Genomic DNA, 46,168 nt, shown 5'->3' with positions numbered 1-46,168 from the left:
CTATGGTCGTCGGCAGCGTCAGATGTGTATAAGAGACAGGCGCGGGGGTTTCTTCTGTTCCGACGGCGATGCGCCGGGTTGTAAGGACGATGCGACTACAGCGCGAAATCGCCGCCGACGAGCGTGGAGACGGGCTCCTCGTGGTAAACGGCGGAGATGGCCTGAGCGAACTCCTCGGCGACCGAGATGGTCTTGATCTTGCCGCCGACCTCGACGGGAATGGCGTCGGTGACGAGGCACTCGACGATCGGGGCGTCGTTCAGACGCTCGATGGCCGGACCGGAGAAGATGCCGTGGGTGGCGCAGACGTAGATGTCGCCAGCGCCCATAGCCTTGAGCTCCTTGACGTTGGCGCACAGGGTGCCAGCGGTGTCGATCATGTCGTCGTTGATGATGCAGGTCTTGCCCTTGATGTCACCGATGATGCCCATGACCTCGGCGGCGTTGTGGCGCGGACGGCCCTTGTGGGCGATGGCCAGGTCGCAGCCGAGCATGTCGGACAGCTTCTTGGCGGCCTTGGCGCGACCCACGTCGGGGGAGACGACAACCAGGTTGTCGGTGTCGAAGTGCATGTCGTTGTAGTACTGGCCAAACAGCGGCAGCGCGGACAGGTGGTTAACCGGGATATCGAAGAAGCCCTGGATCTGGCCCTGGTGCAGGTCGAGGGTGATGATGCGGTTGACGCCGGCGCGCTCGAGCAGGTTGGCGACGAGGCGGGCGGTGATGGGCTCACGCGGGCCGGCCTTGCGGTCCTGGCGGGCATAGCCGTAGTGGGTGATGACGGCGGTGATGGAGCGGGCGGATGCGCGCTTGGCAGCGTCGGTGGCGATGAGCAGCTCCATGAGCATGTCGTTGACGTTGCCGCCGGCCACGGACTGAATCAGGAAGACGTCGGCGCCGCGGACGGTTTCGTCGTAGCGGGCGTAAATCTCACCGTTGGCGAACTGCTTTAGCGTAAGGCCCGAAAGCTCGACCCCAAGGTACTCAGCGATCTTCTGAGCGAGGGGACGGTTGGAGGAACCGGAATACACGCGGATGGACTTGCGCATATTCTCCGACTTCTCGGGATCATTAATCGGCATTACCCTTCTCCTTTATATCGAATGCCATATAGATGCCTTGTTGCATTGTAACCGCGCGGCGGGGTTTATCGAGTCTTGATAACGTCTTTACCGCCAACGGACACGAACCGACCACTCATCCGGCCGCGCAGGTCACGATAGAAAAAGGAGCCGCCCCCCCATGGAACAGCTCCTTAGATGCTTGGTAAAACGTTATGCCTTGTCGTCCTCGTGCAGACGGCGGCGGTAATTGGCGGCCCAGCCCTCAATATTTACCTGACGGGCGCGGCCCAGGCCGAGTGCATCTGTCGGGACCGGCTCGGTGATGACGGAGCCGGCGGCCACAAGCGCGCCGTCGCCGATCTGGGCGGGCGCGACCATCATGGTGTCGGAACCGATGAAGGCGTCCTTGCCGATGACGGTCTTGTGCTTGTGCACGCCGTCGTAGTTGCAGGTGATGGAGCCTGCGCCCACGTTGACGCCGGAGCCCATGGTGGTGTCGCCGATGTAGGACAGGTGCGGCACCTTGGAGCCCTCGCCGATCGTGGACTTCTTGATCTCCACGTGCGTGCCGGCCTTGGATCCGTCGAGCATGTGGGTACCCGGGCGCAGGTAGGCGCGCGGGCCGCAGTCGACGCCGTTCTCGATGACGGCCTCGATGGCGATGGTCTCATCGATGGTGCAGCCGCTGCCGACGGTGGTGTCGGTGAGGCGGCTGTTGGGGCCGAGCTGGCACTCCTCGCCCACGGTGACGTGGCCGATTAGGTGCGTCTGCGGCCACACGACGGTGTCGCGGCCGATAACGGCGTCGGGGCCGATCCAGGCCTGCGTGGGATCGATGAACGTGACGCCCTCGGCCATCCAGTGCTCGTTGATGCGGTCGCGCGCGATGGCGGTGAGCTGCGCGAGCTGGATGCGGCTGTTGACGCCCAGGCCGTCGCGGTAGTCGTCGCAGTGGAAGATGGAGACTGCCTGGCCGTGACCCTTGAGGATTTCGAGCATGTCGGGCAGGTAGTACTCGGATTGCGCGTTGTCGTTGCCGATCTCGTTGATGTGGGCGGCGAGCTGCGTGCCGTCAAATGCGTAGCAGCCGGCGTTGCACTCCAGCAGCGTGGCGGCCTGCTCGGGCGTGCAGTCCTTCTGCTCGATGATGCGCTCGATCTGACCATCGGCGCCCAGCTTGATGCGGCCGTAGCCGAAAGGATCGGGCGGGGTCATGGTCATGACGGTGCAGGCGAGCTCGCCGGTGGCGACGGTTTGCGCGAACTTGGCGACGGTGTCGGCGGTGATGAGCGGCAGGTCGCCGTTGAGCACGACGACGGGGCCTTGCGTGATGCCGCAGGCCTCGAGCGCGACCTTTACGGCGTGGCCGGTGCCCAGGCGCTCGGTCTGCTCGACGCACTCGACCTTGGTGGCGCTGTTGGCGTAGGCGCCGTCGATGAGGGCGCGCATCTCGTCGGCGTGGCTGCCGATGACGACCACGACGCGGCTGCAGCCGGCCTTGATGGTAGCGTCGACGATCCACTGGACCATGGGCTTACCCAGGATCTTGTGCGAAACCTTGCAGTGGTTCGACTTCATGCGGGTGCCCTCGCCGGCAGCGAGGATAATTGCGGTTGCGTCCATGTGATCTCCTGTTACGTTATAGAGACGTGTGTTTGGAAACGATACACGGCGCAATATGATACCGCAGGCATATGACGAGCGCGTAACGATTGGTTTGCGGCGGTTGAGGCTTGCGCCGCCGGCGTGGCGTTTGCACTGCGTGCGTGCGGCGTTGGCGGTGCTGCGGAGCTGTTGTTTGAGCGAGGGAACGGGGGTGCCCGTGGATAACATACGAGAGGAGTTTGGCGGCGGGCCCGTCGCGGCATTCTCGATGTCGCATCCGGCTGTGCCGGCACTCTATATAGTGCTGACGCTGGGGCTCACTATGTTCTCGATGCAGCCGGTACTGATCGCGCTGTCGCTCGCAGGCGGGCTGGCGTATGGATTTGCGACGCGTGGGGCTGCCCGCACGCTGGGCGCGCTCCGCTGGCAGCTGCCGGTGATTTTGATCGTCGCGCTGCTCAATCCGCTGTTTAGCGCCTCGGGTTCGACGGAGCTGTTCCGTATTGGCATGCGCGCGGTGTATCTGGAGAGCATGGTATACGGCCTGTGCATGGGCGGGCTGTTTGTGGCGAGCGTGTTGTGGTTTGAGGCGGCGGCATCGATGCTCGAATACGACAAGGTACTCGCGCTGCTGGGCAATGCCGCGCCGGTGATTGCGCTCATGATCTCGATGTGCATGAGGCTTATCCCGCAGTTTTTGCGCCGCGGTCGTACGGTGCTGGCGGTGCAGGATGCGATTGATGTGCCGGGCAGCGCGCCGGCCGACCCCGTGCGTTCGCGTTTGCGGGCATCGAGTGTGTTGATGGGCTGGGGCATGGAAGATTCGCTGGAGCGCGCGGACGCGATGCGCTCGCGCGGGTGGGGTGCCGCGACGCGTCGTACGACGTATGCGCGGTATCGACTGGGGCGCAGCGACGTTGCCGCGCTGGCTGGGCTTGCGGTGTTTGGTGCCGCCGCGGTGGCGGTGGCATGGACCGCGACAACGCAGTATTCGTTTTATCCGCAGCTCTCGGTGCCGGCGCCGTGGCGGGGCTATGTCGTGTACGCTGCCTGGATGATGCTGCCTTGCGCGTCGCACGCGATTGATGAGAAGAGGTTTGGCTGATGGCTCGGTTGGATAGGGGCCCGGTGTCGGGCGCGGCGTGCGGCCCGGATATTCCGGCGATTGAGGTGCAGGGCCTTAGTTTTGCCTATCCCGGGGCCGAGGCACCGGTGCTCGAGGGGCTTGATTGGCGTGTTCCCCAAGGTGCATTTGCGCTGCTTGTTGGCGGTACCGGTTCGGGCAAGTCGACGCTGCTGTCGCTGCTCAAGCCCGAGATCGCGCCGGCGGGCGAGCGCACTGGTGATGCGCGCGTGCTGGGCGAGAACGTTGCCGACATGGACGTGCGGGCATCGGCGGAGCGCGTGGGCTATGTGTTCCAGGATCCCGAGAACCAGATCGTGTGCGAAACCGTGTGGCACGAGATGGCGTTTGGCCTGGAAAACTTGGGGCTAGCACGTGATGAGATGCGCCGTCGCGTAGCTGAGACCAGCTATTTCTTTGGTCTGGAGGACTGGCTTCATCGCGATACCGATACGCTTTCGGGCGGCCGCAAGCAGCTGCTGTCGCTTGCCGCCGTCCTGGCGCTGCGTCCGCGTGTGCTGCTACTCGACGAGCCCACGTCTCAGCTCGATCCCGTTGCCGAGAAGAATTTTCTGCACGCGCTGTTTCGCGTGAACCGTGAGTTGGGCTGCACGGTTGTTGTGGCTACGCATCAACCGCGTCCAATGCTCGAGTATGCGACGTGTGCGTACCGGATTGAGGACGGTCGCGTGCGCGAGGTGGCGGATATGGCTTCTTTGGGACGCCGAGAATCGTTGTTTTCCGACGACATGTTGGGGTGGGGTGCCGTCCGATGTGCAAAAAACGGAGTATTCAGCAGGCGTGAGGACAATTTGGGCTCTCTGGAGCCGCCCGGGGACGTATCGAGCGCGAAAAAAAGTTCGGAATTGGACAAATCGTCCGAATTTGTGGCGCAAACGTCGCTCGAGAACGGCTCGGAAGCCTTCCCGCGCACGGATGGGAGCAGAATACTCCAAAAAATGCACGGCGGGTCGGCTACCACCCTGGCAGGGAGCTGGTTTCGCTACGATCGCGCGGGCGGTTGGGTGCTGCGCGGGCTCGACGTGGCGTTTTCGGCCGGTGCGGTGCATGCGGTCGTGGGCGGCAACGGATGCGGTAAGTCGACGATGCTCTCGGTGCTGGCGAAGACCGCCAAGCTGCAGCGCGGCCGCATGGTGCGCGGAGCGGCCTCGGCGGCGCTGCTGCCTCAGAACCCCAAAGCATTGCTGGTTGCCGAGACGGTTCACGATGAGCTGATGGAATGGGCCTCGACCTGCGGATATGACGAGAACTTGGCGCGGGAGCGTGCGGCGCAACTGGGATTGGACGGCCTGGAGACGCGTCACCCCTACGACCTCTCGGGCGGACAGCGCCAGCTGCTCGCGCTGGCAAAGCTGCTGCTGATTGGCCCCGAGCTGCTGCTGCTTGACGAGCCCACGAAGGGCTTGGACCTGGAGAGCCGCCGCATCATCGCTCGCGCCCTGCGTGACCATGCGAAGGCTGGCGGCACCGTCATCATGGCAACGCACGACCTGGATTTTGCCGAGCAGGTAGCCGACGACATCGCCATGATGTTTGATGGCGAGATCGCCTGCATGGAGCCGCCGACCGACTTCTTTGCCGACAACGTGTTTTATAGGGCGTGAGCGGGTTCGCGGGCGAGAACGGTCTTACTGCTTGAGCGCCGTGTACTGCTGAAGGAGCGCCATGAGCCCAACGCGGCTGTTGACCTGTGTTTTTCGAAAGATGTTCTCCAGATGCTTTTTAACGGTGCCAGTGCTGATGGAGAGCTCTTCGGCGATGGCCGCGTTGTCCATGCCCGATAACACGCAACGACACACATCGATTTCGCGCGCTGAGACGTCGTAGTCGTGAGCAAATACGATTTCAGACGAGCTGCGGTCGGCGCGCACACGCCATTTTGATAGTCGGTTCGTGAGGTGTGGTTCGATGAGCTCAAGGATTTGAACTTCGCGATCGCTAAAGTCGCCCTCTTCTTTCTTGCGATTAAGATTGAGCGATCCCAAAAAGCCCTCGTCATTAAAGAAACTGACGTTGACGACGTGGCGGCCGCCAAGATAATCCTTCATATAACTGCTGTCGATATCGCCAGGGCTGAGCTGATCGGACTCGCGCAGCACCGTCGAGCGCGTAAGATTGCGGTGGGCGACGATCATGTCCTGCTGCCAGTACTTTTCGGTGTAGAGCTCGAGCATCCCAGCGGGGACATCGATGCCAAGAGGGTCAAGAAAGACGCGCGTTTTCCATTCTTGCGGGGTGGATACGAGATCCCTGGAAAGGTCGCTCAGGAAAAATGCAGCCGACTCGTAGGGGATGAGAAAACGCAGCTTTTTGAGGACGGTCGAGCGAAACTCGCGGTCGCTGTCGATGGAATTAATCGAAAGCACGAGATCGTTTAAGCAGAGCCATTCAGAATCGGACAAAAAGCTCAAGATGACCTCCGATGAGATTGCGTAGTGGTTTAGCTGGCATTTTAGTTAATTTGCGTAGAGATACTACTCCTTTTTTCGAATGATGATAAGCCGTTAGCCGAATGGTTTCGGTGAGGGGCCAATCGCAAAATATGAATACCTAAGAGCCAGGGCCCGGTTCTCCAAGCTGTTTGATTATTCCGACTTATTAAAGGAGTCATCATGGAAGAGAAGCTTCCTTCATGGCGTTGGGCGATTGTTTCAGTCGTTTGCTTGCTGTGCTTTATGGCTAACTACATGCAGTACCAGGTCTCAGCACTCGCCGTCGAGGTCATGCCTATGCTCAATATCGATACCGTCGGCTTTTCGATGCTGTTCCTCGTTCCTATGCTTACCGCCGTTTTCTTCTCAATTCCGCTGGGTGCCCTTGGTGACCGTATCGGTTCTAAGAAAGTTGTCACGGTTTGCACCGCAATTTCGGTTGCCGGCGGTTTTCTCCGTTGCTTTACGCTCGATTCGTTCACGATGCAGATGACATCGATGTTCCTGATTGGCATGGGAATCTCGGCACTCAACGCCAACCTCATCAAGGTGCTCGGCACCTGGTTCCGTGAACAGACTGGTTTCGCCATGGGCTTGTTCTACGCGGCTTCGTGCGTTGCCATCGTTGTCGCTCAGATCTGCGCTGGCTTGTTCGGCAGCGTCTTTAACTCTTATATGGTCGCTGCTGTCGTCATGACCATTTCCTGGGTTCTTTGGATTGTGCTTGACCGAGATGTGCCCGAGGGGCAATCGCTCCCCGAGCCCGAGCCCGTGCTCGACTACATCAAGGTTGCTATCAAGAGTCCTGGCGTGTGGCTAATCTCCATCGGCGTCGGTTTTGGACTTGCCTCTACCACTGCCTATGCCGGTTTCCTGCCTCAGGCGCTTCAGCTTGGCAAGGGCATAGACGTCGCCACTGCTGGTTTCATGGCCGCAATTGTTACCGTTGGCAGCTTTTTCGGCTGCATCGTTGGGCCTGCGTTCTGCGATAAGCTTGGAAAGTTCAAGGGTTTTCTCATCGTCACTACTCTCATCGGTGCCATATCGATGTTCGTGACGTGGTACACCCCGGTTGGTTTCCTTCTGTGGACGATTTTGGTCATCAATGGCTTCTTTACCGCCATCAACGGCCCGATCATGCAGTCCATGCCTGTCCTCCTTCCCGAGATTGGTGATAAGTATGCTGGCTCCGCTGGCGGTATCGTAGGCACCATTTCCCTGCTCATGAGCTATTTCCTGCCTATCGGTATCTCCGCCATTGCCGGTGCCGATTACACTATGAACATGGGTCTCGAGAGCCTCTGCTTCCTGCTTTCCGTGGTTCCGGTTTTCTTCCTGCCCGAGCTCGGCCGCAAGGCCATGCAGGCTGCCGCCGCCAAGGACGGTGAGTAGCCATGGAATCGGTGGTTCCCGCCGATATCGTCCTTAAGACGACGGCGCTGTTTACGGCCGAGGAACTTGAGCCTCGCGCTGGGTGCGTTGCAGTTCGCGGCAGCGAGATTGTGGCCGTGGGCTCTCCCGACAAGGTGCAGCCGTTTATCGGTCCCGATACTGAGGTTATTGACGCCGGCAACAAACTGGTCATGCCCGGATTCAACGATTCACACATGCATTTTGCGCTTGGTTCAATCCAGAAGGATGAAGACTTCTGTTGCGATCTGATGTTCCTGCCGAGTGAGCAGGCTTGCGTGGATGCTGTGGCAAAGTTTGCTGCCGAACACCCTGACAATCCGTGGATTTACGGCCAGGGTTGGTATTCGCCTGCATGGGAAAACCCGATTGACCCTGATTGCCGCAGCCTCGATGCGCTCGATATCGACCGCCCAATCGTGCTTTCGGATTTTTCGATGCACGTGGTGTGGTGCAATACCGCCGCGCTTAGGGCGGTTGGTATTGATCGCAATACCCCGACGCCTGAAGGTGGCCTTATCCGCCACTTTGACAACGGCGAGCCCAATGGCTTTCTGTCTGAGCCCCAGGCGACGAACATCTTGCTCGATGTTGTGCTCAACAAACCGGACCTTGATGCGTCGTTGCTCAAGTCGATGCGCAAGTTCAACAAGCTCGGCATAACTTCGATCGGTGATATGTATCCTTTGGGCGTGACCACGCCCGGCGTGTACGACATCTATGACCGTCTGGCGAGCGAGGACCTGAGTACGCTGCGTATTAGCTACTATTCTGCGCTCGACGCTCCGATGGCAGAGTCGCAGGCCCTGCGTGTGCGTCATCACGGCGAGCGCGTCCGAATGGCGGGTCTCAAGTACATTTTGGACGGCTGTCCCGAGGCGTACACGGCCTACATGCATGAGCCGTATCTTAACGCTCCTACGGGGAAGGACTTTCGCGGCGAACCAGCATGCAACCAGGAGACGCTTGACCGCATGATGCTCGAGGCCAGCAAGAATGGCTTCGATGTTCGTATTCATGCCATCGGCGACGCATCGGCCACGATGATTATCGATGCCGTCGAGCGTGCCGAGGAGGTGTGCGGCAACAAGGGGGCGCGTTTTGCTATCGAGCATACAGATAACCTGAAGCTCGAGGATATTGCTCGCATGAAGCGCCTGGGCATTAATGCTGCGGTCCAGCCGCAGCATCCCATCGGAGGCCTTGGGCAGGGCGTGTACGAGGAGTCTCTTGGCGAAGAGCGCATGAGCCACATGTGGCGCTATAGGGAAGAGGCCGATGGCGGAATCCACTTAGGGCTTGGTACTGACTGGCCTGCGGTGATGTCAATCGATCCTATCGATACCGTGTATGCTGCGGTGACGCGTAGCGAGTTTGACGGGCACCCGGCGGAGGGATACTTCCGCGAGAATGCCCTGACGCTCGGCGAGACGCTGCAAGCGCACACGCTCGGCTCAGCATATGTCGAGGGCTTTGAGCGCCGTTTGGGCAGCCTTGCCGCCGGCAAGCTTGCCGATATCGTCATCCTGTCGGGCAATCCGTTTGAAATGAACCCGATGGCGCTTCGCGATCTCGAAGTCGAGACGACGATCTTTAACGGACGCGTCGTCTATCGCAAGGATGAAGCATAGATAGGGTGATGAACGTGAGCAAAGGGACGGTCGAAAAATATGCCCTGCTGTTTGTGGTGTGCGGCATCGTGTTTGCTGCGAACTACGCGCAGTATCAGGTGTCGGGATTGACACATCTGGTTGTGTCGGACCTGCATCTGACCTCGGCCGAGTTTTCAGCCGTCCTGTTTGCCCCGTTTGTTCCTGCCGTTGTATTCGGCATGCCTGTCGGCGTTTGCGCCGATCGATATGGCGTGAAGGCGCTCGTATTCATCGCGTCGGCGATTTCTGCAATTGCAGCGGCTGCTCGCGCGGAGTGCGCATCGTTTGCGACGCTGTTCACGGCGACCATGCTTCTGGGTGCGGCACCATGCGTCGTGAATGCCATCGTTCTAAAAGTGCTTGGTTCCGCTTTTGGCGGAGAAACCGATAGGGCCATGGGATGGTTCTACGCTGCGGGGTCGGGCGGAATCGCCTGCTCGCTTGCAACCTCTCCTCTCTTTGCAACGCCCGGACGAGCATATGCCCTTGCCGCGGTTTTGTTTGCCGTGTTTGGATTGCTGTGGCTGCTGGTTGCGCCGTCGGCAGATGTTCTGCAGGCTGCAGATGGCTTTGGCGTTCAGGGCGCGGAGCCTGCTGCATCGTCGGCAAGTGCGTTTGCGGCGGTAATCAAGATGCCGATAGTTTGGCTCGTGGCGATACTGCTTGGAGTTGCCCTTGCATCGGCTACGGCGTACTCGGGTTATCTTGTTTCAGCGCTTGAGGCTTCAACTGAACCCAAGGCTGCTGGACTTCTCGCCTCTTTCGTGACGCTTGGATCGATTGTCGGCAGCGTGGCTGGACCCTATGTGCGGGCGCAATTTGGCGATTATCGCGTGTTTATGGCCATCTCCGCAATGGCGGGAAGTGCCCTTATGTGGGCAGGAGAGGCTTTTGTCTCCCATCCTTCTGTGGGGCTGATGTTTGCGATCGGCGTTTCGAGCTCCGTCGCTGGTCCGGTCGTTCAGTCGCTGCCCTACATGCTGCCCGAGGTGCGCGAGGGACTTGCGGGAAGCGCCGGCGGCGTGGTGAGCACCGTTTCACTGGGACTTACGTTTTTGATTCCCGTGGCCCTCTCCTTCTGCATTGGCGAGAGCTACGAAACGCTGCTTTTTGGGTGCGCTGTTCTGTTTGGCGCGACGGCGCTGGTGTCGCCATTCCTGCCGTCTCCCGATTCACTTATGTAATATTCGCTTCCGCCCTTTGGGCCTGGCCGACAAGGGCAAAAGGAGTTGGTCTACTTGACACTAAAAAAGAGTACCGCTGTGACCATTCTCAACGGCATCGTTAATCCTCTATTCATGTGTTCATTTCTGCCGATTGTTGAGGGAAAGCCTGGCTTAGATTTTCAGGGACTTACTGGTTTCTGGGGGCAGCTTATTCTGGCCATCGGTATTGCACAGTTCGTGGGTTTTTTGCCGCTCTTTGGCAAAGCAATTGAGACGTGCGTTGAGTTTTTTGGTTTTGATCGGAACACTCCGGGCGCACGGATTTGCGGAACCGTTGTGGGCGCTACTCTGCTCTTCTGCATTATCGGGCTATTTGAAGTCGCGTTTCAGTCAGGCGTTGGCGTTATCGACGGTGTGCCGTTTTTCTCGCGCTGGGTTCGCCTCGTGGTGGGCGGATGGGCCTTTGTCGTTGTGGGCGGCTTGCTGTTTGATCCTTTTGTCGCGGCCATTGCCGCTAAAGTTACGGGCGAATAGCGCCAAGACCGGTCGCGTGGCGAAAGCCTGATCGACTGGCAGCCAAGGTCGGCCGGGGGATTGGTCGGCCTCATTTTGCCCGTGCTACCATAAACGGACATTCGTTTGATGGGGGCTGCCGTTGTCACGCGTCTTGCAACATATGGAAATCCCGCTGCTGCTGGCGGTTCCTGCGGTGATGGCTGCGGCGTTGCTGGCGGGCGTTGAGCAGGCAGCGTTGGCCATGCTGGTTGTGGTGGCGCTGGTGCTTGCGCTGTTCTTTGCGGGTTACGAGGCTTCGCGCCCGGGCCTGCGCCAGATTATGCCCACGCTGGTGTTGGCGGCGTTGGCCGCGGCGGGGCGCATCTTGTTCGGTCCCATTCCCGACTTTAAACCGGTGAGTGCCATCGCCATTATCGCGGGGGCGACGCTTGGTCGCCGCAATGGTTTTATGGTTGGCGCGCTGGCGGCGCTGACCAGCAATTTCTTTTTTGGACAAGGCATGTGGACGCCGTGGCAGATGTATGCCTGGGGGCTGGTTGGCTATGTTGGCGGCGCGCTAGCGTATGCGGGTGCGTTCGACCGCGTCGACGGCACCGTGCGCATGCCAGTACTGCTGGCGTACGGCTTTGCGTCGGGCCTGCTCTATGGCGTCGTGATCAACGCATATGACATCATTGGTTTTGTACAGCCGCTTACTTGGGCGGGTGCCGTGGCGCGTCTTGCCACGGCAGTGCCGTTCGATATTACGCACGGCCTTGCGACCTGCGTGTTTTTGGCCGCCTTGTACAAGCCTTGGTGCCGTCGCATTAACCGTGTCGTCGTGAAATACAGGCTGTAGGGCTGGTTGCGTCGGGGCGGGAATCAATACTGCCGAAGTGTCATTTCAAAACTATGCCGGTTTACGGGGCTAGATTGGCGCAGGCAGACCATGCCGGCTTTTTTCGAAATAGAGTAAGCCGTTCACCTGCGGTTTTATTATCTCGGAATTGCGTATGGTTGGGGGTTCGCGATTCAGCCCCGTAAACCGGCATAGTTTTGGAATGGCCGGCTGATATGACGGGCATCGTGGCCCTCAGAGAGCCAAATTGATCCATTTTCTTCCGTCCCCAGATGTCCCCAGGGAATCAGTTGACGGCGCTTGCCACGAAACTGGCCCATCTACTACGTTTAGCTTGATACTCCCGACCATGACCGCGTTTTATGAAAAACCGCAGGCTTTCTACCTGCGGTTTTCTTTTTGCGTTGTTCGCTGTGGTTGAGGGTGGTGGCTTAAACGTAGTAGATGGGCGTGTTTCGTGGCGGATGGGTCACGCGGACACCCTCACGAGGCCCAAAATGATCCGTTTTCCTTCGTCTCCGGGGGCAGCTGGAGCTAGAGCTCCAACGTAAGGGTGACGGGGCAGTGGTCGCTGCCGAAGATGTCGCCGCGGATGCCGGTGTCGCGTACGTTGTCGGCGATTGCGTCGCTTACCAGGAAGTAGTCGATGCGCCAGCCGGCGTTGTTCTTGCGGGCATTAAAGCGATAGCTCCACCAGCTGTAGACGCCCTCGACGTCGGGGTTTGCCGCGCGCCAGGTATCGGTAAAACCGGCGTCGAGCAGCTCGGTAAACTTGCCGCGCTCCTCGTCCGAAAAGCCTGCGTTGCCGCGGTTGGACTTGGGGTTCTTAAGGTCGATCTCCTCGTGCGCCACGTTAAAGTCGCCGCAGGTCACGACGGGTTTGCCGGTCTCGCGCTCGAGCGCGTTCAAAAAGCCGCGGTAGGCGTCGTCCCACGCCATGCGCACGTCGATGCGGGCGAGTTCATTTTGGGCGTTGGGCGTATAGACGTCGACAAACCAAAACTTGTCGAACTCGAGCGCGCAGACGCGGCCCTCGGTTACGGCTTGGGCGACGAGCTCAGCTGCCTCACCCTCGCCGGCGTAGGGCAGCAGCGCATCGGCGTGCAGCACGCGCAGCGGTTCCTGGCGGCTAAAGACCGCAGTGCCCGAATAGCCTTTACGCTCGGCGTAGCTCCAGGTTTGGTGATAGCCGGGCAGGTCAATATCGACCTGACCTTCTTGCAGCTTGGTCTCTTGCAGCGCCAGGATATCGACGTCGAGTTCTTGCGCGATCTGGATAAAGCTCGGGTCCTTTTTGAGCACGGCGCGCAGGCCGTTGACGTTCCACGAGGCGAAAGTGTAAGTCTGAGGCATGGTGTCCTTTCGACGGGGTTGGCAGGCTTAAGATTAGCGCAACAGGGGCGGGGTGGGCTCCGTGGGCGACGGCGCAATCGCAGCCGCCCCGACCAACATGGACGGAGGACAAACATGACGCAAGCGATAACAGATCCCAAGCAGGCCTCCGCGGCGTTGGCGGAGCTGTTCGACACCCACGAGCGCGTGGTTTTCTTTGGCGGCGCTGGTGTTTCCACGGCAAGCGGCATTCCCGATTTTCGCAGCGTGGACGGCCTGTATCACCAGCAGTTTGCCTATCCGCCCGAGACCATGCTGTCGCACAGCTTTTACGAGACACATCCGGCGGAGTTCTTCGACTTTTACCGCACCAAGATGATCGCGCTTAACGCTAAGCCCAACCGCTGTCACACCAAACTCGCCGAGCTGGAGCGAGCTGGCAAGCTCGATGTCGTGGTGACGCAAAACATCGACGGCCTGCATCAGATGGCCGGCTCACAGCGCGTGTTCGAGCTGCACGGATCGGTCCATCGCAACATTTGCCAGTCGTGCGGCGCGATCTATAGCGCCGAGTGGATTTGCTCGCGCGAGCACGAGGACGCCGCGGGCGTGCCCGTGTGCCCCGCGTGCGGTGGTCGTATCAAGCCCGATGTGGTGCTCTACGAAGAGCCGCTCGACGAGCATGTGTTGACCGGTGCCGTTGCCGCCATCGCCGCGGCCGATGCCCTCATTGTGGGCGGGACCTCACTCGTGGTGTATCCGGCGGCAGGCCTTACGCGTTACTTTACTGGCGATACGCTGGCCATTTGCAATTTGGCGCCTACCGATCAGGATGCAAATGCCGACCTGCTGATTTCTTGCGACATCGCGGCCGCGTTTGCGTTCTAGCCCGTGTGCGCGGATACAATAGAAAGACTGAGTGCAAAGCGACCCCGCCGCCAGCTCCCCAAGCTCGGCGGCGTGGGCATTTTAGGAGGATGTTCATGGCGAACGACAGCAAGACATGGCGGTGCGGAAAGTATGAGCTCAGCTTTGACCGTCCGCGCATCATGGGCGTCCTCAACGTGACGCCCGATTCGTTTAGCGACGGCGGGGAGCACTTCGACCCGGATGCCGCCATCGAGTACGGCCTGGCGATGCTCGACGCCGGCGCCGACATCATCGACGTAGGCGGCGAGTCCACGCGCCCCGGATTTACCCCGGTCAATCCCGATGAGGAGGCTCGCCGCGTGCTGCCCGTGGTGCGCGCGCTGGCCAAAGAGGGCGCCATCGTCTCGATCGACACGCGCCACGTGGCGGTTGCTAAGGCGGCCGTGCGCTGCGGCGCCTCGATCGTCAACGACGTGACCGGCTTCACCGACCCCAAGATGGTCGAGTTTGTTAAGACGAGCACCTGCGGAGTCATTGTGATGCATGCCGGCGAGGTCGCCGTGCCCACCCGCACGCACGCAACGGTGCAGCTCGATACCTCGGCAGCGGCGTTTGTTGCCGAGAAGGCGCGCGAGGCGGCTGCCGAGGCCGCGCGTGAGGCCGAGAAGCCGGCTCGTCGCCGTCGCGGCAAGTTGCTGGGTGAGCCTAAGCCGGAGGCCAAGCTTCCGGGTGGCGTGGTGCAGCCCTCGTTGCCGTTTGGCGAACCTGAGCCCGCGACCGAGCCTGCAAGCGAGCAGGAGACGCCTGCCGCCGAGCAGGCTGCTGCCGCCGAGACCGTCGCGCCCGCGCCCGAGGCCGCGCCCGCAGCCACCGAGGCCGCATCGGAGCCCAATGATCACCTGGCGGCCATGATGCGCCGCAGCGCCCGCCGCGAGGAGGCCTACGTGCCCACCTCTCAGCTCCGCCGCTTCACCCTGCCCGATTCGGCGCCCATCATGCGCCGCGTTATGGGCTTTCTGTCCGACCAGGCCCGCACGCTCATCCACGCCGGCGTGTCGCGCGACCGCATCTGCATCGATCCTGGCCCGGGCTTTGGTAAGTCGGCTAACGAGGACATCGTCATCCAGCGCGAGACTGCCAAGATGGCGTCACTGGGCTATCCGCTCATGTGCGCCGTATCGCGCAAGCGCTTTGTGGGCGCCGTCTCGGGCGTGACCGAGGCCGCCGAGCGCGATGCCGCTACGTTTGGCGTGTGCCTGGGCGCCATCCAGGCCGGTGCCAACATCGTGCGCGTGCACGACGCCGCGGGTTTTGCGCAGTTCCTGAACGGCTACTGGGCGGTTGCCAAGCCGCAGCCGCGCCGCGCGTTTGTGGCCGTGGGCTCCAACCTGGGGCATCGCTGTGACAACATCCGCGCCGCACGCGACATGATCGCCGAGATTCCACTCACCTGCGTGTCCAACTCCTCCAAGATCTACGAGAGCGAGCCGGCCTACGAGACGCGTCAGGACGCGTTTGCCAACGCCGTCATCGAGATCAAGACCGAGCTGGCGCCGTTGGTGCTGCTCGACGAGCTCATGAAGATCGAGGCCGAGCTGGGCCGCGACCGCTCCAAAAAGGCCAAGGCCAACGGCCCGCGCACCATCGACCTGGATCTGCTGTGGATGGACGGCGAGACCCACGGGGGCAAAAAGCTGCGCCTGCCGCATCCGCTGATCGGCGAGCGCGACTTTGTGCTGGTGCCGCTCGAGGATCTGATGCACGATCCGGCGCGGTTCTTCCGCTACAACGGCGTCGAGGTCAAGGGGCCCGAGGACCGCGTGGGCCATATCGTGGGCGAATTGGGGCGCATGTAGATGATCGAGATGAATGCTGTTGCCGCCGGCACCGAGCTCGACGCGGCGCGTGACGCGGGCCGCGAGGGCGTGTCCGCGGGCTGGTGCGCGTGGAGCGCGGGCGATGCTTCGCTGACGTTTTCGCTGGTCGTTCGCCCCGACGTGAACATGCACGCCTTCCACGGTCTTCCGTTTGTGGCCGCGATGGGCATGATGGACGCGCTCGTGGGCACGACGTCGACGCCGGGCCTGGGCCTTGCCGGTAAGGTGGGTATCCAGTGGCCGAGTGACATCGTGTGCGGTGCGCCTGCGTTTGAGACGTCACTCGCGCGTGTTGCCGTGAACGGCGGTGCCGGTGCTGCGGGCATGTTTGCCGCGGTGACGGTTGATATTGAGCGTGCGGCGCTGGGTGAGCTTGGTGTGGATATGGCAGATGAGGCGCTGATCGAGGCATTGGCCGCCGCCGTGCTGGTCCGCGTGGACACCTGGGCGGTTGCCGCCAACACACCACAGGGCGCTGCCGGCCCGCTGGCTCCGGTGCTGGGCGAGTACTTTGACATGGTGCCACTGTTGGGTCGTCAGGTCGCGGCGGTGTCGCCCAACGGCTTGCCGCTTGCGGTCGGTGTGTTTGCGGGCCTGGACATCTGGGGCCGCGCGACCATCAAGACCGATGCCGGCGAGCAGGAGTTTCCGCCCGAGGCCGTACGGATTCGCGGACTGTAACGCGAGGCGCCCGCGCTCAAAGATAGCGATGACAACAAGACCCTCCTCGGCTGTGCCGGGGAGGGTCTTGTTGTCTGGGGAATGGGCTGTCAGCACCCTATTCCTCAAAACTGAAAAATTTTCGATTTTGAGGAATAGGATTGGCGGCTGGTTGCTGCGACCTGGCGTTTACTCTATCCCAGCTCCTGCATGCGGCGGTAGATTTCGCAGATGCCCTTGATGGTGAGTTGCCCGTCGACCACGTCGAAGGCATCGGTCGAATCGGCGACAATGCCGGCGAGACCGCCCGTGGCGATAACGGTGGCGTCCTCGCGGCCCAGCTCGCGCTTCATGCGCGTGACCAGGCCCTCGGCCATGGCGGCGGCGCCCATCACGGCGCCGACCTTGATGCACTCTTCGGTGTCGCGACCGATGGCGTGCTCGGGCGCCTCGAGCGGCACGCTGGCGAGCTTGGCGGCTCGGGCGGCAAGCGCGTCCATGGAGATGCGGATGCCCGGCGCGATCGCCCCACCAATGTAATAACCGTCCTCATCGATGACGTCGATATTGGTCGCGGTGCCAAAGTCCACCACGATTGCCGGCGCGCCGTAGAAAGTCTCAGCTGCGACGGCGTTGGCGACGCGGTCGGCACCTACGGCCTGGGGGCGCGCCGCGCGCAGCTTGGTCACGGCGGCCGTCTGCGGCCCGATGACGATGACGTCCGCCGCGATGCGGTCGGCCACGGCGTGCCACTCGCGCGAGAGCTGCGGCACCACGCCGGCAAAGGCGATCGCATCGACCGCATCGAGCGAAAGGTCGTACATCTTAAAGAAGCCCATCAGGCGCACGTGGATCTCGTCGGCGGTATAGGAGCGGTCGGTGGGCATGCGCCACGACTGCACCAGCTCGTCTCCGTCAAACAGGCCCATGGCCGTCTGCGTGTTTCCCATATCGATAGCGAGCAGCATGTCTACTCCCGGTGTCGGCATAAAAGGACGCGCACCATTGTATACGTGCCATCGACGGCGCTCGGCTGTGATTCGTTTACGGTGATAAGGGCTGAGAGGTTTAAATATGAAGGAATTATGCTCTACGAGATTTTCCTTGCCGTTTACCGAACTCCCACGTAATATTCTTTCTTGCGCACATGAGGCGCCCAGACATTGCGGGGTGGAGCAGTCTGGTAGCTCGCCGGGCTCATAACCCGGAGGTCGTAGGTTCAAATCCTGCCCCCGCGACCAAGAACTTGCAGCTCGTCGGCCTAGCCGGCGAGCTTTTTTGTTATTCCGGGACCGTGTTTTTCGGTCCAATTCTCAGCCTCTCAAACAAAATCTCGATCTGTAACATCTAGACCCGATTTGGGCGGCTAGGTGTTACAGATTGAGATGTTGAGTCCCCGCCTGGACGGTTTGTCTAAATCTGTAACACGAGGGATGGATTTTGCCGAGTAACTGTTACAGATTGAGATTTTCTGCCGGGACGGTTTTGGTTTGTCTCGATCTGCTCCAATGTGCCCTGCGTCTTTATGGGTCTTGCCACGTCGTTCTTCACGTTTATGCTGCAGCAGCCGATCAACTTTGGCCACCTCTTCGCATTCTGGGCCTTTGGAATCGCGCTCGCGGTTTGCCTGGTTATGTCGGGAACGCTCGTGTGCTCGGCAATCTTTGGAAAAGAGCGCGCTATTCAGGCGCTTACGCCGCTCGATGTGCTCGAGGCACGGCGGAACCATAAATAAGAAAACTCGATTATCAGGGGCGGACGCCGTGAAGCACACCGCCCCCCCCTGTACGTGTGGCGCCAGGGCCATGCGCTCGAAAGCGTTGCCCAAACGCATGGTTCATCCGCACAAAGCCCATGGTCGCTATGGGCAAACATCGGTGCGCCTGCACATGGCTTTGAGTCTGTTTTCGAGCGAAAGTATGGCTGTCGATACGCATGCAATTCGCATGAAGTCCGGGTTCGTCCAAGAGCCCTATAAAGGAGGATTCGCATGAAACAGTTAGAGACCGACGTCGTTGTCGTTGCCGCGGGTCTGAGTGGCCTTGCCGCAGCGGTCGCTGCAGCCGAGGCAGGCGCTCGCGTCATTGCCCTAGAGAAGGCCCCCATTACCGGTGGCGCCGCCAACATGGGCATGGGGCCTGCCGCCGCTGGCTCTCCGCTTCAGAAGGCCTCGATGATCGAGATCACGCCTGGCGAGCTCTTCCGTCGCCATATGTTCTACACCCATTACCAGGTCGATGCTCGCCTGGTACGCGACTACTACTTTAAGTCGGGCGATACCATCGCATGGCTGCAGGATATGGGCGTGGTGTTTAACTCCGTGCGTCCGGCGTTCCGCGCCCGCGAGCGCACGCGTGCCTATTCCGACGGCGAGTACACCTGGCATGTCGTGCAGCCCGAGGATGGCTCGGAGCCCGGTCCTCGCGCGGCGACCACGATGACCAAGCGCATGACCGAGCGTGCCCAGGACCTGGGTGTCGAGTTTATGTTTGAGTGCCCGGGCACCGGCCTTATCAAGGGCGAGGACGGCGCCATCTGCGGCGTGACCGCCAAGGACAAGGACGGCGAGGAGTACCAAATCTCGTGCAAGTCTGCGATTGTCGCTACGGGCGGTTTTGGCCACAACGCCAAGCTCATCAAGGAAAAGCTCGACTTTGAGTGGGGTACCGACCTGTTCTCGTTTGCCATTCCGGGCATGGACGGCGACGGCATTAACATGTGCCACGAGGTCGGCGGCGGCCACACCCCGGTGACCATGGAGCTCATGTATCAGATCCCCGACAACATGAACCACTTCTATGTCGAGGGCGCATTCCGTCAGCCGTGCTACTGGTGCAACCGTCTGGGCGAGCGCTTTATGCCGGAGGACGAGATCTTCAACACCACCTTTGTCGGCAACGCCATCAACCATCTTCCCGGCAAGGTCGCCTATGCCATCTTTGATTCCCGTATGCTCAAGCACTGGAAGAAGGATGGTCCGGATATCGTCAGCCACGTTCATCCGCACGACCTGTACGACGGCTTTGAGGAGCAGTGGAACCGCGACCTGGAGGCCGGCTATCCGGCGATCTGCCAGGCCGATACGCTGGAGGAGCTTGCCGAGAAGGCGGGTATCGACGTGGAGGGTCTGCTCGCTAACGTCGACGAGTACAACCAGATGTGCGACAACGGCTGGGACGACATCTTTGAGAAAGAGCGCGAGTTTATGAAGCCGCTCGAGAAGGGCCCCTTCTATTGCTGCAAGCAATACTGTGGCGCCTACGGCACCCTGGGCGGCGTGCTCATCAACCACAAGATGGAGGTCATGACCGACGACTATGAGGTCATCCCCGGCCTGTACTGCGTTGGCACCGACGCCTGCACCATCTATGGCGACTCCTATAACTACTGCATCCCGGGTAACACCATGGGCTTCTGCCTTAACTCGGGTCGCATCGCCGGCGAAAACGCCGCCGCAGCCCTCTTTGAGGACGCGGGCGACGAGGAGTGGTCGTAACACCGCAGCTATTCGCGCCTGCAGACACCCACGCGTTGGGTGCGGGCGGGGATTTGCCCTACAAGCGAGGCGCTCGGGATCGCTTTGGTCCCGGGCGCCTTTCTGGACAAGAGCGACGTTTTGAGGGGAACGAATGAAGCTAACGATTAATGGAGCCGAGGTCGAGGCACGCGAAGGGCAAAATGTCCTGGAAGCCGCGCTCGATGCCGGTATCTATATTCCGCATCTGTGTAAACATCCCGATCTTGAGGCCGTCGGCGGATGCCGTCTGTGCATGGTCGAGATCGAAGGCCAAGATGAGCCGGTGTGTGCCTGCAAGACGCAGGTTGCCGAGGGGATGGTCGTCAACACGACAGGCGAGCAGGCCGAGCGCGTGCGCAAGCTGGCAATGGAGCTTATCTTGGCCACGCATCCCGCCGATTGCACCGGCTGCCCCAAGTACGGCAAGTGCGAGCTGCAGTCTATGCATCAGTACCTGGGAGTTTCGCCTGCGCGCTGGCGCACCAAGAGCCGTCCGGTCGCCACGGACGAATCGAACCCGCTGATCACCCATATGTTCACCCGCTGCATTCGGTGCGGTCGCTGCGTGCGCGCGTGCCGCGAGCTGCGCGGCGCCGGCGTCTTGGACTACCAGCGCACCGAGGACGGCATTCGCATTGGTACGGACGGCAGCGTGAGTCTGCAAGAGGCCGGATGCCGTTTTTGCGGTGCCTGTATCGAAGTGTGTCCCACGGGCTCGATCGTCGACACGCTCAATATGTTCGATGAGAACAAGTCCTATGCCGACAACGTGGTCCCCTGTCGCTCGGGCTGTCCCGCCCACGTGGATATCCCACGCTACCTGCGTCACATCCGTAACGGCGAGTACACCCGAGCCGCCGCGGTGGTGCGCGAGAAGGTCCCGTTCCCCGAGAGCCTAGGCGACATTTGCGTCCATAGCTGCCAGGATGCCTGCAAGCGCAACGAGCTCAACGGCACGCCGGTTTCGGTTTGCCGTCTTAAGCGCGCCGCGGCCGTGCGCGATGCGGGCGACTGGAAGGCCAACGTGCGCCATGAGCCGCTGAGCGGCAAAAGCGTCGCCGTTGTGGGTGCCGGTCCCGCCGGCTTGACCGCCGCACTCTATTGCGCCGAGAAGGGCCACAAGGTCGTGGTGTTCGAGGCCAACGAGAAGGTCGGCGGCCAGATGCGCTACGGCATTCCGGCGTATCGCCTGCCTGATGCCACGGTCGATGCCGAGGTTGCGACGATTTTTGAGATTGCCCAGGGTGATGACGCCGAGCCGCGCATTGAGCTGCGCTGTGGCGAGCGAATCGCCGAGCCCCAGGCGCTTTTGGAGCAGGGCTTCGATGCCGTGCTGGTTGCGGTGGGCACGCATAACGGAACGGTGCTTCCCATGCCCGGCCACGACCTCGAAGGCGTGCTGCGTAACACCGATTTTCTGAAGGCCGCCCGTATGGGCAGCGCCCCGGACCTGACGGGCAAGCGCGTCGTGGTGCTTGGCGGCGGCAACGTGGCGTACGACTGCGCCCGCACTGCCGTGCGTCTGGGTGCCGCCTCGGTCGATGTCGCCTGCCTTGAGGCCCAAGACGCGATGACCTCGACGCCCGAGGAGCGTGCCGAGGCCGCCGAGGAAGGCGTGGTCCTGCACGATGCCTATGCCTTTACCAGCATTAACGAGACCGAGGACGGTTCGGGCAAGGTCGGTTCCATGACGATCCACAAGATCGAGCGGTTCTACTTTGACGAGAACCACCGCGCCGTCACCGAACTGCTCGACGGCGGCGAGAAGACCATCGATGCCGACTGCGCGATCTTTGCCGTGGGTCAAAAGCCCGAGGGCACGGCCCAGATGGGCCTTGAGCTTACGCACGGCCCGTATATCGTGGTCGATACCGAAGGCAAGACGAGCGTTGAAGGCATCTGGTCGGCGGGCGACTGCGTGACGGGTACCAAATCGGTGATCGCGGCAATCGCTGCAGGTCGCACGTGCGCCTCGGCCATCGATCGTGCTTTGGGTGGCGATGGCAACATCGACGAGGAGCTGACCGAGCATGATGCTCCCGAGCAGTGGATTGGCCGCGTCCCCGAAGGCTTCTACGACGATGCCGTGCAGCCCGAGTTTGTCGATGCCCAGACGCGTAAGGATAACTTCGATACGTTTGAGTGCCCCTATACCGACCATGAGGCTACGTGCGAGGCGAGCCGCTGCTTGCAGTGCGATTTGCGCCTAACGATCAGTACGCCGCGCCTGTGGAACGAATACTAGGAAAGGAGCGATAACCCATGACGATCATCAACTTTATGCCTGCGCATAAGCAGGCCCCCGTCGCGCTCTGGCTCCTTAAGAAGGACGTGGCGGCCGCTGCGGAAAAAATTGCAGGGGCCGGTGCCCAGGTGGTTTTGGTGCCGGCAGGCGATGAGGTCTCTGCCGCGCTCGCGGATGCGTTGGGCGAGTCCTGCCGCGTGATCGAGTGCGACCCGAGCCTGGGCTTTGTCTATGCCAACGGTTCGGCCGCGGCCAAGATGCTCGACGGCGAAAAGCCTCTCCCATCTTGCTGCGAGGGCGATGGCGCCGACCGCTGCCTGAGCGGATCAGAGTTACTTGCCGCCGAAGGCAAGCGCTGGGTGTGGATTGACGGGGCCGAGGAGCCCGTTGAGGTCGACCGTGTCGTGAGTGCGGAATCCCTGGTTGCTGCGGCGGGCGCCGACGACGCTAAAGCGGTGGGGATTGGCTATCCCAGCGGTCTGCTGCTGAGGCCCGATGACACCTCAAAGATTGAGCTATGCAGCGACTACGCGCGCGTCTACACCGCCAAAAACTGCATGGCAAAGGCGCTTTTGGACATTTGCACGCTCTATCGTCACGAGAGCTGCGGACGCTGTGTCTTTGGCTACGAGGGCTCGCATCAGATTGCAACGATTCTTGCCGATATCTGTCGCAAGAAGGGCAAGCCGGGCGACTTGGCGCTCCTTCGCGACCTTTGCCCCGTGATACAGGCGCAGTGCCTGTGCGAGCAGGGTCGCGTGCTGGCGCGCACGGTGCAGTCGTTCCTCGACCTGTTCGAGGACGAGATTATGCAGCACACCACCAAGAAGGTCTGTGCCGCCGGGGAATGCCAGGCATTCTTGACCTTCCATATCTTGGCCTCTAAATGCCAGGCCTGCAACAAGTGCGTCGATTCGGACGTTTGCGAGGAGGACGCGATTCTGGGAAGGCCGCGGTTCATCCAGGTGATCGACCAAAAGGCTTGCACCCAGTGCGGTGCCTGCCTGGATATCTGCGACAACGGCGCGATCGTCACGGCTGGGGCCGTCAAGCCCAAGTGCCCGCCCAAACCCATTCCCTTTAAGCGCAAATAAGAGCGCCGACCCCTTCCGTTTTGTCCCTTGTAGGCATGCGGGAGGGGCCTTTGTTTATCTGCACGAGGTATTCCGCAAATACCGAGCGGGCCTTGGTTGCCTGGACGGTGCGCATGTTTTGCGTCTGCCGTACGCTTTTTGCGAAGTACACACGGGCAGAATCCGTGTCCAAAATGCTCTGGAGAGGAGCGACCATGTCGTTTAAAGTGATGGCGATTTGTGCCGGCAGGCACGGTGGCAACGGCGAGGCTTTGGCCAAAGAGGCCCTTTGCGCGGTGCGCGAGGCTGGCGGCGAGGTCGAGCTGATCAATTTGTTCGACTATAACATCTTGCCCTGCACCGGTTGCGAGGGCTGCACCATGCAGATGGGAAAGATGGGCGCCGGCCTGCAAAAGGAATATCACGGCTGCGTTCTTAAAAACAAAGACGATGTAGATGCGATTATTCGCGAACTGCAGACCTGCCAGGGCGTGATCTTCTCGGTTCCGACCTACGACCTTACGCCCAGCTCGGTGTACACCCGCTTTGCCCAGCGCTTCTTGGCATACGAGCTTTCGTTCTTGCTTGCCATCGGTGCCGTAAAGGAGAATCCGCATACCGTTGCCGGCCTCATCTCCGTCGGCGGCTCCATGCACGATTGGCAGTCCCTGGCACTGGAGAGCCTGCAGGCGACTATGTTTACCATGTCGATGACTGTCGTCGATCGCTATATGGCGCAGCGCGACGGCCGCCCGGGCAATGCCTTTGTGTGGGGAGACGACGTGGAGTGGGGCGGACAGATCGCCCGCGCCCACAAGATGGGCGAGAACATCGTCAAGGCCATTCGCACGCCTGTTGACGAGCGCTGCTGGCTGGGCGATCCGGATGACGGCGTGTGTCCCAACTGCCACAGCTCCCTGGTGTACCCCGGCGACAAGCATTGGGACGGTGTCGAGTTTCCGTGGGAGTGTGCGGTCTGTGGCGCAGGCGGCGATATCGTGACCGACGAGCGCACCGGGCGTCCCAAGCTCAAGATTGCCGAGAACGGTCTGATCCGCGACCGCAATGACGACCATGCGCGCGCCGAGCACCTCAACGAGATCAACAAGACCCGCGACGAGTTCTTCGCCCACATGGACGAGGTCAAGCCGCTGATGGATAAGTACGCCAAGATGACGTTCCCCACGCTGGAGATTAAGCGCGACTAGTTTTGCCCAAGCCCCGCCCGGCCTACTTGCGGCAGTGCAGGTCGGCGCTGGTGCGGGGCTTAATCCTCGGCTCAAGAAAGCCAAGGTAGATTAGGGTGCGAATCGAGAGGTGGAACAAAAAGAGGTCCTCTCCCGATGCCAAGTCGTTACCGGTGATTTCCTTTATGCGGTTAATGCGATAGAGCAGCGTGTTTTTGTGAAGCGACAAGATCGCGGCGGTGCGCGCCGTGTTACAGCTGTGCTGCATAAAGGCAAAGAGCGTCTCGACCAACTCGGAATCGTGCGACTGGTCGTGTTTCCAAAGTGCCCAGATTGCCGGATGGCAGTAGTTTATAAGGTTGATGTGGTCGTTGCAGATGTCGAGCATTTCCATGTAGGTGTATTCGCAATAGCGATACACATGGGTGTCTTCGAGGATTTTGGTAAAGGTCGAGCCGTATCGAATGGCGGCGCGTGCCTGATTGAGGTGCGAACGCACATCGGTTGCCTGGGAAAACTCGTTGCTGATGCCAATGAACAAATTGTTCGTGGCAGCAACGCGGGCAAGGATCGCCTCATCGTTGGCGGGTAGCTGCGTGGAGGGCGGACGGCTTACCAGCGCCACGAGCTCACCTTCGTACATGGTGATAAGGCTATGGTGCAGTAGCGGCTGCAATTGTCCTCGGATGCTCTCCGCCTCGCGCGCCTCGAGCTGGGAATCTTTTTTGAGCAGGCATACAACGTAGAGGGCGGGAAGCGGCGCAAAGCCGACGAGCTGCATTTTGCGTGTGCAGGTGATGGGGTTGGGGATTTCGTCGTCCAGGAGGCGCGAGAGAAAATATGGCCCCTGTTGCGGGCCGCCCAACGAAAGAAAGCCGCCTTTCTGCAGTTCTTGCGCGAGCAGTCGGACAAAGAACTCAAAGACCTCGCGATCGCTATCGCCAAAGGCGTGATTGCGTTCGATCATCATCGCCCGGCCCAGACACGTGCCGTGCACCTTGATCGCATCGGTCATGGTGTTGAGGCGGAACATGTCGTTATAGCGTGTAAGCGGGCCTGTCGAGCGGGCAATCTCCTCGTCTAAGCCGCATTTGATGATGTAACGTACGGCTTCGTCCTGCAGCATGTCGCCTTCGGAGAGCTCGGCGCGGGTGATGGCTGCAAAGGGGGAGTCGTCGGCATCGTCGAGCTCAAAGCCGCCACGGGCGGCGTAGCGGTAGACGGGATCGACGACGAGCACCGGGTTGCCCATAACGGTAGAGGCTGTTTGCGTGAGGTTTTTGAGCCCCGCGTCGCTCAAGAGCGCCTCGAGCAGCGCTTGCTTTGCTGTGGACGTATCGGTGGTGCTCGGTTGCATGGGCGTCCCTTCTGCCGCGTCTTCGCCGTAGTCGACGCGTGACCAAATTATTATCGCAGGCTGTGCAGTATTAGGTTGTTTAAAAAGGTGAGTGTGGCGGTCGTTTCCTCGAACGGGGACGGTGTCGTTGTTATTGGGGTTTGTCTCGATCTGTAACAGGTGGGTCCGGTTTTGGTCTGTAGTTGTTACAGATTGAGATGTTTCGGCAGGACGGTCTTCTTTTGTCTAAATCTGTAACACGAGGGACGGTTTTTGCTGAGTAACTGTTACAGATCTAGATCTTTCGGCAGGCTAGATTGGTTTGTCTCAATCTGTAACAGTTGCTCGGCAAAATAGGGCCTAACTGTTACAGATTGAGACAAACCGACGCCCCGCCACACCCCATCCACCTGCCGCCACCTGCTGTCCGCCGATTTACATTGCGCCCCCGTGCCCCCATGCCATATCCTTTAGACAACTACGCGGCAACATCGCCGCCGCGCCTACAAGAGAGGAATGTCCATGACCGCACCTGCCACTAAGTTGCTCCAGCCCATTACGGTTGGCCCCCTTGAGCTCAAGAACCGCATTATGTTCCCGCCGCTGACCACCGGCTACGAGGAGCGCGACGGTTCCATTGGCGAGCGCAGCCTGGCTTTTTACGAGCGCCTGGCCCGTGGCGGCGTGAGCTACATCGTCATCGGCGACGTCGCTCCCGTTATGACCGCAAGCCCCACGCCCAAGCTGGCGACTGACGCTCAGATTCCCACGTTTAAGGCGCTGGCCGACGCCGTTCACAAGCACGGCGCCAAGGTCGCGCTGCAGCTGTTCCACCCCGAGTACGACGTGCCCGGTGTCGGCCGCATGGTCATGGGTTCCATGGCCGCCGCCAAGGCCGCGCAGGAGGCCAAGGCCGCCGGCGACGAGGAGACCTTTGCCGCCAAGATGGCCGAGTCCAACGAGATCCGCAAGCAGGCATATGCCAAGCTGCACCACGACATGCAGCACTTTGTGAACGAGGCGAGCGTAGAGCAGCTCACCCAGATCAAGGAGGCTATCGCCGCCTCGGCCGCCCGCGCGCAGCAGGCCGGGATCGACGCCATCGAGGTCCACGGCGACCGCCTAGTGGGTTCGCTGTGCTCGGCCATCCTCAACCAGCGCACCGACGAGTACGGTGGCTCGTTCGAGAACCGCGTTCGCTACGCGCTCGAGGTCGTCGCCGCCATTAAGGAGGCCGCGCCGCAGCTGATGGTGGAGTATAAGCTCCCAGTGATCATGGAGAACCCCGACGGCACGCCGCGCGGCAAGGGCGGCCTGCTGCCCGACGAGGCCTGCGAGTTTGCCAAGCTGCTCGAGGGCGCGGGCATCGACATGATCCAGGTTGCGCAGGCAAACCACACCGGCAACATGGGCGACACCATTCCGCCCATGGGCGCCATGCCCTACAACTGGACGCTGCCCGTGGCCGAGCGCGTCAAGGCCCTGGTCTCCGTGCCGGTGGCAACCGTCGGCCGCGTTGTCTCGGTCGAGGCGGGCGAGAAGATCCTGGAAGACGGTTCGGCCGACATCGTCGCGTACGGCCGCTCGCTCATGTGCGACCCCGACATTGCGCTCAAGGCCGCCACGGGTGAGCCCATCCGCGAGTGCCTCAACTGCAACAAGGGTTGCGTCGATGCGATTCAAAACCGCCAGTACATCTCGTGCGTGCTCAATGCCGAGAACGGCGACGAGGCGACCATCGCTATTAAGCCGGGCGAGGGCGACAAGAAGATCGCCGTGGTGGGCGGCGGTATTGCCGGCCTGGAGGCCGCACGCGTGGCGGCCAAGCGCGGCTACGACGTGACCGTCTATGAGGCGAGCGATCACTTGGGCGGCCAGATTGTGCTGGCGGCCGCGCCTCCGCGCAAGGATGAGATTATGCGCTCGGTCGAGTACTACGAGAAGATTCTGCCCGGCCTGGGCGTGAAGGTTGAGCTCAACCATGCCGCTCGCCCCGCGGACCTCAACGCCGCCGACGCCGCGATTGTGGCCGTGGGCGCGCATGACGTGGTCATCCCCGTTCCGGGCGCCGACTCGGAGAAGGTCGTCTCGAGCTGGGACGTGCTGGCCGGCAAGGTGGAGCTCAGCGGGCGCGTCGCCGTCATTGGCGGTGGCCTGGTGGGTACCGAGACTGCCGAGTACCTGCTGCAGCACGGCTGCGAGGTGGCGATTGTCGAGATGCTCGACAAGATTGCCGCTGGCGAGTCCGAGACCATTCTGCCGCTGATCATGAGCGACTTTGCCGCCCACAACGTGGAACAGCACGTTAAGACCCGCCTGACCGCCATTACCGACGAGGGCGTGGAGGCCGTGCACACCACCGAGGACGGTGCCGAGGAGCCGGTGAAGATCGCCTGCGATTACGTGGTGATGGCCGTGGGCTCCAAGGCCAACGCGTTTGACCTGGATGGCGTGACGGTGCCCGTGACCTGCGTGGGCGACTGCTCGGGCGAGCGCACCGCCGACATCGCGAGCGCCATTCGCACGGCGTATCATGCGGCCAACGAGCTGTAGCTGAACATCGCGGCCAGGCGGGACGGTAGCACGGATCCGTCTCGCCCGGCTGTGTCCCGTCGGGTGTCAACCGGTGCGGGGCCTGCAAGCGCAGCAGGCCCCGCCCTTTTTGTTTTGCTCCGGTGGATGGCAATGCGCGGTAATCATGAGGAGTAAGGACGTCTACTGCCTTGCCGATTACTCAAAATAATTGGGGGAGGGGTTAATAATCATATCCGCTATAGCAAAGGACATAAAGAGATGCCAATTTTGTTGACAAGCGAATGACGATTGGCTGCGAGTCAGCTACCAGCGTAAATAATCGATAAAGAAATGTCGTAAATTGGTGCCAAATGCCCAGATAACACCGCGTCTATTTTAATTAACTGCTTTGAGCAAACAGTAAAATGCTACTATCTAACTTGCACGTAAGAAAGCAGATTAACGGTTAAGGCTAAGAAGTGGCAGGTATGTCGGAAGCAACTAGGACTCGCACGCATGCGCCCGAGGTTAGGCAGCGCGCCGTCGAGGTCCTCCAAGAGGGGGTCGGTCATCGCGCCCTCGCCGCGGAGCTTGGCATTCCCCAGGCCACGGCTCGTCAGTGGGCCCGCGCGTATGCCGTGGGCGGTGCCGACGCCGTTCTCAACGCCGGTTCGCATCATCACACCTATTCGTACGAAGTTAAGCTCGCCGTGGTCAAGGACCGCTTGGAAAACGGCTTAACGGTTCGCGAGGCCATGATCAAGCACAAGATTCCCAGCGAGTCTTCGGTCAAGGCTTGGTGCCGCCAGTATCGCGAGAGCGGTGAGTCCGCGCTGGTTGATAAGCCGCGCGGTCGCAAGCCGCGCGTTAAAAAAGCGGAATAGCGAACGGGATGGTGCGCCCACAGGGGCGCATTTTTCTTGCCGCCCCTCTGCTCCAATGCGGGCGTGCCCTTACCCCGTACGCCTAAAACTCCCCAGTTGACCGAAAACCCGCCGCCGCTACTCCTCAATTGAGCTATAACGTTAAACAATTGCAGCGTTTTAGCATGGGGGAGTGATGGTATGACGCTACTGTATTTCCTTACCCTGTTTCCGCTGGTACCGGCGCTGGGCATGCTGCTCGCGCGCGGTGACCGCGCCCGCGATGCGGCGGGGCTCATAGGCTCCGGCATTATTATGGCGGTGACAGTTGTAGTCGCCGTCATGTTTTTTGGCACGGGTCCGCAGAGCTTTGAGGTTGCCCCCGGCACCTCGCATGTGCTCTCGATCATCAGTTCCGTTATCGACGTCATCCTGTGCGCTGTCATCCTGTACAACGCGTACAAATATAGGAACGCGCTCACCACGGTGCTCGGCATAGTCCAGCTGGTGGGCTCGCTCGCCTTTGCAGCCATGACGCTGCCCGCGGCCGAAGCCGTCACGGCAACGCCACTCTACCTGGACTACATGAGCGTGATCATGGTCCTCGCCGTCGGCATCGTTGGCAGTCTAATCTGCTTGTATGCCCTGGGCTACATGAAGGACTTCCAGGCCCATGACGAGCACGAGGCCGCGCTGCGCGGGCAGACCGCGCCCGACCGTCGCCCGCAGTTCCTGGCGCTCATGTTCCTGTTCCTCTCGGCCATGTTCGTCATCGTGACGAGCGACAACCTTGAGTGGCTGTTCTGCGGCTGGGAAATCACCACCGTGTGTTCGTTCCTTATGATTGGCTACACGCGTACGCCCGAGGCCATCAAGAACGCCTTTACCCAAATCATCCTCAACATGCTGGGCGGCATCGCGTTTTTGGCCGGACTCATGTACCTGCACGTTAACGGCATGCCGCTGACCATCTCGGGCATGATCGAGCTTTCCGGCACCGGAACCGCGCAGTCCGCGCTGCTGGTGATGCCGGTCATCCTGTTGTCGCTCGCCGCGCTCACCAAGGCCGCACAGATGCCGTTCCACACTTGGCTGTTGGGTGCCATGGTTGCACCCACTCCCACGAGCGCCCTGCTGCACTCGTCAACCATGGTCAAAGCCGGCGTGTTCCTGATGGTCAAGCTGAGCCCACTCTATGCCATCTACCCCGTGACCGGCTTTATGGTCACGAGTGTGGGTGCCATCACGTTTTTGCTCGCTGCACTCATGGCCATCTCGCAGAGCAACGCCAAACGCGTGCTCGCGTACTCCACCATTTCCAACTTGGGCCTCATCAGTGCCTGCTTGGGTGTCGGCGCGCCCGAGGCCGTATGGGCGGCCATCTTCCTGATCTTGTTCCACACGGTGGCCAAGTCGCTGCTGTTCCTGTGCGTGGGCACGGCCGAGCATCATATCGGCAGCCGCAATATCGAGGACATGGACGGCATGTTCAGCCGCATGCCGCACCTGACGCGTCTGATGATGCTGGGCATTATGGGCATGTTTGTGGCGCCGTTTGGCATGCTCGTGTCCAAGTGGGGCGCCCTGGTGGCGTTTGCGCAGACCGGCAACGTGCTCATGATCATGGTGCTTGCCTTTGGCTCGGCCGCGACGTTTTACTTCTGGGGCAAGTGGCTTGCCAAGCTTTCGGGCGTCGACCCCACGGCTCAAAACGTTGAGGTCAATGTCCATAAGACCGAATGGATGGCCCTCAACACCATCGCCGCGCTGCTGATTCTGTGCTGCGTGGCGTTTCCGGTTATCTCGAGCGGTCTGGTGTCGCCTTACTTGGCCATGGTGTTTGGCCGCGTGCCGTACGTTATTGGCAAGGACGCCATGTATCTGATGGTGGTTATCGTGGCGTTTATCGCCGTGGTGCTGCTGACTTCATTCCGCGTGAGCAATAAGCCGCACGTCAACGTATATCTTTCGGGTGTGGGAACCGACAATTACCGCCATTTCCGCGGCTCGATGGGACGCGAGGTGAAGGCCGAAAAGCGCAATTGGTACTCGGAGGACGCCCTTGGCGAGAAGCGTATTGGCCCCGCGGGTAGTGTTGTTTGCTGTGCCATCATCCTGTTTGCGCTGCTGTGCTGCGCGTGGATTGGGCCCGAGAGACTCGCCATGAGTGCGCCCTCGGTGCTGCGCGGCAAGTATTTTGAAGGCTCGGGCGTCGTGGGCATTTTTATTGGCACCGTGGCGTTTGCCTTGCTGGCGCCGCTTGCGGGCGGCTTGATCGACGGCCTTGACCGCAAGCTGTCCGCTCGCATGCAGGGCCGCGTGGGCCCGCGCCTGCTGCAGCCCTTCTACGACGTTGCCAAGCTGCTGCGCAAGGCCCCTGCCAGCGTAAACACCATGGACGATACCTATATGGCGTGCGCGCTCATCTTTACCGTCGTGGGCGGCGGCATCTTTGTGTCGGGCTCCAACACGCTGCTGTGCGCTTTTATGGTTACGCTCGCCGCGATCTTTGTGGTGCTGGCGTCCGCCTCGACGCAAAGCCCGTTTGCCCAGGTCGGTGCCGACCGCGAGTTGCTGCAGGTCATGAGCTACGAGCCCGCCGTTCTGCTGATGAGCGTGGGCCTGTACCTTGCCACCGATAGCTTTGATTCCATCGCCGTGACCGGACAGTCGGCGCCCATCATCGTGTACAGCGCGCCCATTTTCTTGGCGCTGCTTGCGGTGCTCACCATCAAGCTACGCAAGTCGCCGTTCGACCTTTCGTACTCGCATCACGCGCATCAGGAGATTGTCCAGGGCGTCGCCACCGAGATGAGCGGCGGCACGCTGGCCAAGATGACCCTTATGCACTGGTGTGAGACCGTGCTGTTTTTGATGTGGGTGGGCATGTTCTTTGTTTGGGACAACCCGGTGAGCTGGGTCGTAGCCCTGGTCGTGATGGCCGCGACGTATTTTGTCGAGGTGCTGATCGACAACACCTTCGCACGCAGCACCTGGCGCAGCTGCTTTAAGCTCGGCTGGGGCGTGGCGCTGGTGTTTGGCCTGCTCAACCTTATGCCCATCCTCGTCGACGTGTTTATTTAGGAGGCGGCATCCATGGATCATAAAATGTCGCGCTCGCCGTGGGTTATTCATTACGACGGCTCGAGCTGCAACGGATGCGATATCGAGGTGCTGGCCTCGCTCACGCCGCTGTTCGATGCGGAGCGCTTTGGCGTGGTCAACACCGGCAACCCCAAGCATGCGGATATCTTTTTGGTGACGGGGTCGGTCAATGCCCAGAACCTGCCCGTCGTGCGTCAGATTTACAACCAGATGCTCGAGCCCAAGTGCGTGGTGGCCTGCGGTATCTGCGCATGCTCGGGCGGCGTATTCCGCGATGCCTACAACGTGATCGGCGGCGTGGACCGCGCGATTCCCGTGGACGTGTACGCGCCCGGGTGCGCCATTCGCCCCGAGACGGTGATCGATGCCATCGTGGAGGCGTGCGGCATCCTGGACCAGAAGGAGACCGTGTTGCGCGCCGGTGGCGATCCGCTCACCGTGGGCGGTGCCGCTACCTGGGACGGTGGCGTTGAGCTGGGCGAGGACGGGTTTGTGGCTGCGGGGGCCGGGACTGACGGTGCCGGTGACGCGCCTGCCGGGAAGCCTGCTGCGCCCGCCGCTGGCGACGCACCTGCTGAGACGCCCGCCGCTGCAAAGGAGGCCGAGTAATGCAAAAGGCTATCTATACCACCGTCGGGATCGACAAGCTCCTGTCGCATGTCCAGGCGCTCAAGGGCGTCGGCGCGCGCTTTGTGCAAATGCATGCCGAGCGCAACGTCGACGACGGCTCGTATCGCTTGGTCTATACGTTTATCAACGTCCGTGCTGCTCAGGAGCATATTGCGCAGGACGGCAGCTATGCGATCGAGAACCTGGTGGTCGAGGGCATCGACCAGTACCAGGAGATTCCGTCCATCAGCTCGTATTACCCCGCGGTGTTCCCGTTTGAAAATGAGGTCCACGACCTGTTTGGTCTTGCCATCACCGACATGCAGATCGACTTTAAGGGCTTTTTCTACCAGGTCTCGACTGCCGAACCCATGAGCGTCATCACGCCCGAGGTGAAGGCTGCGCGCGAGAAGGCCATGAAAGTCCGCGCGGCCGCCGAGGCCAAGGCGCGCAAGGCCGCGGCCGAGAAGGCCGCCGCGGCTGCGGCTGCTGCGGGGGAGGGTGCCGCGGGTGCCGGCGATGCTGCGGGCACTGCCGCTGCTCAGCCCGCTGCTGCTGCCGGCTCCGATGCCCAGCATGACGATGCCGCTGCGAAGGCCGCGCTCAAGGCCGCCGAGATGGAGGCAAAGCTCGCCGCCATGGATCCCGAGAAAGCGGCCAAGGTCCGTGCGGCGCTTGCCGCCAAGGCCGCCCGCGACAAGCAGAAAAAGGAGGCGTAAGGTCCATGGCTCATCGCTCCGTAATTCCGTTTGGCCCGCAGCACCCGGTGCTGCCCGAGCCGCTTCATCTGGACCTGGTGATCGAGGACGACCGCGTCATCGAGGCAATTCCGCAGATCGGCTTTGTGCACCGCGGACTCGAGAAGCTCACCGAAAAGCGCGACATGCACCAGTTTGGCTACATCGCCGAGCGCATCTGCGGCATTTGCGCCGTGGGCCACAGCTACGGCTATGCCAGCGCCTGCGAGCGCATGCTCGACATCGAGGTGCCCGGCCGCGTGCAGTATATCCGCACTATTTTGCACGAGCTTTCGCGCATCCACTCGCACCTGCTGTGGCTGGGCCTGCTCGCCGATGCCTTTGGCTTCGAGGCGCTGTTCTATCGGTCGTGGACCCTGCGCGAGCAGATTCTCAAGATCTTCGAGAGCACGTGCGGTGGCCGCGTGATCCTTTCGATTAACGAGATCGGCGGCCTAAAGCACGACATTGAGGACTCCGAGCTGGCTGGCATTGTCCAGACGCTCGATGCCATGCGTCCCGACTACGAGGCCCTGGTGCATACGTTTTTGGACGACGTCAGCTGTGGCGAGCGCCTGCATGGCGTGGGCGTGATCAGCAAGAAGGACGCGCTGGATCTGTCGATGGTCGGCCCGTTTGGGCGCGCCTCGGGCGTGGACTACGACGTGCGCATGTTTAGCGACGGTGCCTATGCGGACCTGGCTGCGTTTGAGCCGGTTGTCGCCACCGATGGCGATTGCTATGCCCGCTGCCAGGTGCGCTGTGCCGAGGTCACGCAGGCCATGGACATCATTAAGGAGCTTGTGGGCAAGATTCCGCACGACGGGATCGGCGGGCGCACCAAGCTTACGCCGGCCGACGGCGCACGCGGCGAGGTTGTGATTGAGCAGCCGCGCGGCGAGGCGTATTACTATGTGCGCGGTAACGGCACCAAGAACCTGGACCGCTTCCGCGTGCGCACGCCGACGTCGCAGAACCTGGCGGGTCTGACACATGCGCTGCAGGGCGTGCTCCTTGCCAACGTGCCCATGATTATCCTGACCATCGACCCCTGCATTAGCTGCACGGAAAGGTAGGCGCGGCATGAGTTTGCTGACATTTGCCAAGACGGCCTTGGGCTCTATGGTCAAGCAGCCGGTAACGGTGTGCTATCCGCAGGAGAAGCTCGCGGCACCCGAGCGCTTGCGCGGGCATATCGTCAACGACATGGACGCGTGCATCTGCTGCGGCATGTGTGCGCGTCGCTGTCCGGCGGGCGCGCTCGCAGTCGATCGCAAGGGTGGAACGTGGTCGATCGACCCGTATGCCTGCGTGGTGTGCGGTGAGTGCATCGAGAGCTGCCCCAAGCACTGCCTGACTATGGACACCGCCCGTACTCCGGTTGCGGCGGATAAGACTCCCACGGTAGAAACCAAGCCGGAATAGCGCGAAAACGGGGCCGGTGGGGCAAAATTGCCCCACCGGCCCCGCGCGTGAACGCGCGGTTGGGCCGCCGCTAACAAAACCATGCCGGATTACGGGGCTGGATGGCGAACCTCCGACCATATAGAAAATCGCAAAAACAAAACCGCAGGTAGATAGCCTGCCGTTTTTCAAAAAATGAAGGTATGGATGAGGGTTCCGACTTTAGCCCCGTAATCCGACACAGTTTTGAAATGACACCATATCAGTACCAGCCCCTGATCCCTCGGGGACGGAGGAAAACGGACCTTTTTGGCCTCGCGAGTACCGCCGCGTGACCCGTCTGCCACGAAATGGGCCCATCTACTACGTTTAAGCCGCTACCCTCGACCACGGCAAGTAATGTGAAATGAAAACCGCAGGTAGAACGCCTGCGATTTTGCATGAAAAGCGGTTATGGGCGGGGGTATCGAGTCAAACGTAGTAGATGGGCCCATTTCGTGGCGGGCGCCGTCTGCCGATCTCCGCGGGCGGAAGGAAAAGGATCATTTTGGTCCCGCGAGGCTTGCGGAGGCACTCGTGCAGGGCCGTCGCGAACAAAACTATGTCGGTTTACTACGATGAATTCGGCATTCCCGACCATGACTGCATTTTTCTAAATATTGCAAGCGTTCTACCTGCGGTTTTGCAAGCGCGCAATTTACCATGGTCGAAGGTGGGCGATTCGTCGTAGTAAACCGGCATAGTATTGAAATAGCATTAAATCGGTAGCAGCCGTTTTGTTATGCCGGGTCGTTCGTTGGGCAACTACCCTCGCAGGTAGGCGATGGCGATCTGCGTGCGGTTGCGTAGGCCCATTTTGGCTAGGATTGAGCTGATGTGGTTGCGTACGGTGCCTTCGCCCATATAAGCCGTGGCGGCAATCTCCTTGTTGTCGAGGCCGCGGGCGATGAGCTCGGCGACTTCGAACTCGCGGTCGGTCAGGCTGGCAAAGGCTGCGGGCCGGCGGGGCGTGCCCGTCTTGTCGCCCATCCCGTCAAAGTCAACATCTTCGATCGCCTTACCCTCGAGCACGCGTTTGCCGTCCATGACTTGCGCCAACGCCGGAGGAATGACGGCGACATCGGTTTTAATCAAGTAGCCGCGGGCGCCCAGTTTGAGCGCCGACACAATGTACTCGTCATCCGAGAATGTCGTCAGAAACACCACGCGCGCCGCAGGGTCGCGCTCAAGGATCTCGCGTGCCGCCGAAAGTCCGTCGCGCCCCGGCATCTGAATGTCGAGCAGCGCGATGTCGGGCGTGTGCTCAGCGTAGAGCGCGACCGCGTCGTCGCCATTGGCGCCGGTACCCACCACCTCGATCTGCGGCTGGGCGCCTAGGATAATCTTGAGTGAATCGACTACCAAGTGGTCGTCATCGACAACTATGAGCCTCATCGGTCCTCATCTCCTTGCTGTTTGGGAACGGTGGCAAACACGCGCCAGCCGCCGGCGCCGGCGCGCGGACCGGCGGTGAAGGTGCCGCCAAGCGCCTCGATGCGCTCGCGCATGGAGACGAGCCCCATGCCCTCCGCGGCGCCACGGCCGATTGCTTGGACCCCGCCCACGCCATCGTCGGTAACGATGAGCTGGTAAAACGACGGATGCTCCATGCATCGTGCGGTGACGGTCTGGGCGCAAGCGTGGCGCATGGTGTTGGAGAGCGCCTCGCGCAGGACCGCCGCAAAGCAGTTGGCGACGTTGGCGGGCGCATGCTCGGCCAAAACTTCAAGCTCAATCTGTGGGCCGCTGTCCGAGCGTACGCCTTCAACGATGCGCTCGAGCTGCACGGAGAGGTTGGTTGCATTGTCGTTGAGCGCGTGGACGCTGGCGCGCACGAGCTGGAGCGCCTCGTCAACCGTGCGTTTGACATCGGCGAAATCGGCGGCGACGCCGGGCTCGTTGGCGTGGACCACGCGCAAGGCTTCGGTTTGGAGCGAAGCGCGCGTGAGCTGGTGGCCCACGTTATCGTGGATCTCGCGCGCGATGCGGGCGCGTTCGGCGAGCGTTGCGAGCTCGACTTCGTAGTCCTGGCGGTCGGCGAGGTCGCGGTTGCGTGCCTCGAGTACCAGGGCGCGTTCTTGCAGCTTGTCGCGGGTGCGACGCATGCGATCCTGTTCGTGCTCCAGCTGCGCGGTGCGCAGCGACAGCAACGTGGCAGCGATCGAAAGGATGGCGGTTAGCAACAGCGTTCGGGTGGTGAGCACGCCGCCACGAAGGTCCGCGACAAGCGCGCAGACAAACACGGCGCCAATCGCCAGCGCGGGCCAGATGCGTTCACGGCGCACGCGTCGCGCGATGTCATAGAAGGCAAGGGGTGCGAACGGCATAAATGGCGGCACGAAGACGGCAGCGATGATGTAAGCGTAGCTCGCGGCCTCGCTCGCGCGATGGGCGTGTTCTTCTCGTGCGACTTCCGACGCCGAGGTGGCCATAACGCCAAGGCAAAACGCCACAACCAGACGAGCGTCCACGGCAAGACCCATGGCGGCCGCAATACAGCACGCCAGCACAATCGATTTGTCGAAAAGCCTGTTCATACGGGTATTGTACGCGATGCTGCGCGCGGGGGAGGCGCCGCCCGGGGCAACCGTGACATTCCTCCCGCGCGGCAAAGCGGCGTCGATCGCTCGCGCGAGCGGGGGTTTCGCCTCTGCCCCCTCGCACTCGTGACAAAGCTCACTGGTGCGCGCCGTCCTCTCCTGCGATGATGCAATCGTACCGGGCCACGACCAACAGAAGGGCCGCCTCATGACAGATATCGTCCACGTCGAAAACCTCGTCAAGCGCTACGACGATCTTATCGCGCTCGACCACTTTAACCTGAGTATTGCCCCTGGCGAGATCTTTGGCCTGCTGGGCCCCAACGGCTCGGGCAAGACCACGTCCATCAACTGCATCCTGCAGCTGCTCGCTTACGACAAGGGCACCATCGAGCTGTTCGGCGAGCCCATGACGCCCACCCGCTACGACCTTAAGCGTCGCGTCGGCGTGGTGCCACAGCAGGTGGCGGTGTTTGACGAGCTCACCGTGCGCGAAAACATCGACTATTTCTGCAGCCTCTACGTCAACGACCGCAAGCGCCGCCGCGCGCTGGTGGACGAGGCGATCGACTTTGTCGGCTTGGGCGACTTTACCAAGTTTCGCCCCGGAAAGCTCTCGGGCGGCTTGGCACGCCGTCTCAACATTGCCTGCGGCATCGCGCACAAGCCCGAGCTCATCTTCTTTGACGAGCCCACAGTGGCAGTCGATCCGCAGAGCCGCAACGCCATTCTGGAGGGCATCTGCCGCCTGCGCGACGAGGGCGCCACGGTGGTGTATACCAGCCATTACATGGAGGAGGTCGAGCAGATCTGCAGCCGCATCATGATCATGGACGGCGGCCGCGTGCTGGCGCAGGGCACCAACGACGAGCTCAAGCGCATGATTCAGATGGGCGAGCGCGTGACCGTCGAGGTCGGCGCCGTCGAGCCCGCCACGGTCGAGCGGCTGCGCGCTCTGGAGCACGTGCTTTCGGTTGAGCTGTCCGGCGGCGAGCTCATCTGCACCTGCGAGGCGAGCCCACATAATCTGGTCGACATCCTTGACACGCTGCGCGCCGCCGACGTGGCACTCGGTCGCGTGTGGAGCGAGCCGCCGACCCTCAACGACGTGTTCCTCGAGATCACCGGCCGCGAGCTACGCGACTAGGGGGCAGCCATGATCAACACCATCATTATCACGGTCAAGACGCTGCTGCGCCGGCCGAGCACATGGGTCTGGGGCGCGCTCTTTCCCATTGCGCTTTCCACGATGTTCATGTTTATGTTTGCGAACCTCAGCTCCGACGGCAAGGTCGATCCGGTGCCGGTAGCCGTTGTCGCCGACGAGGCCTGGGACGCTTCGACCTTTAAGGACGTGGCGACGTCGCTTGCCAAGGAGGGCGACGACCAGCTGCTTAAGATCCACGAGTGCGACGACGCGGCCGAGGCGAACCATGCGCTCAAGTCCGGCGAGGTTGCGGGCGTCTACACGGTCGACGACGCGGGCGCGCCCAAGCTTACGTTGCTTTCGAGCTACGATAGCTCGCGCGCCAGTACGGTGCTCACCGACCGCAGCATCCTGGAGACGGTGGCGAGCTCGTATACGCAAAATGCCGAGCTCATGCGCCAGATTGCCCAGGACAACCCGGCGGCGCTCGCCGACCCGGAGGCGGTTGCGCGCGCCCTGTCGCTTAAGGGCGGCACTCGCCGCGTGAGCCTTACGCGCACCACGCCCGACGGTACGACCATCTACTATTACGCGCTCTTTGGCCTGGTCGCGATGATGTCTTCCGAGTTTGCGGCCCTGGCCGTCGTCGATCTGCAGCCCAATCTGTCCGGCCTCGGCGCGCGCCGCTGCGTGGGCGGCGTCTCCAAGACGGCGTCGCTGGCCGGCATTTTTGTCGGCTCGTGGCTGGTCTCATTTGCCTCGATGGCGATCGCGATCGGCTACGTGCGCCTGGTGGTCGGCATCGACTTTGGCGGGCGCGAGGGGCTGTGCCTGGCGGGCGGCGCCGCATCCGCGCTTGCTGCCACGGGCCTGGGGCTTTTTGTGGGGACGCTTCCCGTTAAGGGCGGCAAGGCGTCCAAATCGGGCATCCTCACGGGCTTTGCCACCACGTGCGCCCTGTTCGCCGGACTCTACGGCGAGCCGGCGATGGCGCTTGCCGACGATGTTGCCCGCGCCTGTCCGGCCGAGTGCTGGCTCAACCCCGTCAAGCTCATCTGCGATATGTTCAACCGCCTGTATTTCTTTGAGGATCTGGGTCCCTTTGTCGTTCGCGCCGGTGCGCTTGTCCTCATGGCCCTGGTGTTTGTCGCCGCCGCTACGCTGATCTTTGGAAGGAGCCGCTATGAGCACCTTTAAGACCGCGCTTCGCATGGCGCTCGCGCACCCGTTCTACCTGCTCATCTACACGGTGTTCATTTCACTCATGGGCGTGTTCATTGCGGCCTCGGTCAGCTGGAACTCGTCGCAGCTGACCGAGTACAAGCCCTACGACGCCAACGTGATTGTGGTCGACCGCGACGGCAGCGATCTTTCGCGTGCGCTTACCAGGCACCTGGGTTCGCGCTTTGACCTGGTCACGGGCGTCGGCGACGACACGTACGACCTTGCGGACGCGCTCTCCAAGAGCAACAGCGCCAAGGGCAGCGCCGACTGCGTGTTCTTTATCCCGGAGGGGTTTGAGGACGATCTTGTTGCGGCCGCCCGTGCGGGGGAGGACTTGCCCAAGCTCGATGTGACCTACGGTTCCGGCACCATGGCGGCGGCGCTTTCGTCTGCCGAGGTTTCGCGGTGGATCTCGCTCGCGGGCGCTGCGGCGGTGCTTGAGCCTGCTGCCTCCGGGGCCAGTGTCGCCAAGACCGCCGAGCACGCCGCCGCAAAGCGCGCGGAGGTCCAGATCGAGCAGGTCAAGGTTGACTCGACTGCCGCAGCCACGCTCGAGTCGTACTTCAACTTTGGCGCGTACGCGATCATCTCATCGGTCATCGTTTCGGTGGGACTGGTGTTTTCGGGTATGAACGAGCCCGAGCGCGTGCGCCGCATGGAGGCCGGCCCGGTCTCCGAGCGCCAGCGTTCGCTTGCTGTGTTCGCGGCTGCCGCGGTGCTTACCGTCTGCATCTGGTTCGTGTCGAGCATGGTGGGTGTCGTGGGCTTTGCCGGCGCGGTCGCCGAGGTCGGTGTGGGTCGCGTGTGCCTGGCGCTGGCGGCGACGCTTGCCCTGGCGTGCACGCCGCTGGCCGTTGGCTTTACCCTGTCGAGCTTGGGCGCGCGCGAGGAGCTGATCAACGGCGTGGGCAACTTACTCGGCATGCTCATGACGTTTTTGGGCGGCGCCTGGATGCCGCTGTCGCTCATGGGCTCGGCCGTGCAGACGGTGGCGCACTTTGTGCCGACGTTTTGGGTGAACGACGCGATCGGCAAGGCGCTTGCCTCGGATCTAACGGCCACCGTGTTGGGCGACATCGCCTGCGACCTGGGCGTCACGGTGCTCTTCGCCGCCGCCATCGCCGCCGTAGGCCTGGCCCTCACCCGCGCCAAATCCCACGCCTAGCTACCTGGTCATCGGGGACGTTCTTAAACGGCTAGTCATCGGAGACAGTCTTTGTCGATTCGCCGGCCCGCCGGTCGTGCCGGCAAGGACTGTCCCAATATGTCGGCACTTGGGGACGTTCCTTTCCTGCCGGCACTTGGGGACAGTCCCGGCATTCATTGGGGACAGACTTAAATGAGTGGTTTCAGTCATTTAAGTCTGTCCCCAATGAGTACCCAATGACTGGTTTGGAAAAAATCGCGCCTGTCGCTTAAAAATAGTTCGCCTGGGTTTACTATTACCCTAGAAAAGTAGCAGAAGGCTAACAACGGGGGATAGCATGTCGACAAAGCAAGCCTATGTCCAGGTCAGCGGGCTCAGGAAACACTACGGCGACGGTGATGCGCGCCTGACGGTACTCGATGGCATCGACACGTCCATCAACCGCGGCGAGATCTGCGTCATGCTGGGGCCCTCGGGCTCGGGCAAGTCGACCTTTCTCAACCTGATCGGCGGCCTGGAGGATGCCGACGGTGGCTCCATCATGGTGGACGGCTGCGCCCTCACGGTGCTCAAACCTACCGATCTGGGCGAGTATCGCCGCCGTGAGCTGGGTTTTGTCTTCCAGTTCTACAACCTGGTGCCCGATCTCACCATCAAGGAGAACATCGAGGTCACGGCGCACCTGTCCAAAAACCCGCTCAATGTCGACGACCTGCTGCGTTCGCTGGGCCTCTACGAGCACCGCAACAAGTTCCCGCGCCAGGTCTCGGGCGGCCAACAGCAGCGTTGCGCCATCGGCCGCGCACTCGTCAAAAACCCGGGCCTGCTGCTGTGCGACGAGCCCACCGGCGCGCTTGACTACAAGACATCCAAGGAAATCTTGCAGCTCATGGAGGATGTTAACCGCACCTACGGCTGCACCATCATCATCGTCACCCACAACGCCGCCATCGCCCGCATGGCCAACCGCGTGCTGCGCCTGCGCGACGGCCGCATCGTCGAGGATGGGCTCAACGAGTCGCCCGTTGCGGCCGCCGAGCTCGATTGGTAGGCGATGCCATGACACCTCTCGCAAAGCGACTCCCGCGCGAGCTGCGCCGCAATATCGGCAAGTACCTGGGCATCTTTTTGCTTATGTGCGGGAGCATCGCTCTCACCTCGGGCTTTTTGCTCGCGGCGCATTCCATCGGTTGCCTTATCGACGACATGCGCGATGCGTACACGATTGAGGACGGCCGCGTGACCACCTCCTTCGAGGCTACCGACGACCAGCTCAAGGCAGCCGAGGATGCAGCCGACGACGTCGGCGGCGTCACGCTCTACAAGAATTTCTCCATCGACGCCATCATCAAAAAGACCGCCGGCGACGACGGCACCAAGCGCACGTTGCGCACCTATGCGCACCGCACCAAGGTCGATATCGCGTCCTACTGCGAAGGCAAGCAGCCCAAGACGGACGATGAGGTGGCTATCGACCGAGTTTTTGCCACCAACAACGACCTTGTCGTGGGCGATAAGGTTGAGCTTGAGGGCCGCACCTACACCATCTGCGGCATCATGACCCAGCCCGATAGCCAGGCGCTGTTCCTCAACAATTCGGACTTTACGGTGAACACCATCACCTATGGTGTGGCCGAGGTCACCGACGCCGGCTTTGCCGCGCTCGAGGATGCCGGTGGTGCACCTGCCTACACCTACTCCTTTGCTTTTACCGATCGCGACCTCCCCACCGCGGATCGCATCGATGCGGAGCAGGATATGGTCGAGGCGCTGACCGATGCCGATGCGCGCGTGGACGATCTGATCGACGCCGATTCCAACCAGGGTATTGGCTACGCGCGCGACGACGTAGACGGCGACTCCATGATGTGGATGACGCTGCTCAACATTATCATCGTGATCATGGCGTTCGTCTTTGTGGTCCTTACCGACGCCACCATCGAGGAGGAGAGCGCCATCATTGGCACGCTGCTCGCCAGCGGCTATCGCCGCCGCGAGATCGTGCTGCACTACCTGGCACTTCCCGCCATCGTGGGCGTGGTCGCGGCGCTTTTGGGCACCGCGCTCGGCGTCGCGTTCTTTACCGAGCCCATGCGCGGCCTCTATTACGGTTCGTACAGCCTGCCTCCCTTCCAGGTGTACTGGAGCTGGGAGATTTTTGTGAAGTGCGCCGTGGTTCCCGCTGCCGCGCTCATCCTCATCACGCTGGTGGGCCTGCTTCGCAAGATGGGCAAGACGCCGTTGCAGTTCCTTCGTCACGAGGCGAGCGGCAAATCGGGCACCAAGCGCGGCCTGCAGCTGCCGGAGCGCATGGGCTTTGTCTCGCGCTTTCGCCTGCGCATCTTCCTGCGCAACCTGGGCAACTTCGCCACGCTCTTCGTGGGCATTGCGTTTGCCTCGCTGCTGCTGCTCTTTGGCCTGGCGATCCTGCCCACGATGACGCACTATGCGGACAACCTGGAGACAAGCCTGGTCGCCGAGCACCAGTACACGCTCAAGGCTCCGCTAGAGCTTGAGGGTACTGCCGAGGAGCGCGGGCAGTGGGCGGCGCTCGAGCGCTTGCAGTCGATTGACGGCGCGCTGCTCTCCGCCGCCCAGGATGCCGATGACGAGCTTGACGACGCGGCCGATGCGGCGCAGACGGCAGCCGATGCCGCGACCGCATCTCCGTCTGCCGAGAGCCTGGCCGCGGCGCAGGACGCGCTCGCCAAGGTCCAGGACAAGAAAGATGCGCTTTATGCGCGCCTCGATGACCTTGCCGATGCCCTCGGCTGCGACCGCGATGAGGCCATCGACCTGATCGACAAGGCCTCTAAGATCGACACCGACAACGACGACATTCACCCGATCAACACGACCGACAACGGCGCGGGCGCAATCGCGCAGGCCGAGAAATATGCCGTTTACCAGCTGCAATACGACCGCGGCGAGGGAAACGGCACAGAGGCCATCTCTGTCTACGGCATTTCATCTCATTCGCGCTATTGGAAAGACCTCAACGTCGGCGACGGGCGCGTCGTCTTTGGCGGCGGTCTGCTCGATAAGTTTGGCTGGAGCGAGGGCCAGAAGGTCGAGCTTCGCGACAAGTACGAGGCTCGGGATTATTCTCTTGAGTACGCGGGTAAGGACTGCATCTGGGGTTCAAAGTCGGATATGAATATCTATACGAGCATCGATGACTTTAACGAGCTGTTCGGCAACGACGCCGCCTACTTTAACGGCTATGTGAGCGACGAGAAGCTCGACCTCGATGCTCGTTACTTTGCCGGTGACACCACGCCCGACGACATGCGCGCCGTGGGTGACCAGTTCATCGGCATGATGAGCAAAATGATCGGCATGATGGTCGGGCTCGCGGTGTTTATCTTCCTGCTGTTTATGTACCTGCTGACCAAGGCGGTGATCGACCACAGCGCCCGTTCGATCAGCTACATGAAAGTCTTTGGCTATCGCGATAGCGAGATCTCGCATCTGTACATCCGCTCGATCACGCTGTGCGTGGCGGCGTCGCTCGTGCTGAGCCTGCCGGTCATTATTGGCTCGCTCACGGCCATCTTCCGCTCGATGCTGCTCGCCTACAACGGCAATATCGAGATCTACGTGCCCGCTTGGTCCATGGCTGCATGCATCGGCATCGGCTTTGCGACCTACCTGGTCGTGGCGCTGCTGCACACGCGCTCTATCAAGCGCGTCAGCCTGGCCGAAGCCCTCAAGGTGCAGGAGTAGTCATTGGGGACGTTCTTAAACGACTAGTCGTTGGGGACAGTCTTTGCCGGATCGCCGGCTCGCTGGCCGGGCGGCAAGCACTCATTTAAGTCTGTCCCCAATGAGTGCCTAGCGACTCGGCGTTGCGCTTGACTTCAACCCCACTTCAACGGGTACCATCCTCTATGTCTGTAACGCCATATAGACCGAGGGGATAGATCTATGACCGCAACCGCACCCGCAGCACCGGCAAAGGTGTACTTCACCAACCTGCGCACGCATGCTCGCGAGAGCCAGCTCGACAAACTCAAACGCCTCATTCGCCGCGCCGGCATTGAGCAGATCGACTTCGAGAACAAGTTCGTCGCTATCAAGATTCACTTTGGCGAGCTGGGTAACCTGAGCTTTCTGCGCCCAAACTACGCCCGCGCCGTCGCAGACGTCGTGAAGGAGCTGGGCGGCAAACCCTTCCTCACCGACTGCAACACGCTCTATGTGGGCAGCCGCAAAAACGCGCTCGAGCACATCGACACCGCCTACCAGAACGGCTTTACCCCGTATGCCACGGGTTGCCAGATCATCATCGCCGACGGCCTCAAGGGCACCGACGAGGCGCTCGTTCCGGTCGAGGGCGGCGAGTACGTGCGCGAGGCAAAGATCGGCCAGGCACTCATGGACGCCGACATCGTGATTAGCCTCACCCACTTTAAGGGCCATGAGCAGGCCGGCTTTGGCGGCGCCATGAAGAACCTGGGTATGGGCGGCGGTAGCCGTGCCGGCAAGATGGAGCAGCACGCCGCTGGCAAGCCGAGCGTCGATACCACCAACTGCGTTGGCTGCCGTGCCTGCGAGAAGATATGCGCGCACAGCGCCATCACGTTTGACGGTACGCGTGAGCGCGAGCTTGCCAACGGCAGCACTCGCACGGTTCATGTGGCTGCCATCGACCACGATCGCTGCGTGGGCTGCGGACGCTGCATTGCGGCGTGCAACCAGGACTGCATCAAGCCCGACTATGATGCCGCGGCCGACGTACTCAACTACAAGATCGCTGAGTACACCAAGGCCATCGTCGACGGCCGCCCGAGCTTCCACATCTCGCTCGCCATGGACATCAGCCCCAACTGCGACTGCCATCCCGAGAATGACACGCCCATCGTCAACGACATCGGCATGTTCGCGAGCTTCGACCCGGTCGCCATCGACCAGG

36 protein-coding genes and 1 tRNA gene (1 of these 37 running past the window's edge) are annotated in these 46,168 nt (G+C 61.4%); 29 read left to right on the top strand and 8 right to left on the bottom strand.

The annotated features are described in order from the left end of the window. Positions 1-95 precede the first annotated feature (95 nt). Positions 96-1,082 carry a ribose-phosphate diphosphokinase gene (locus PMW67_RS04435; RefSeq protein WP_022094252.1) on the bottom strand — a complete coding sequence of 329 codons (987 nt, stop codon included), beginning with the start codon at positions 1,080-1,082 and terminating at the stop codon, positions 96-98. A gap of 192 nt (positions 1,083-1,274) precedes the next feature. After that, positions 1,275-2,687: a bifunctional UDP-N-acetylglucosamine diphosphorylase/glucosamine-1-phosphate N-acetyltransferase GlmU gene (gene glmU, locus PMW67_RS04430; protein ID WP_271738839.1), complete on the bottom strand. Its 1,413-nt coding sequence runs from the start codon at positions 2,685-2,687 to the stop codon at positions 1,275-1,277. 199 nt (positions 2,688-2,886) lie between these two features. Here glmU and PMW67_RS04425 point away from each other — a divergent pair, with 199 nt between their 5' ends. Together PMW67_RS04425 and PMW67_RS04420 are read left to right on the top strand one after the other, a co-directional pair. Next, positions 2,887-3,774, top strand: coding sequence for an energy-coupling factor transporter transmembrane component T (locus PMW67_RS04425; RefSeq protein WP_231500817.1), 888 nt, complete (start codon positions 2,887-2,889; stop codon positions 3,772-3,774). Further along, positions 3,774-5,417 carry an ABC transporter ATP-binding protein gene (locus PMW67_RS04420; protein WP_117840353.1) on the top strand — a complete coding sequence of 548 codons (1,644 nt, stop codon included), beginning with the start codon at positions 3,774-3,776 and terminating at the stop codon, positions 5,415-5,417. The genes PMW67_RS04425 and PMW67_RS04420 overlap by 1 nt, the downstream gene beginning before the upstream one ends. A 24-nt stretch (positions 5,418-5,441) precedes the next feature. Here PMW67_RS04420 and PMW67_RS04415 read toward each other — a convergent pair whose 3' ends face one another. Then, on the bottom strand, positions 5,442-6,215 hold the full coding sequence (locus tag PMW67_RS04415; protein WP_124785727.1) for a helix-turn-helix transcriptional regulator: 774 nt from the start codon (positions 6,213-6,215) through the stop codon (positions 5,442-5,444). 210 nt (positions 6,216-6,425) lie between these two features. Here PMW67_RS04415 and PMW67_RS04410 point away from each other — a divergent pair, with 210 nt between their 5' ends. The 5 genes from PMW67_RS04410 (at position 6,426) to PMW67_RS04390 (ending at position 11,827) form a co-directional block, all read left to right on the top strand. Continuing rightward, the gene (locus PMW67_RS04410) at positions 6,426-7,637 is read left to right on the top strand and encodes an MFS transporter (protein WP_124785728.1); all 1,212 of its coding nucleotides are present in this window, start codon (positions 6,426-6,428) and stop codon (positions 7,635-7,637) included. A gap of 2 nt (positions 7,638-7,639) precedes the next feature. Then, positions 7,640-9,286, top strand: coding sequence for an amidohydrolase (locus tag PMW67_RS04405; RefSeq protein WP_117840351.1), 1,647 nt, complete (start codon positions 7,640-7,642; stop codon positions 9,284-9,286). A gap of 14 nt (positions 9,287-9,300) precedes the next feature. Next, positions 9,301-10,491, top strand: a complete 1,191-nt coding sequence (locus tag PMW67_RS04400) for an MFS transporter (RefSeq protein WP_158558638.1) — start codon at positions 9,301-9,303, stop codon at positions 10,489-10,491. Positions 10,492-10,569: 78 nt separating this feature from the next. Beyond that, positions 10,570-11,007, top strand: a complete 438-nt coding sequence (locus tag PMW67_RS04395; protein WP_117778675.1) for a hypothetical protein — start codon at positions 10,570-10,572, stop codon at positions 11,005-11,007. A 121-nt stretch (positions 11,008-11,128) separates the two neighbouring features. Further along, the gene (locus tag PMW67_RS04390; RefSeq protein ID WP_231500818.1) at positions 11,129-11,827 is read left to right on the top strand and encodes a DUF6580 family putative transport protein; all 699 of its coding nucleotides are present in this window, start codon (positions 11,129-11,131) and stop codon (positions 11,825-11,827) included. Between the two features lie 534 nt (positions 11,828-12,361). On the opposite strand, the gene PMW67_RS04385 is transcribed toward PMW67_RS04390, so the two are convergent. Beyond that, a complete protein-coding gene (locus tag PMW67_RS04385) occupies positions 12,362-13,180 on the bottom strand; it encodes an exodeoxyribonuclease III (RefSeq protein ID WP_271738838.1) in 819 nt (272 codons plus the stop codon). Positions 13,181-13,294: 114 nt separating this feature from the next. Between PMW67_RS04385 and PMW67_RS04380 the strand changes: the two genes are divergently transcribed. The 3 genes from PMW67_RS04380 (at position 13,295) to PMW67_RS04370 (ending at position 16,587) form a co-directional block, all read left to right on the top strand. Next, positions 13,295-14,047 (top strand): NAD-dependent protein deacylase, encoded by a 753-nt coding sequence (locus PMW67_RS04380; RefSeq protein ID WP_117646165.1) that lies wholly within the window; start codon positions 13,295-13,297, stop codon positions 14,045-14,047. A gap of 95 nt (positions 14,048-14,142) precedes the next feature. After that, entirely contained in the window at positions 14,143-15,885 is a 1,743-nt protein-coding gene (gene folP, locus PMW67_RS04375) for a dihydropteroate synthase (RefSeq protein ID WP_117840346.1), read from the top strand. Then, positions 15,886-16,587 (top strand): hypothetical protein, encoded by a 702-nt coding sequence (locus PMW67_RS04370; protein WP_055251520.1) that lies wholly within the window; start codon positions 15,886-15,888, stop codon positions 16,585-16,587. A gap of 173 nt (positions 16,588-16,760) precedes the next feature. Here the strand turns inward: PMW67_RS04370 and PMW67_RS04365 are convergent, their stop codons facing one another. Then, the gene (locus tag PMW67_RS04365) at positions 16,761-17,534 is read right to left on the bottom strand and encodes a type III pantothenate kinase (protein WP_271738837.1); all 774 of its coding nucleotides are present in this window, start codon (positions 17,532-17,534) and stop codon (positions 16,761-16,763) included. Between the two features lie 196 nt (positions 17,535-17,730). On the opposite strand from PMW67_RS04365, the gene PMW67_RS04360 reads away from it, so the two are divergent. From PMW67_RS04360 to PMW67_RS04335, 6 genes are all read left to right on the top strand, one after another. Further along, positions 17,731-17,807: transfer RNA gene (locus PMW67_RS04360), tRNA-Met, on the top strand. A gap of 269 nt (positions 17,808-18,076) precedes the next feature. Further along, positions 18,077-18,301 (top strand): hypothetical protein, encoded by a 225-nt coding sequence (locus tag PMW67_RS04355; protein ID WP_118450162.1) that lies wholly within the window; start codon positions 18,077-18,079, stop codon positions 18,299-18,301. Between the two features lie 255 nt (positions 18,302-18,556). Further along, positions 18,557-20,062, top strand: a complete 1,506-nt coding sequence (locus PMW67_RS04350) for an FAD-dependent oxidoreductase (protein WP_271738836.1) — start codon at positions 18,557-18,559, stop codon at positions 20,060-20,062. Between the two features lie 133 nt (positions 20,063-20,195). Continuing rightward, positions 20,196-22,328, top strand: a complete 2,133-nt coding sequence (locus PMW67_RS04345; protein WP_271738835.1) for an FAD-dependent oxidoreductase — start codon at positions 20,196-20,198, stop codon at positions 22,326-22,328. Positions 22,329-22,345: 17 nt separating this feature from the next. Next, on the top strand, positions 22,346-23,422 hold the full coding sequence (locus tag PMW67_RS04340; protein WP_271738834.1) for an NADH-ubiquinone oxidoreductase-F iron-sulfur binding region domain-containing protein: 1,077 nt from the start codon (positions 22,346-22,348) through the stop codon (positions 23,420-23,422). Positions 23,423-23,616: 194 nt separating this feature from the next. Next, complete coding sequence (locus PMW67_RS04335; RefSeq protein ID WP_271738833.1) at positions 23,617-24,609, top strand: flavodoxin family protein; 993 nt, start codon at positions 23,617-23,619, stop codon at positions 24,607-24,609. 22 nt (positions 24,610-24,631) lie between these two features. Here the strand turns inward: PMW67_RS04335 and PMW67_RS04330 are convergent, their stop codons facing one another. Continuing rightward, complete coding sequence (locus PMW67_RS04330; protein ID WP_118450172.1) at positions 24,632-25,945, bottom strand: PucR family transcriptional regulator; 1,314 nt, start codon at positions 25,943-25,945, stop codon at positions 24,632-24,634. Positions 25,946-26,446: 501 nt separating this feature from the next. On the opposite strand from PMW67_RS04330, the gene bilR reads away from it, so the two are divergent. The 7 genes from bilR (at position 26,447) to PMW67_RS04295 (ending at position 35,177) form a co-directional block, all read left to right on the top strand. Beyond that, positions 26,447-28,477, top strand: a complete 2,031-nt coding sequence (gene bilR, locus PMW67_RS04325) for a bilirubin reductase, long form (RefSeq protein ID WP_271738832.1) — start codon at positions 26,447-26,449, stop codon at positions 28,475-28,477. A 449-nt stretch (positions 28,478-28,926) separates the two neighbouring features. Then, on the top strand, positions 28,927-29,322 hold the full coding sequence (locus PMW67_RS04320; RefSeq protein WP_117564058.1) for a helix-turn-helix domain-containing protein: 396 nt from the start codon (positions 28,927-28,929) through the stop codon (positions 29,320-29,322). 180 nt (positions 29,323-29,502) lie between these two features. Further along, on the top strand, positions 29,503-32,385 hold the full coding sequence (locus tag PMW67_RS04315) for a proton-conducting transporter transmembrane domain-containing protein (RefSeq protein WP_253056984.1): 2,883 nt from the start codon (positions 29,503-29,505) through the stop codon (positions 32,383-32,385). Between the two features lie 12 nt (positions 32,386-32,397). Then, entirely contained in the window at positions 32,398-33,015 is a 618-nt protein-coding gene (locus tag PMW67_RS04310; protein ID WP_117630032.1) for an NADH-quinone oxidoreductase subunit B family protein, read from the top strand. Further along, entirely contained in the window at positions 33,015-33,734 is a 720-nt protein-coding gene (locus PMW67_RS04305) for an NADH-quinone oxidoreductase subunit C (protein WP_253056982.1), read from the top strand. The genes PMW67_RS04310 and PMW67_RS04305 overlap by 1 nt, the downstream gene beginning before the upstream one ends. A gap of 5 nt (positions 33,735-33,739) precedes the next feature. Continuing rightward, complete coding sequence (locus PMW67_RS04300) at positions 33,740-34,828, top strand: hydrogenase large subunit (protein ID WP_117630031.1); 1,089 nt, start codon at positions 33,740-33,742, stop codon at positions 34,826-34,828. A 7-nt stretch (positions 34,829-34,835) separates the two neighbouring features. Next, positions 34,836-35,177 (top strand): 4Fe-4S dicluster domain-containing protein, encoded by a 342-nt coding sequence (locus PMW67_RS04295; RefSeq protein ID WP_117630030.1) that lies wholly within the window; start codon positions 34,836-34,838, stop codon positions 35,175-35,177. A gap of 783 nt (positions 35,178-35,960) precedes the next feature. Here the strand turns inward: PMW67_RS04295 and PMW67_RS04290 are convergent. Both PMW67_RS04290 and PMW67_RS04285 read right to left on the bottom strand, forming a co-directional pair. Continuing rightward, positions 35,961-36,590 carry a response regulator gene (locus PMW67_RS04290; RefSeq protein ID WP_253056980.1) on the bottom strand — a complete coding sequence of 210 codons (630 nt, stop codon included), beginning with the start codon at positions 36,588-36,590 and terminating at the stop codon, positions 35,961-35,963. Continuing rightward, the gene (locus PMW67_RS04285; RefSeq protein WP_158571013.1) at positions 36,587-37,732 is read right to left on the bottom strand and encodes a sensor histidine kinase; all 1,146 of its coding nucleotides are present in this window, start codon (positions 37,730-37,732) and stop codon (positions 36,587-36,589) included. The genes PMW67_RS04290 and PMW67_RS04285 overlap by 4 nt, the downstream gene beginning before the upstream one ends. A 211-nt stretch (positions 37,733-37,943) precedes the next feature. Here PMW67_RS04285 and PMW67_RS04280 point away from each other — a divergent pair, with 211 nt between their 5' ends. From PMW67_RS04280 to PMW67_RS04255, 6 genes are all read left to right on the top strand, one after another. Beyond that, the gene (locus PMW67_RS04280; protein WP_117630027.1) at positions 37,944-38,882 is read left to right on the top strand and encodes an ABC transporter ATP-binding protein; all 939 of its coding nucleotides are present in this window, start codon (positions 37,944-37,946) and stop codon (positions 38,880-38,882) included. A gap of 9 nt (positions 38,883-38,891) precedes the next feature. Then, a complete protein-coding gene (locus tag PMW67_RS04275; RefSeq protein ID WP_118270547.1) occupies positions 38,892-40,079 on the top strand; it encodes an ABC transporter permease in 1,188 nt (395 codons plus the stop codon). Further along, on the top strand, positions 40,066-41,271 hold the full coding sequence (locus PMW67_RS04270; protein ID WP_117630025.1) for an ABC transporter permease: 1,206 nt from the start codon (positions 40,066-40,068) through the stop codon (positions 41,269-41,271). The genes PMW67_RS04275 and PMW67_RS04270 overlap by 14 nt, the downstream gene beginning before the upstream one ends. Positions 41,272-41,590: 319 nt before the next feature. Beyond that, positions 41,591-42,304, top strand: a complete 714-nt coding sequence (locus PMW67_RS04265) for an ABC transporter ATP-binding protein (RefSeq protein WP_117630024.1) — start codon at positions 41,591-41,593, stop codon at positions 42,302-42,304. An 8-nt stretch (positions 42,305-42,312) separates the two neighbouring features. Beyond that, positions 42,313-44,979, top strand: a complete 2,667-nt coding sequence (locus tag PMW67_RS04260) for an ABC transporter permease (protein WP_118270545.1) — start codon at positions 42,313-42,315, stop codon at positions 44,977-44,979. Between the two features lie 201 nt (positions 44,980-45,180). Further along, positions 45,181-46,168: the 5' portion of a DUF362 domain-containing protein gene (locus tag PMW67_RS04255; RefSeq protein WP_117769774.1), read on the top strand. It continues 218 nt past the right edge of the window; 988 of the gene's 1,206 nt are visible here — the first part of the coding sequence; it begins with the start codon at positions 45,181-45,183; the stop codon falls past the right edge of the window.

It is taken from the genome of Collinsella aerofaciens (assembly GCF_028209395.1).
In the GTDB taxonomy this organism is placed as follows: domain Bacteria; phylum Actinomycetota; class Coriobacteriia; order Coriobacteriales; family Coriobacteriaceae; genus Collinsella; species Collinsella aerofaciens_AZ.
The sequence above is the reverse complement of the archived record's forward strand: the minus strand, read 5'-3'. Positions and strand labels throughout refer to the sequence as shown.

Coding starts and splice junctions, on each gene's coding strand:
- PMW67_RS04435 (WP_022094252.1), bottom strand. CDS start 1,082: ATGCCGATTAATGATCCCGAGAAGTCGGAGAATATGCGCAAGTCCATC.
- glmU (WP_271738839.1), bottom strand. CDS start 2,687: ATGGACGCAACCGCAATTATCCTCGCTGCCGGCGAGGGCACCCGCATG.
- PMW67_RS04420 (WP_117840353.1), top strand. CDS start 3,774: ATGGCTCGGTTGGATAGGGGCCCGGTGTCGGGCGCGGCGTGCGGCCCG.
- PMW67_RS04410 (WP_124785728.1), top strand. CDS start 6,426: ATGGAAGAGAAGCTTCCTTCATGGCGTTGGGCGATTGTTTCAGTCGTT.
- PMW67_RS04405 (WP_117840351.1), top strand. CDS start 7,640: ATGGAATCGGTGGTTCCCGCCGATATCGTCCTTAAGACGACGGCGCTG.
- PMW67_RS04385 (WP_271738838.1), bottom strand. CDS start 13,180: ATGCCTCAGACTTACACTTTCGCCTCGTGGAACGTCAACGGCCTGCGC.
- PMW67_RS04380 (WP_117646165.1), top strand. CDS start 13,295: ATGACGCAAGCGATAACAGATCCCAAGCAGGCCTCCGCGGCGTTGGCG.
- folP (WP_117840346.1), top strand. CDS start 14,143: ATGGCGAACGACAGCAAGACATGGCGGTGCGGAAAGTATGAGCTCAGC.
- PMW67_RS04370 (WP_055251520.1), top strand. CDS start 15,886: ATGATCGAGATGAATGCTGTTGCCGCCGGCACCGAGCTCGACGCGGCG.
- PMW67_RS04365 (WP_271738837.1), bottom strand. CDS start 17,534: ATGCTGCTCGCTATCGATATGGGAAACACGCAGACGGCCATGGGCCTG.
- PMW67_RS04350 (WP_271738836.1), top strand. CDS start 18,557: ATGAAACAGTTAGAGACCGACGTCGTTGTCGTTGCCGCGGGTCTGAGT.
- PMW67_RS04345 (WP_271738835.1), top strand. CDS start 20,196: ATGAAGCTAACGATTAATGGAGCCGAGGTCGAGGCACGCGAAGGGCAA.
- PMW67_RS04340 (WP_271738834.1), top strand. CDS start 22,346: ATGACGATCATCAACTTTATGCCTGCGCATAAGCAGGCCCCCGTCGCG.
- PMW67_RS04335 (WP_271738833.1), top strand. CDS start 23,617: ATGTCGTTTAAAGTGATGGCGATTTGTGCCGGCAGGCACGGTGGCAAC.
- PMW67_RS04330 (WP_118450172.1), bottom strand. CDS start 25,945: ATGCAACCGAGCACCACCGATACGTCCACAGCAAAGCAAGCGCTGCTC.
- bilR (WP_271738832.1), top strand. CDS start 26,447: ATGACCGCACCTGCCACTAAGTTGCTCCAGCCCATTACGGTTGGCCCC.
- PMW67_RS04320 (WP_117564058.1), top strand. CDS start 28,927: ATGTCGGAAGCAACTAGGACTCGCACGCATGCGCCCGAGGTTAGGCAG.
- PMW67_RS04315 (WP_253056984.1), top strand. CDS start 29,503: ATGACGCTACTGTATTTCCTTACCCTGTTTCCGCTGGTACCGGCGCTG.
- PMW67_RS04310 (WP_117630032.1), top strand. CDS start 32,398: ATGGATCATAAAATGTCGCGCTCGCCGTGGGTTATTCATTACGACGGC.
- PMW67_RS04305 (WP_253056982.1), top strand. CDS start 33,015: ATGCAAAAGGCTATCTATACCACCGTCGGGATCGACAAGCTCCTGTCG.
- PMW67_RS04300 (WP_117630031.1), top strand. CDS start 33,740: ATGGCTCATCGCTCCGTAATTCCGTTTGGCCCGCAGCACCCGGTGCTG.
- PMW67_RS04295 (WP_117630030.1), top strand. CDS start 34,836: ATGAGTTTGCTGACATTTGCCAAGACGGCCTTGGGCTCTATGGTCAAG.
- PMW67_RS04290 (WP_253056980.1), bottom strand. CDS start 36,590: ATGAGGCTCATAGTTGTCGATGACGACCACTTGGTAGTCGATTCACTC.
- PMW67_RS04285 (WP_158571013.1), bottom strand. CDS start 37,732: ATGAACAGGCTTTTCGACAAATCGATTGTGCTGGCGTGCTGTATTGCG.
- PMW67_RS04280 (WP_117630027.1), top strand. CDS start 37,944: ATGACAGATATCGTCCACGTCGAAAACCTCGTCAAGCGCTACGACGAT.
- PMW67_RS04275 (WP_118270547.1), top strand. CDS start 38,892: ATGATCAACACCATCATTATCACGGTCAAGACGCTGCTGCGCCGGCCG.
- PMW67_RS04270 (WP_117630025.1), top strand. CDS start 40,066: ATGAGCACCTTTAAGACCGCGCTTCGCATGGCGCTCGCGCACCCGTTC.
- PMW67_RS04265 (WP_117630024.1), top strand. CDS start 41,591: ATGTCGACAAAGCAAGCCTATGTCCAGGTCAGCGGGCTCAGGAAACAC.
- PMW67_RS04260 (WP_118270545.1), top strand. CDS start 42,313: ATGACACCTCTCGCAAAGCGACTCCCGCGCGAGCTGCGCCGCAATATC.